This window comes from Alloalcanivorax sp. (assembly GCF_964221125.1).
Classification (GTDB): Bacteria; Pseudomonadota; Gammaproteobacteria; order Pseudomonadales; family Alcanivoracaceae; genus Alloalcanivorax; species Alloalcanivorax venustensis.
Genome location: NZ_CAXPXK010000127.1, coordinates 1 through 56,033, shown reverse-complemented (window position 1 = coordinate 56,033; position 56,033 = coordinate 1). Strand labels below are relative to the sequence as shown.

The window sequence follows — 56,033 nt, the reverse complement described above, 5'->3', positions numbered from 1 at the left end:
GCGCGCGCGTTTTATCTGCATGGCCCCGGCCAGACGCCCATGGCGCTGGTGCAGCTTGATCTGGGCGCCGGTTCCCTGCCGTTGCACTACGCCGTGGCGGAACGCATCGCCGCCGCCACCGACGTGCCGGCCAGGGGGCTGAGCCTGCTGGTCACCCACACCCACTCCGGCCCGGGGCAGTACCTGGGCAGCGATTTCTACAACACCTTCGGCGCCAACGCCGCCGGCTTCGATCCGGCGCTGTTCCGGTTCTTGAGCGAGCGCATCAGTGAAGCGGTGATCCGCGCCTACCGCGACCGGCGACCGGCGCGCGTCGCTACCGGTCAACGGGAGGTGTGGGGCCTGACCCGTAACCGCTCGGTGCAAGCCTGGGCGCGCAATCACAATCTGGACCCGGATAAAATGGGTGAGGACGACGCCCTTCGCGCGGTGAATCCGCGCATGACCATGTTGCGGATCGACCTGCGCGCCGATGACGGCCGCTATTACCCCGCCGGGGCGCTGACCCTGTTTTCCATCCATGGCACCGCCATCCCCGCCTTCACGCGCCCCTATCACGCGGATGTCTGGCACTGGCTCAGCCAGGGTTTGGGTGAGCATTCTGGCCAGGATCTCCCCTGGCCCTTCGTGCACGGCGCCTTTCAAGCCACCCACGCCGACAACAACCCGGCCTGGCACCCGGATCACCGGGGCGATCTTGAAGCGCGGCGTATCGGCAAGGCCCTGGGCGATCAGGCCGGCGCCCTGTTCAATGATCTGGAGCCGGATCTGGCGCCGCGCCTGCGCACCACCGCCGCCAGCCGGCTGATCGACGTGCTGGCGCTGCCCGAAGAGCAGCGCCACGGGCTGTGCCAGCGCGCGGTGGTGGGCGCCGCCACCATGGGCGCCGCCAACGGCGATGAAGTCTTTCCGATTTCCTATCTGCCGTTTCTGCAGGAAGGCTGGCCGCGCACGGTATTCACCGACGGCTGCCAGGCGGAAAAGCAGTGGGCACTGTCCAAGCTGCAATTATTGATGTCCGCGGACACCTTCCCGCACCGCGCCCTGCTTCAGGTACTGCGCGTCAACGATCTGGTGCTGGTCCCCCTGCCCTGGGAAATCACCCTGGAAAGCGGCAACCGCATCCGCGGCGAGGTCCTCGACACCCTGCCCGCCGGTACCGACTGGCGGGTGGAGATCTCCAGCCTGGCCAACGGCTTTTTCGGCTACGCGGTGAGCGAGGCCGAGTACGGCGCCCAGTACTACGAGGGCGGCCACACCCTTTACGGCCCGCATACGCTGGACTTTCTCGCCGCGCAAAGCGCGCGGCTGAGCGAGGACCTGATGCGCACCGGTGGCGTCGACGACTATCCCAGGGAAAGCCGTTTCGAGCTGCTCAGCCATCACTACTGGCCGGACGGCGACCCGGACCGCACCTGGTCGCGGAGCTGGCGCCGGCCGGCCACCTTCCACCGTGGCGAAGAGGACAGCGGCCCCTACTGGTCCTGGCGTTTTGTCGGCGAACCGCCCGGTGACCTGCGCCTGCACCAACCGCTGCTGCGGATTCTGCGCAGCGACAACCGGGGCACGCTGGTGGACGATGAAAGCGGCGACATGCGCCTGCGGCTGATCGACGACGACGTCGAGGGACAGGGCCTCTACGAAGTGCGCTGGTATCACCCCCCGGTTGCCGACGAGGGCCGTTTTCAGTTGGAGGTGAGGGCCGGCGCGAACGCGCCCGCGCTTATCTCGCCGGCGTTCCCCTGACCGGGCGTCCCTAACCGGGCGTCCCTAACCGGGCGTCCCTGACCGGGCGTCCCTGAGCGGCGTCACAGAATGACGTAAAACCGCGTCGTTATCGGGTTTCTCCGTGGTCGGCCCCTGCTACACTGGGTGCTTGTTCATCCGGAAGTAGTGTTGTGGAGAGTGCCATGAGGGCCCTGTTACTGGCGGTTCTGTTTTTGAGCGGGTGCGCCAGCACCACGGAAGTGACCACGCGCACGGTCACCGACACCCCGCCGCCGCCGGCGGAAACCCTGCTGCTGGTGGCGCAAAGCCCGGAAGGCGACACCCGCGAGACCTGGGAACTGACCTGCCGGCCGATCTTCGAGCGCGCCGGCCTGACCGTGCTGCTCAGCCACCAGGAGGTACCGCTGTGGTACGAGCGGGGCCGCAAGGCGCTGGTCGAATGGGCCGGCGACCACCCGGTGGACCGCATTCTGCTGGTCGATCTGACCCGCCTGCTGATGTCGGCGCCGCACATGCGCGACCGCCAGGAGCTCAACCCGATCAACCAGGACAACGAAGTGCGCCCCACCTGGCGCGTGGGCCTGGACGGCGAGCGCATCAAGGACGCGCCGCCGGCGGATGTGGAGCAGATGTTCCCCGCCGACCTGCTCGACGGCGCCGGCACCAACCTGTGGCACGGCATGGCCCGCACCCACGAAGCCAATGATCAGAGCGCCATCGCCAAAAGCCAGTGCCTGGCCCTGCGCGACACCCTGCGGCAGGCGCGCCTGCTGCCCTGACCCGGGTTGAGAGTCGCCGGCCCCGCCCCCACTGTCTTCACGGTACGGTTTTACGGAGGTTGTATGAAAGCAGTGATCCCCGGCACATCCCTGGCGATACACCCGGACCGGTTCCCCGATCCGGTGGAAGACGTTCCCACCGATCAGGATGCCGGCCGCGCTGTGCTCGCCGGCGGCTGCTTCTGGTGCGTGGAAGCGGTCTATCAACCTCTCGACGGCGTGCAGTCGGTGGTGTCCGGCTACGCCGGCGGCGACGCGGCCAGCGCCAATTACGAAGCGGTCTGCAGCGGCCGCACCGGCCACGCGGAAGTGGTGGAAGTGCGCTACGACCCGCGGCGGATCAGTTTCGGCGCCCTGCTTAAACTGTTTTTCGCGGTGGCCCACGACCCCACCCAGAAAGACCGCCAGGGCAACGACCGCGGGCCGCAGTACCGTTCCGCCATCTTTCCGGTGGACGAGGCGCAGCGGAAAGTCGCCGAGGACTACATCCAGCAGTTGAATAACGCCGGCGCCTTCACCGCGCCCATCGTCACCACCCTGGAGCCGGGCCACCCGTTCCATCCGGCGGAGGACTACCACCAGGATTTCGCCCGCCGCAATCCCAACCAGCCGTACATCACCCATGTGGCGAAGCCGAAACTGGAAAAGCTGCACGCCGCCTTCCCGGAAATGCTTAAAACCTGAGAGGTAGCCATGACTGTTTCCGCCAGCGGCTTCGATCTGACGCCGCTCACCGACGCCGAAAAGCAGCAGCGCGCCGCCGGCCTCACCGCCGAGGAGCGCCGCATCCTACTGAATCAGGGCACCGAGCCGCCGTTCTGCGGCGGTTTGCTGGACAATAAGGAAAGCGGTACCTACGCCTGCAAGCTGTGTCACCTGCCGCTGTTCCACGCCGACAGCAAGTTCGAGTCCGGCACCGGCTGGCCCAGCTTCTTCGAGCCGGTGGACGCGGACCACGTGCGCGAGCTGGAGGACACCAGCCACGGCATGGTGCGCGTGGAGATCCGCTGCGCGCGCTGCGACGGCCACCTCGGCCATGTGTTTCCCGACGGACCGCCGCCCACCGGCCAGCGTTACTGCCTCAACTCCGCGTCCCTGGTGTTCGAGCCACAGCCCCACTAGCACGCCCCTGCCGGTCGCCCCGGGCCGGCCCCGCCCGACCCGGGAGCAACCCACCGCTTGACCCTGGGTAACAAGCCGCCACTCCCGCATTGCCAGCCGAGACACAGTGTCTACTATTGGGGAAAACGTCCAATAACACGCACCTCGGCCAGCCGGCTCAGCCCGCAAGGAGTGCCCTATGAACGCCGTTTCCCCTCTGGCATCACGCCGCCACGACAGCGCCAGTGAACGCTGGTCACGGATGCCGGTGATCCGCACCGGTGACGACTACATCAGCAGCCTTAAAGGCCGCGGCACCCGTCTGTTTCTGTTCGGCGAACTGATCGACGAACCCGCCGACCACCCGATGATCCGCCCCAGCATCAACGCTTTGCGCGCCACCTACGACCTGGCCATCGACGACCCGGAACTGGCCACCGCCCATTCGCCGCTGATCGACGCCCCGGTGAACCGCTTTCTGCACATGCCGGAGTCACCCCAGGACCTGGTGATGAAAAACCGCATGCAGCGGCGCCTGGGCCAGCTCACCGGCACCTGCTTCCAGCGCTGTACCGGCCTGGACACACTCAGCGTGCTGCACTCGATCACCTGGGACATCGACGAAAAGCACGGCACCGGCTACCACCAGCGCTATCTGGCTTTCCTCAAGGAAGCGCAGCGCCATAACGTGTTGATCGCCGCCGGCATGACCGACCCCAAGGGCGACCGCAGCAAGCGGCCGTTCGAGCAGAGCGACCAGGACATGTTCCTGCACGTGTCCGGACGCAACGACGACGGCATCTTCGTGCGCGGCGTCAAAGCGCACATGACCGGCGGCTGGAACCAGCACTGGATCTGCGTGATGCCGACCATGAACCTGAGCGAGCACGACAAGGACTACGCCGTGGTGGGCATGATTCCCGGCGACGCCGAGGGCATCACCTACATCTACGGTCGCCAGAGCAGCGACACCCGCTCCATGGAAGGCGGCAGCATCGACCAGGGCAACGCCGAGTTCGGCGGCCAGGAAGTGTGGGTCTATTTCGACGACGTCTTCATCCCCCACGAGCACGTGCTCATGGACGGCGAATACGAATTCGCCCAGGACATGGTGGCGCGCTTCACCGCCTACCACCGCGCCAGCTATGTGTGCAAAACCGGCCTCGGCGATGTGATGACCGGCGCCGCCGCCACCATCGCCGACTACAACGGCGTCGACAAGGTCAGCCACATCAAGGACAAGCTGGTGGAGATGGTGCACCTCAACGAGACCATTTTCTCGTCCGGCATCGCCAGCTCCCACGAAGCCAAACCCCTGGCCAGCGGCATCTACATGAACGACGCCATGCTCTCCAATGTGTGCAAGCACAACGTCACCCGCTTCCCCTATGAGATCGCCCGCCTCGCCCAGGACCTGGCCGGCGGCATCGTCGCCACCATGCCCAGCGAAAAGGATCTGGACAACGAAGAAGCCGGCGCCATCATCCGCCGCTTCCTGAAGGGCCGCGACGACATCCCCACCGAGGACCGCATGCGCATCCTGCGCCTGATCGAAAACATGACCCTGGGCCGCAACGCGGTGGGCTACCTGACCGAGTCCATGCACGGCGCCGGCAGCCCCCAGGCCCAGCGTATTCAGATCCTGCGCGGCATGGACGTGGAGTCCAAGAAATGGCACGCCCGCAAGCTGGCCGGCATCAAACAGGCGTAAGCCGTCGGCGGTCTTGCCAGCCGTGGGGTTCCTGCTAAACTAGCGCCCGCTCGCCCCCGGGCGGGCCGTGCCGGAATAGCTCAGTCGGTAGAGCAACTGATTCGTAATCAGTAGGTCGGAGGTTCGATTCCTCTTTCCGGCACCATTCCTCTCCCGTCGAAACGGGCGTGAAGGTCACGACAATTTCTTGCCTTCCTTTGTATCCCCGGTAAAACCTTTATAAAGCTTAGGCTTTTCAAGCCATTGAAGCCTCTCTTTGCATTGACTCAAAGGCCCGCTTCGCCAACTGTGTAAGTCCATTTTTTGACTCACACACCGCGCTGTGGAGAAGGCCCCGTTTATGACATCGATGCCCGCCGGCAGCAGTACTCCGAAACAGCACGGACGCTTCCGTCTCGACGACCCCCGTGAGGATGCCGAACGGTTACTGGACGCGGCCCTGTCCGGCGACCGTCGCTGCCTGGCTCGCATCGCCGTACACCGCCTCACCCCGGTGAGCGAAAAGCCCGGGCTGCGCGATGCCCTGCACACCGTGTCGCGGGAAATGGGGTTCCAGGGCTGGGATCATTTCCAGCGGCACGTGGCCGCCCTGGACACCGCCGCCGAGCGGGCCAACGGGACACTGGACGACGACCTGGACACGGTGCACATCCGCTGCGGGTCGGATCTGCGCGACACCCTGCCCGCCACCGGTTTGCACGGCCACTTTCACACCTTCAGCGACCCCTTCTGCATCGGCCCGCTGCACAGCCTGGAACGGCAGGCCTTCATGGACGAGCGCACCCGCTTTCTTTGCGACGCCTTCGGTGGCGACGAAAACGAAACCCGCCGGCGGCAGCAGCATGAGTACGACGGCCTGGACCAGGCCATGGACAGCGAGCGGGTGGTGCTGTGGTTCGAACACGACAGCTACGACCAGCTGATTCTGGCCTACATCCTCAATCATCTGGCCCACCAGCGCCGCCCCACCCGGCTGGAACTGGTGGCCACGGACGGCGTTCCCGGCGTGCAACGGTTTATCGGCCTGGGGCAACTGGCGCCGGAGGTGCTCGGCTGGCTCTGGCAGCAGCGCCGCCCGGTGGACGATGCGCTTATCACCCTGGGGCGCCGCGCCTGGCGGGCGGTGACCGCCGATACGCCGCAACGGCTGGACGACCTGTCACGGACCCTGACCCCGGAGTTGCCGATGCTGGGCCGCGCCCTGCGCCGGCACCTGCTGGAGTTACCGGATGAAGACACTGGCCTGGGCCTGAGCGAGCAACTGGCGGTGCAGCTGGTGGCCGAGCGCGGCCCGATTACCGTCGGCGAGGTGTTCCGGGATCTGATGCGCGAGCGCGAGCCGCTGCCCTATCTGGGCGACACCATGTTCTGGTGGATGATGCAGCCGCTGATGGGCGGCGAACGCCCGCTGCTGGCCAGCGACCACGGCGAGGACACCCCGTGGCAGGACCGGTCGCTGCACATCACCTCCCACGGCCACGCGGTGCTCAGCGGCCACAACAACTGGCTCGACACCCACCCCAAACGGCGCTGGGTGGGCGGCATCGCCATCGACGGCGACCGCGACAGCTGGTGTCTGAACAAGGGCACCGGCCGGCCGCAAAAACGGCCGGCCAACGTGGCCTAGGGATTAGAGATCGCGGCAGATATCGGCGGCCATGCGGAACGATTGCAGCCGCTTGTCGTGGTCGAAAATCCCGCCGGTGATCATCAGCTCATCCACCCCGGTTAGGTCACGGAAGGCACGCAGCCCGTCACGGACCGTTTCCGCTGATCCGACCATGGCGTATTTCATCGCCTGGCGCACCCCCTCCGCTTCCAGCGGCGACCAGATGCCGTCCATGCTCTCCACCGGCGGCGGCAGCGGTCCGGGCCGCCCGCGCCGCAGATTGACGAACTGCTGCTGCATGGAGGTGGCCAGGAAGGCGCCCTCCTCGTCGCTGTCGGCGGCGAACACGCTCACCCCCGCCATGGCGTAGGGCCGCTCCAGCTGCGCCGATGGCTGAAAGTTGTCGCGGTAGACCTGCAACGCATCGAGCAGGGCCTCCGGGGCGAAATGCGAGGCGAACGCGAACGGCAGGCCCTTCTGGGCCGCCAGCCGGGCGCTGAACAGGCTGGAGCCGAGCAGCCAGATGGGCACCTTGCTGCCGGCGCCGGGCACCGCCCGCACGCGCTGATCCGGGGTCGGATCACCCAGGTAAGCCTGCAGCTCCTCCACGTCGCGCGGGAACTCCATGGCGTTGCTGTTGAGGTCGCGGCGCAGCGCCCGCGCGGTTTCCATGTCGGTGCCCGGCGCCCGGCCCAGGCCCAGGTCGATGCGTCCCGGGTGCAGGGCCGCCAGGGTGCCGAACTGTTCGGCGATCACCAGGGGCGCGTGGTTGGGCAGCATCACGCCGCCGGAGCCGACCCGGATACGCTGGGTGCCGGCGGCGATATGGCCGATCACCACGCTGGTGGCGGCGCTCGCCACGCCGGGCATGTTGTGGTGCTCGGCCACCCAGTAGCGGGTGTAGCCCCACTGTTCGGCGTGGCGCGCCAGATCAAGGGAATTGCCCAGGGCCTGGGCGGCGTCGCCGCCACGCAGGATGGGACTCAGATCAAGAATGGAATAGGCAGTCATCAGGCCTCCCGAGCCAAAGCGCGTCCGTTTACGCGTCTTCTTACGGTTGGGCCTGTGACCGCGTTTTTAAAGGTGGCGTCGGCTAACCCCCGTTCAAGCGACGATAAATTTCGTCCTTGAGGTGCATACGCTCCACTTTCATGGTCTCCATATCGCGGTCCGCGATCGGGTTCTCGCGCATCTCCAGCCCACGAATGGTTTTGTCCAACCGGTCGTGCTCCTCCACCTTGGCGCGGAACTCCGGGTGTTCCTTGGCCAGGGCGTCAATGCGTTCGCGGTGCTGGGGGAATTCGTGGTGGATACTATGGGGTTCACCGAGCATAGCTGACAGGTCCTCCGCTGAAGGGGCCCGGGCACCGGGGCGGTGCTCGGGCGGGTAATCCTCTTCAAGCTACTACCGCCGCCGGGTACTTGTCATCCTCCCGGTGGCGACTCAACGCATTCCCCGGGCTTCCTTGATCATATCGTAGGCTTTGCTGATCTCGGCGGTCTTCTCGGTGGACACGCGAATCATCTCTTCCGGCACGCCACGGGCCGCCAGTTTGTCCGGGTGATGCTCGCTCATCAGCCGCCGGTAGGCCTTTTTGACCTCCTGATCGGAAGCGTCCTCCTTCACCCCCAGCACCTGATACGCCTCGCCCAGCGACGGCCGTGACGGGCCGGCCGCGCCACCCGCGCCGGCCGCACCGGCGCCGCCGAAGCGCGCCTGGGCCAGCACCATGTTGAGAATCTGCCGGAACTGGCTTTCCGGCACGCCCAGCCCGGCGGCGACACGGAACAGGATGCGCTCCTCCTCGGCGTGCAGCTCGCCGTCCGCCAAGGCGGTTTGCAGCAGCAGCTCAAGGAACACCACCACCAGATGGCGGCGCCGGCGGATGCGCTGGCGGAATTCGGCCACGGTCCGGTCGAGGGGGAAATCATCGTCCTTGCCCTGGCGGAAGGCCTCCTGGGCCCGGCGGCGCTGCTCGTCGTTGAGCTGCATGCGGCTCATGATCGCTTCGGCCTGGCCGATCTCCTGCTCGCTGACCCGGCCGTCCGCCTTGGCCAGATGGCCCATGATCGAAAACACCGCCGAGAACAGGGCCTCCTGGACCTCCTCCCGTTCGCCGGGCCGGTAGGGCCGGAACGGGTTGAAGGACTGTACCCGCTCCACGCCACGGTCCAGGAAGTGGCCGATCAGCACGCCGATCGCCAGGCCGATGGGCCCGCCGATCAACATGCCCAACAGGCCGACAATGAGTTTGCCACCCCAACTTCGCATTAATCAGAACTCTCTATCGTCATCTACAGGTAGGGAAAGACCACGGAGTATCCGGGAGGTTCGCGCACAAACGCAAACCCGGGCCTGAGCGGCCCGGGTGGAACGGTGTGCGGGAAGGACCTACTTGGTGGCGCGCGAACCGCGCGCTCTCAACCTGCTTTAGTGGCGCGGTTACCGCGCCACCAGGCCAGCACCGCCAGGACGACGGCGGCGGCCTGGGCGAGCGCGCCCTGCAGGGTGGGGAAGAAACCAATCCACTCCAGCGTCGGCAGGCCGATGTAGGTGGCATTGATGAGGCCGGCTTCCTGCAGGGCGGCGATGCCCTTGCCGAGCAGGATCACCGACAGCACCAGCAGCACCAGGCTGGTGGCCTTGAAGAACAGGCCCAGCGGCAGGCGCATACCGAGGCGGAAGATCAGCACGCAGACCACCGCCAACGCCGCCAGGGCCGCCAGCAACCCGTACAGCAGGTACGGCTGGGTGGCTTCGGTGACCTGGGTCCAGAGCGCCTGATAGAACAGGATGGTTTCGAACATCTCCCGGTACACGGAAATGAACGCCACCAGGGTCAGGGTCCAGACGGTACCGGCGCCGAGGGCGTTATCCACCTTGCTCTTGATGTAGCCCATCCACTTCTGGCTGTTGCTGTTGCTGTGCATCCAGAAGCCCACGTAGAACAGGATCACCGCCGCCGCCAGGCCGGCCACGCCCTCGGTCAGCTCCCGCGAGGCACCGCTGAAGCTGATCACCGTGGAGGCGGCGAACCAGGTGGCCACGCCGGCGATCAGCGCCGCCACCCAGCCGAAGTGGATATGACGGCTGGCCGAGCGGGCGCCCGCTTTACGGGTGAAGGTGAGCAAGGCGGCGACGATCAGCAGCGCCTCCAGACCCTCACGGAACAGGATGAAGAAACTCGCCGAGAAGGTGGCGGCGGCGCTCAGGCCGTCGCCGCCGAGCGCGTCCTCGGCGGCGGCCAGGCTGTCGCGGGCCTCGGCCACTCTGGCGTCCACCGCGGCGGGCTCTTCACCCTGTTCGATCGCCTGGCGCACCGCCATGAAACGGCGCTCGGTGGCGCGCATCAGGTCGCCGTCCACCGCCGCAAGCTGCTGCTCGATCATCTCGAAGCCGTCCAGATAGGCCGACAGCGCCGCGGCGCGGGCCGCCGCCCGGTCGCCGTCGGCGTACAGGCCGGCCGCCTCGCCCAGCTTGGCGTCACTGATTTCGATAAAGCGGTTCTGGCTGAACAGCGCTTCCGGATTACGGCGCAGATAGCCCATGGCCTGGACCGCCGGCTTACCGATCTCGTCGCGCACGTCCGCGGGAGCCTTGCCGATCACCGTGTCCAGGGTCATATCCGCTTTCAGGCCCGGCGTGCCGCGCAGGGCCTGCTCGCCGGCGTCGGCCTCCTGGTCGGACACCGCCTTGCCGCCCACGTAGAACGCCAGCGCCCAGCGCTCCGCCTCGCTGAGCTGGTCGTCGTAGGCGGCCATGCCGGTGCCGTCCACACCGCCGGTGATGGTGGTGTAGAGCCCCAGCATGGAGCGGCCCATGTAGCGGGCGCGCTCATGGAAATCGGTGGGCGCCGGCTCCAGCGCCGCGCCGGCGGGCCCGTCGCCACGCCCTTCGTCACCGTGGCAGGCGGCGCAGTGGGTCTGGTACAGCTGCGCGGCCTTCTCCATATCCGGCGCGGTTTTGGGAATCACCGGCAGGCCGTACACCGTCACCAGGGTGCCGCGGATTTTCTGCGCCAGTTCCTGAATGCGCGCCTCCGGCGCTTTGTCGTCGACGGCGGCTTCCAGCTGTTGCGCCTGGTCGGCCAGCCGCTGCTTGCCTTCCACGTCGTCCAGGGTGGCGATGCCCTCGCTCAACAGGCGGGTGAACTCGTCCATTTCGGCGTATTCCGCCTCGCTGACGATCTCGCCGTCCTGCACCGCGTTAACGTAGTCCGCGCCGACGTACTCCACCAGCTGTACCAGGGCGGTCTGGTCCGCCGCCCGGGCGGTGGCGGTCAGCATGAAAAAGCACAGCAACAAAAAAACGCCCAGGGGGCGCCGCTCGATGAGAACCATGGATCCGGATTCCAGCGTCTAAAAGTGAATAATTCTTATTTATGCTCCCTTCCCAGACCCGCTGTGTCAAAGGGTTTTACCCAACCGTGAGCGCCAGTACCTTGCTGATGTGGGCCTGCGGACGGCCGGATTCGCTCTGCCACTGGTTGAACGCCGCCTGCGCCGCGCGCTGATCGCGCTGGCTCGACAGGTTTTTGTCGATGATGCGGTGGGCGCGGAGCACGCTGATCACATCGTCGGTGGGGTACCAGGTGTCGCGCCCCACCATGCGCAGGAAGGCGGCGCCGGAATTGCCGCCGAGCTGCTTGCCGCGCTTTTTCAGCAGGATCCACATACCGACGGTGTCCTCCGCCGGCCAGTCCGCCAGCCAACGGCCCATGCTGCCGTATTCGCGGCGCAGGTCGAGCACCAGCTGGGCATTATGGCGGATCGCCTTGATCTTGCCCCAATGGCGGATCAGCCGGGTGTCCTGCATGCGCTCCTCGAGCATGCTGTCCGGCATCAGCACCAGCTTGTCCGGATCGAAACCGAAGAACGCCTCTTCGAACGCCGGCCATTTGGCGTCCACCAGAGAGTGCTTGAGCCCGGCCCGGAACACGCGCCGCGTGAGCGCCGAAAAATAAAAGGCGTCGTCCGGGCGGCGCAGCTGGGCGGCGCTCTTCACCGCCGGCAGTTGCGCTTCCACCGGCTTGAGGCCGCCCTTGCGGTTCACCGCCAGGGCCAGCAGGTCCTTGAACTCGATCATCAAATGCTCCCGGCTGCTTCGTATACAGTGTTTTCCCGCCATTGTAGAATCCGGTCTTTAGCCTAACGCCGGATCAGGACGGGCAGTATTCATGAGCGGTCATCAAACCACGATCAACAAATCCGACAAACTCAAAGGCGTCTGCTACGACATCCGTGGCCCGGTGCTGCGTGAAGCGCACCGCCTGGAGGACGAAGGCCACCGGGTGATCAAGCTCAACATCGGCAACCCGGCGCCGTTCGGCTTCGAAGCGCCCGAAGAGCTGCTGCAGGACGTGATTCACAACCTGCCGGATTCCACCGGCTATTGCCATTCCAAGGGCCTGTTCCCGGCCCGCAAGGCGGTGATGCAGTATACCCAGACCAAGGGCATCGAAAACGTCACGGTCGACGACATCATCATCGGCAACGGCGTCTCGGAACTGATCGTGATGGCGATGCAGGCGTTGCTCAACTATGGCGACGAGGTGCTGCTGCCGGCGCCGGACTACCCGCTGTGGACCGCCGCCGTGCGTTTGTCCGGCGGCAATCCGGTGCATTACCTGTGCGATGAAAAGCAGGACTGGCAACCGGCGCTGGACGATCTGCGTTCCAAAATCACCGACCGCACCCGCGCGATGGTGATCATCAACCCCAACAACCCCACCGGCGCCAACTACGACAAGGCGCTGCTGCAGGAAATGCTGGAGATCGCCCGCGAGCACGACCTGATCGTGTTCGCCGACGAGATCTACGACAAGATTCTCTATGACGGCGAGGAGCACCACTCGATCGCGTCGATGGCCGACGACCTGCTGTTCATCACCTTCAACGGGCTGTCCAAGAACTATCGCGCCGCCGGCTTCCGCGCCGGCTGGATGGTGATCTCCGGCGCCAAGTACCGCGCCGAGAATTACATCGAAGGCCTGGACATGCTGGCCAGCATGCGGCTGTGCGCCAACGTGCCCAGCCAGCATGCGATCCAGACCGCGCTGGGCGGTTACCAGAGCATCGGCGATCTGGTGCTGCCCACCGGACGCCTGGGCCGCCAGCGCGACAAGGCCTGGGACATGCTCAGCTCGATCCCCGGTGTCAGCTGCGTCAAACCCAAGTCCGCGCTCTACCTGTTTCCGCGTCTGGATCCCAAGGTGTTTCCGTTCCAGGACGACGAAGCCTTCGCGCTGGACCTGCTGCGCCAGGAAAAAGTGCTGATCGTCCAGGGCACCGCGTTCAACTGGCCCGACCCGGACCATTTCCGGGTGGTGTTCCTGCCGCGCATGGACGATCTGGAGGATTCCATCGGCCGCATCGCCAACTATCTGGACCGGATCAGAAAGAAGTAATCCCATGCATCTGCACATCGACGACTTCAGCCAGGACGTGGCGCGCATACTGTTGCAGCTGTATATGAACTTTCCGCGCCCCCAGGCCGTCTATGTGGAAGACATCAGCGGCCCTGACCAACTGGACGAGGCGGGGCTGCACGGCAAGAGGCACATGGCCTGTCTGGGGGCAATGCTGTGGCTGGCTGAAGAGGGTTACCTGCGTTACCAGAGCACCCTCTACCAAGAGGGCATTGAACAGGCGGTGCTCAGCAACCGCGCCTTCACCCTGCTCACCGCCACCGGCGATCCGGACCCGCAAGCGGACCCGGACCTGCCCGTCAGCGTACAACTGGAGCGCGCCACCCTGGCGGAGCAGTTCCGTACCGCCCTGGCCGCCCGGGATTCCACGCGAATCTCAGCGCTGGTGCGCCATTTCCTGGCCCGCGCCACCGCCTGAACGTCCACTTCACCCAAGGACGGTTTTCATGGGACCCGCGCTATAGCGGGACTTGGGGAAACAATGACAGCTTTACGATACCGCCCGGACATCGAGGGTCTGAGGGCGCTCGCCGTTCTACTGGTCATCGTGTACCACTTTGAGTTTCCGGGTATCAGCGGCGGCTTTATCGGCGTCGACGTGTTTTTCGTGATCTCCGGTTTCGTGATCACCGGTTTGCTGACCCGTCAGATGGACCAGGGCGGCTTCCGCTTCGGCGACTTCTATGCGCGCCGTATCCGCCGCCTGGTGCCGGCCTTTCTGCTGGTCTCCACCGTCACCTTTTTGATTATTTCGCCGTTCTATATCGGCGACGATTATTACATCTTCGCCAAGAGCTGGCTGGCGTCGCTGATGGGGATCAGCAACCTCTACTATTTCACTGAACTGAGCCAGTATTTCGCGCCGGAAACCCGCAGCCTGTCACTGCTGCACACCTGGTCGCTGGCGGTGGAAGAGCAGTTCTACCTGCTGTGGCCGGCGGCGACATTGTGGGCCTGGCGCAGCGGGCGGCTGACCCGCTCGCCGTTGGTGTTCCTGGCCCTGTTGATCGCCGCCCTGCTGCTCTCCGTCTACCTCGCCCATACCCACCCCAAGGCGGCGTTTTATCTGCCGCCGGCGCGGCTGTTCGAATTCATGCTGGGGGCCGGCGTGGCTCTGTACGGCCACCGCCTGCCGGCGCTGGGGCCCAGGCAGGCGGAAGCGCTGGCGGTGGCCGGCGTGGCGATGATTCTCGCCACCGCAGTATTCCTCACCAGCAACGATCCCTTCCCCGGCTTCAACGCCCTGTGGCCGACGCTGGGCACGGCCATGGTGATCCAGGCCGGGCTGGTGCAGCCGGGCACGGTCACCGCCCGCCTGCTCAGCCTGCCGGTGATGGTGTTCCTGGGCGGGCTCTCCTACTCCTTGTACCTGTGGCACTGGCCGCCGGTGGCGCTGTTGCACTACCAGCTGATCGAGCTGACCTGGCCGATTCGTCTGGGCCTGCTGGCGGCGGTACTGCTGGCGTCGTGGCTGGGTTACAAGCTGGTGGAAAACCCGCTGCGGCGCCGCCCCTGGAACTTCAAGCGGGCCTTCAAGATTCTGGTGTTGGTGCCGCTGCTGATCATCTGGGCGATCCAGTCCACCATCCGCATCGCCGACGACCTCAGCTTCCGCATCCCCGAGGAACGCCGCGACCTCTACAAGATCATCGTGCAGAACGACAGCGCCGACGTGCACGAGCCGTGCTTCAAAGGCCCCACCCGGGATTTCGTGCGCGACGAAGCCTGCCTGTTCGGCCAGCCGCTGGCCGAGGGTGAGCGGCCGGACAGCGTGCTGATCGGCGATTCCCACGCCATCGCGCTGATGGGCTTCATGGAAGTCTTCCTGGAGAGCACCGACCTGTCCCTGTTGATGGTCACGCAGGCCTCCACGCCGTTTATTCCCGGTGAGCTGACGGAGCAGGCGTTCCCCGGCGACGAAGAGAAGATCGTGCGCAACCGGGCCCTCACCGAGTACCTCAAGCAGGAGCCGATGACGGTGTTTATCTCGGCCTGGTGGAACTCCTACCTGCGGTCGACGGACTTCCACGACTACTTCGTGGCCACCATCGACTGGCTACTCGACCAGGGCCACCGGGTGGTGGTGCTTGAAGGGGTGCCGGAGCTGCCCTCCGACGCGCACGCGCAGTGCCGCTTGAAGGGCCTGGAAGACTGCAGCATCGACGCCGCCGACGCGGCCGAACAGCGGCGTGACTTCAACCGCTTCCAGCGCGACGTGCAGGCACGCTTCCCAAGCGTGAACTGGATCGACCCGAGCCGCGTGCTGTGCGACGCAGAGCGTTGCCAGACGGTGCTGGACGGCATCCCGCTCTACCGCGACGAGAGCCATCTCAATTACATCGGCGCCCAGGAAATCGGCCAGGCGTTCCGGGCGCGCTTCGGCAACCCCCTGGAACCGCTTAAGGCGCCGGCCGCCGATAGCGGTACGCCAGCGCCTTGAGCGCCGGTTCAGCGGCCTCGTCGAAACCGGCCGCGCCCGCCAGCCGGCCTTCGAAGGTGGCGCCGGGCAGCCGCTCCGCCGCCTGCTCCCGCAACCAGTCCGCCGGCAGCCAGGGGGCGTTCAGGCACAGCAGCAGTTCCGCCTCCGGTGCCAGCAGCTTGCTCAGCCGGGCCAGCACCTTGGGGTAGTCCCGTTCCACCAGAAAGCTGCCCTTCTGGGCGCTGGGCGGGTCCGCCACGATCAGATCGTAACGGCCCAGGGCGTGCAGCTTCTTCCAACTGCGAAACACGTTATGCGGCAGATAATGCACCCGGGCGTCGGCGAAACCGTTGGCGTTCTGGTTTTCCCGGCCCAGCGCCAGCGCCGGCCGGGACAGGTCGATGTTGACCACCGAGTGGGCGCCGCCGGCCAGCGCCGCCACGGAGAACGCACAGGTAAAGCTGAACAGGTTGAGCACCCGCTTGCCCTCGGCGCGCTCCCGCAGCCAGGCCCGCCCCGGCGCCATGTCCGCGAAGAACCCCAGGTTCTGGCCGCGCTGGAAATCGAGCCGGTAGCGCAGGCCGGCCTCCTCCGCCCAGGCGGTCTCCGGCAGAGCACCGCGCCGCACCTCGGTGACCGCCGGCCGGCGGTGGCGGTGCTGGAACACCAGGGTGTCGCAACCCAGCCCCGGCAGGGCCTCGCCGAGGCGCTGCTCCAGCGCCGCCAGCGTGGCCGGAGGGTAGTCGTCGAACAGGGTCGCCACCAGCACCGGCGGGAACCGGTCCAGGGTGAGCCCTTCCCAGCCGGGCAGCGTCTTGCCACGGCCGTGAAAAAGCCGGTGGCGAGCGTCGCTCGGGGGAACCAGAAAGGGGCTGAGCAGGTCTATCGAATCGGGGGAAGGCATGCGCATCAAGGACCGATGGAAACCGGCGAGTATCGCCGCCGGGGCGCTTGAAGACAACCGCGCCGCCCCCATTTAACGATCGGTTTGACAACGTCCTTTTGGTTTTGGAGATCGACCTCAATGATGCGCATCGCGCTGTTCTTGCTTACCAACCTGGCGGTCATCGTGGTGGCCAGTATCACGCTCAGCCTGCTGGGCGTGAATTCCTATCTGGCGCAAAGCGGCACCGGACTGGATCTGGGCAACCTGCTGATCTTCAGCGCCGTGTTCGGCTTCGCCGGTTCGTTCATTTCACTGCTGATATCCAAGCCCATGGCCAAGTGGTCGACCCGGGCGCAGATCATCAAGCAGCCCTCCAACAGCGGCGAAAAATGGCTGCTGGACACGGTCCGCGAGCTGTCCGAGAAAGCCGGCATCGGCATGCCGGAAGTGGGCGTGTTCCCCGCCCAGCAGTCCAACGCCTTCGCCACCGGCTGGAACAAGAACGCCGCCCTGGTGGCGGTCTCCCAGGGCATGCTGCAACGCTTCCGCCCGGAAGAAGTGCGCGCCGTGCTGGCCCATGAAATCGGCCACGTGGCCAACGGCGACATGGTCACCCTGAGCCTGATCCAGGGCGTGGTGAACACCTTCGTGATCTTCGCCGCCCGCGTGGTCGGCTCGGTGGTGGACAGCTTCCTGCGCCGCGACGGCGAAGGCGGCCTGGGCTTCGGCTACTACATCGTGGTGTTCATCGCCGAGATCATCTTCGGCATCGCCGCCAGCACCATCGTCATGTGGTTCTCGCGGCGCCGGGAATACCGCGCCGACGTGGCCGGCGCGCAACTGGCCGACCGTCGTGACATGGTCAGCGCCCTGCAGCGCCTGAAAGCGGAGTACGAGGTGCCCAACCAGATGCCGGATTCGTTGGTCGCCTTCGGTATCAACAGCGGCGTGCGCCACGGCCTGGCCGCCCTGTTCCGCTCGCACCCGCCGCTGGACGACCGCATCCAGGCGCTCACCGAAAAACGCTACGGGTAGCCGCTAACCCGCATCGGTGGCGACGCGATAGAGCAAAGTGTCTTCGTAGCCGCTGATCACCGGCCAGAGCCCACATAAGGACCGGTCCAGCGCGGCGTCGCCGGTGTCCACCACCAGCGGGCGCCCTTCCAGGGTGCCCAGCTTGGTGCGGCTGGCGAGAATATCGATGCGGCCCTTCCCCAGGCGCCGGATCACCGCCGGGCTGAACTGCTGGTTGCCGCGCCCGAACAGATGGCCCTGGCCGCCGATCACGGTCAGTAACGCCCGGGCCGGGGCGTCGCCGATCACCTCGAGTATCCGGTCGGCGCCCACGTCCGCGGCCACCACTTCCTCATTGCGGATAATGTCCACGCCCAACAGAGTGTTGGGCAGACCCAGCTGTTCCATCACCACCGCCACCGTGGACCCGGAGCCCACCAGGTAATAGGTGTCCGGCTCCAGGGTGTCGATCACCCAGGCGGCGATCTCGGTGACCACCAGGTCCTCCACCTCGCGGCCGCCGCACTTCACCTGCTGCAGGTAGCGGGCCTCGGCGGGCACGTTCAGGTCGCCGTAGTGGCGCGCCTGGACGCGCCCGGCGCGGAAGGCCTCTTCGTCGATGTCGCGCACCTCGGCCTCGTGCAGCGCCACCAGGCCGCCGTCCACCAGCTCCGCCAGCAACTCGCCGGCGGCTTCCGGGTTGATCGCATAGACGGCGGAGTGCATCTTGCAGCCCGCCGGCACGCCCAGCACCGGCACGTCATCCTCGCCGAGCGCATCGACCAGATCCCGGGCGGTGCCGTCACCGCCGGCGAACAGCAGCAGCTGCGCGCCGGCATCGACCAGAGCGCGCGCGGCGCGGCGGGTGTCATCGGCTTCGCTGGGCGACGGCGGCTCGCCGAGCGAACGCGCCGGCAGCCCGGCCGCCCGACAACTGTCCTCGCCCATGGCGCCGCCCCAGGTGAGCACCTCCAGACCACCGATGCGCGCGGCCAGACCGGCCAGGGCGCGGGTCATGCGGTCCACCGCCATGGGCGTGGCGCCGCGCCGCAGCGCTTCCTCGCGGGTGTCGCTGCCGTCACTGCCCTTGAGGCCCACGGCGCCGCCGACGCCGGCGAACGGGTTGACCAGCACGCCCAGGACCAGGCGATTCTCGATGTCTGTCATAAAACGATCATGTCTCTTTATAACAATGGCCGGGACGCAACGCCGGAGACCTTAGCATGAGCTGCCTGTCCTATTCACAAACGCCCCGTGGCGCGGACTTCCACGGCGCCGCCGTCCTCGACGATCAGGGCCGCGAGATTCCCATCACCGAGGCGATGATCCTGCGGGCCTGTGAAGAGCTGGAACAGGCCTGGCGCTACCCGAAGCGTTCGACTCGAAAAGCAGGCTGACCAGCGCCCGCAGCGACGGCGCCACCTTACCCTGGTGGCGCCAGTGATGCAGTTCGTGGCGGGGCGGGTATTGCTTGCGCAGCCGGTCGAAGGCGGCGCCGGGGTCGCTCTCACGCAGGCTGCGCCGCAGCCGCTGGTCGTCTTCCGGCAGCCGGTGGGCGTAACGCAGCAGCGCCAATAGTTGGCTTTCGTCCTCCACATCCAGAGCCAGCGTGCGCCGCTCCGCCACGGCCGGCGCCGCCGGCGCCGGTTCCCCCATCCAGCGACACCAGGCCTCGTAGAGCATCGCGCTGCCCAGGCGCTTGCCCTCCACGCTGTAACCGGCGACATGGGGGGAGCCGTTGAACACCTGCTCCAGCAACGCCGGGTTCAGCCGTGGCTCCCCTTCCCACACATCGAGAAAGGTCAAAGGCCCGTCGCCGCGCGCCAGACGCCGGCTCAGGGCCTGGTTATCGACCACCGGGCCCCGGCAGGTATTGATCAGCGTTTGCTCGTGGTTGAGCGCCCGCAGCCGGGTCTTGTCCAGCAAATGCCGGGTGGCCTCGTCGCCGCCTTTGATCAGCGGCACATGCAGGGTGACGGCGTCCGCCGCCAGCGCCTCGTCCAACGACACCGAGGTCACCCGGCCGGCGCGCGCCAGCGGCGGGTCGCACCCCAGCACCTTCACATCCAGCGCGCGCAGCCAGGCCGCCACCAGGCCGCCCACATTGCCGAGACCGATCACGCCCACGGTGCTGCCCCGCAGCGGGCGCCCGTGGTGCTGGCTGGCCATCAGCAACGCCTGCAGCACGTATTCCGCCACCGCCCGGGCATTGCAGCCGGGCGCGCAGGCAAAGGCGATGCCCAGCCGGTCCAGGGCGTCCAGATCCACATGGTCGGTGCCGATGGTGGCGGACCCCACGAACCGCACCGGTGTATCGGCCAGCAAGGCTTCCGTGACCGGCGTCACCGAGCGCACCAGCAGGATGTCCGCGTCGCGCAGGTCGGCCCGCGTCAGACTTCGCCCGTCCACGCGGGTCACCCGCCCCAAGCGCTCAAAGTCATCCAGGGCGGGCATGTTTTCGTCGGCGACGATGTGCATCGGCTATCTCAGTCACGCAGCAAGGCGGTGGCGCTGTCGGCTACGGCGCCGGCATAGCCACCGCCGAACAGATTGAAGTGGTTGAGCAAATGATACAGGTTGTAAAGCCGGACGCGATGCTGAAAATCCGCCGCCCGGGGGTTTTGCCCGTAGGCCCGGTAAAACGCCTCCGGTACCCGGCCGAACAACGACAGCATGGCCAGGTCCACCTCGGCGTGGCCGTAGTACACCGCCGGATCGAACACCACCGGGCGGTCCCCCGCCAGGGTGCCCACATTGCCCCGCCAGAGATCGCCGTGCACCAGCGCCGGACGAACGCTCAGGCCCGCCAGCCAGGCCGGCACCCGCGCCATGACTCGCTCCAGCCGCTCGCCCACCGCGGCCTCCAGGCCCCGGTCACGGGCCCAGCGCAGTTGCGGCAGCAGCCGTTGTTCAACGAAAAAGCGCGGCCAGTCGGTGTCCGGCCTGTTGTATTGCGGGTTGGCGCCGATCCAGTTGTCCCGGTGATGGCCGAAGCGTTCACCCTCCACGCCGTGCAAGGCGGCCAGGGCACGGCCGAGCGCGGGCCAGAACGGCTCGCCGGGTGCCGCCAACGGCAGCCACTCCAGCAATAACGCCCGCCCTCCGGCCAGGTCGCCGTGATCCAGCACCTCGGGCACCCGGATCGCCTTGGCCAGCGCCGCCAGACCGTCCGCCTCCGCGTCCAGGGCATCGCCGTCGGGCAGCCATTTAAGAAACGCCGGTCGGCCGTTCAAATCGACTTGGAAGGTGGCACCGGTGTCGCCGCCGCCCAGGGCGTCCACCCGGCAATGCCGTACCGGCAGGCCGTGGCGGGCCGCCACGGCCGCCTGGATCCGTTCACTGGTTATCATGGCGCTATGGTAAGAGAGCCGGGGCGGCGCGAAAACCGTAAGGGTTCAGCGGCGGCGCACCTGATTTTTGCGGTAGGCGCCGGGCGCGCAACCGGTCCAGCGCCGGAACGCATGGTAGAAATTGGCGATGTCGGAAAAACCCAGACGGCGGGCCAGCTCCGGCATGTCGCAGTCACCGCGGCGCAACCGCCGGCAGGCGTACTCCATGCGCACCTGGTCGCGCAGGCGGGCGAACTGCGCGCCTTCGTGGTGCAGCCGGCGCTGCAGGGTGCGCGCGGTCATCTGCAACCGGTCGGCGACCAGATGCACGGTCAGCGGCCGCTCGCCGAGGCCGGCGTGCAGCTGCTCGATCACCTGGCCGGTCACGCCGCCGACCCGCCGCAGTGCCTGTAGCTTTTCGTCCGCGGTCCGTTCCAGGTCCCGCCGCCGCGCGGTATCGGCGGCGGGCAGGCTGTGCCCCAGCAACGCCGGGGAAAACACCAGGGCGTTGGCCGGCTGGTCGAACTGCAGCGCGCAACGGAAAAACGACCGGTACTCATCCAGCTCCTCATCGGGCGGGCAAGGATGGCGGAACGCCACCCGCTGAATCGGCATGCGCCCACCCAGCAGCGAGTGGCCCAGGGCCACCAGGGTGGCGAGCAGCAGATCGTTATGGGCGCGGGTGTGGGTAACGGCGAGCGCTTCGCCGCCGCTCACCGTGAGGGTGCACTGGTGTTCCCCGCGATGCAGGGCCAGCGCCAGATAGGGCAGCATCAGTTCCCGGTAACGCAGCAATACCAGCAGGGCCTGCTCCAGGGTCTCGGAGGCCGCCATCAAGGCGCCCAGCGGCCCCAGGTCGCGGTAGTGGTTGGCGCGCCCCACGCGCAGCCCGAACAACGGGTCCCCGGCTTGCGTAAAGGCGGTACCGAGTAGCGCGTCCAGTTGCGCGGAGGTCAGGTGGCCGTCGCCGCCGGCGACGGTATCCGCGTCCAACCCGGCCTGCTGGAACAGAGTCGCCCGATCCGGGCGGCCACGCAGGACGATATCAAGCAAACCGGGGGCCGTGCCCGCCGGCAGCGGTTGATCCACCATGAGGGTTCCTTTTGTTATTTTTTTGTCGACGCTAGGCAGAGGCGTGCCGGCGGTCAAGCAGACCAAAGGCGAATGGCCCGATTCAACCCGCGCCGGAACTGGTGGCGCGGCCCCATGATGGGTACTCTTACCCCCGTCACGAATACGCCCGTCACGAGGACCGCATGCTGAAACGTTACTTCATCGACGAAGTCACCGAGACCCGGGCGTCACGGCGCCAGGCCTTTTCCCTGTTCAGCCAGGTGAACGGCTGGGCGGACTGGTGTTCCGTGGTTCGCCATGCGCGCCTGTTCGGCGGTGAGTGGCGCGAAGGCGCCGCGCTGCTGTTCGTGGCCGACCTGCCCCGTCTGCCGCCGGCGCCGGTGGTGGTGCGCATCCAGGAATACCGCGAAAACGAATCCATCGCCTGGGGGCTGGAGCTGCCCATGGCCAGCATCACGCACCGTTTCACCTTTATCGACGATGGTGAGGGTGGCTGCCGGGTCCATCAGGAGGAGTGGTCCGAAGGGCTGATGACCCTGCTGACGCTGCCCGCGGGCCGCTTGATCCATCGCTTCGATCAGCGCTTCGCCCGCGAATTCGCCGCCATGTTCTAGGGATTCTTGATGACGTCTCGATTGTTTCGCGCCTATTGCCGGCTGGTTCTTCGCCATCCCCTGTTCTGGCTCGCCGCCGTGGGCGCGCTGTGCGCGGTGGCGGCCTGGCAGGCCACCGACTTCAAACTGGATGCGTCGGCGGAATCCCTGACGCTGGAAAACGATAAGGCGCTGGAATACTACCGGGAGATCGCCAAGCAATACGGCGGCAGCGACTTCGTGGTGGTCACCTACACCCCCAAGGATCGGCCGCTGTTCCAGCAGGACACCCTGCGCCATATTCAGGCGCTGCAGGACGAACTGAAAGGCGTGGACCGGGTCGGCTCGGTGTACAGTTTCCTCGACGTGCCGCTGCTGTTCAGCCCCAAGGTGGCGTTCACCGACCTGTCCGACGGCTACCGCACGCTGCGCGACCCGGGCGTGGACCTGGGCCTGGCCAAGCAGGAGTTCACCGAAGAGAACCCGCTCTACGAGGACCTGCTGGTCAGCGAGGACGGCGGCACCACCGCCCTGCTGCTCACCTTCGAGCGGGACGAACGCTATTATGAGCTGCTCAACCGGCGCAACGCCCTGCGCGAGAGCGAGCGCGCCGGCGAGCTGAGCGATCAGGAAGCGGAGCAGCTGGAACAGGTCGCCGCCGAGTTCAGCGACTACCACAGCCAGGTGCAGGCCCGCACCCAGCAGGAAGTCAGCGAAATTCGCGGCATCATGGACGGCTACCGGGACCAGGCGCAGCTGTTCCTGGGCGGCGTGCCGATGATCGCCTCGGACATGATCCGCTTTATCGAGTCCGACCTGAAGGTGTTCGGCCTCGGCGTGCTGATCTTCCTGGTGCTCACCCTGTTCCTGATCTTCCGTCGCCCGCGCTGGGTGGTGGTACCGCTGGCCTGCTGCGCGGTGACCGCCCTGGCGGTGACCGGCTGGCTCGGCTGGATGGACTGGAAAGTCACCGTGATCAGCAGCAACTATCTGTCGCTGCTGCTGATCATCACCATGTCGATCACCATCCATCTGACGGTGCGCTACCGGGAACTCCATGAGGAAAACCCGGACGCCGACCAGGCCTGGCTGCTCAAGGAAACCGCCGCCCACATGATGCGCCCGAGCATCTACATGGTGCTCACCACCATGGTCGGCTTCTCCTCGCTGGTGATCAGCGACATCCGCCCGGTGATCGACTTCGGCTGGATGATGACCATCGGCATCGGCGTCGCGCTGGTGACCTGCTTTCTGCTGTTCCCCGCCCTGCTCGCGCCGCTGTCGCCGGGCCGGCCGCGCCAGGGTCGTGACCTGACCCGAAGCATCACCCTCGCCTTCGCCGGCTTCGCCGACCGCGGCCGGTTACCGTTGCTGCTGCTCACCGGGCTGGCGCTGATCGCCGCGGTGTGGGGCATGACCCGGCTGACGGTGGAAACCCGCTTTATCGACTACTTCCAGGAAGACACCGAAATCTACCAGGGCATGCTGCAGATCGACCGCAAGCTGGGCGGCACCACGCCGCTGGATATCGTCATCGACGCCCCGGAAGAACAGGCCGACAACACCCCGCGCGCCACGCAACAAAACAGCGGCGACACGGCACAAAGCGCCGACGGCTTCGAGGCGGTGGAAGCGGATCCGCTCGCCGACGACGGCGGCGGCGCCGGTGCCAACGGCGATGACGGCTTCGGCGCGGTGGAGGACGACCCCTTCGCGTCGAACGGTGACGACGGCTTCGGCGAACCCGCCGGCGACGACCCCTTCGCCGATAGCGGCACCTCCGGCCAGGCCCGCGCCAGCGACGGTCCCAACCTGAAAGGCGCCTACTGGTACACGCCCCAGCGGCTGGACCGCATTATCGAAATGGAGCGCTACCTGGAATCCCTGCCGGAAACCGGCAAGGTGCTGTCCATCGCCACCACCTACGAAGTGGCCAAGAAAATCAACGAAGGCCCGCTCAGCTACGTACAGCTGATGCTGCTCGCCAGCTTTATCCCCGATGACCTGCGCTCCCAGCTGGTAAGCCCCTACTTGTCCGACGACGGCCGCCAGATCCGCATCAGCGTGCGCGTGGTGGACTCTTACAAGGGCCTCAACCGCAATCAGCTGCTGGAGCAGATCCGCGCCGACATGCTGGAAAAATTCGACCTGCAGCCGGAGCAACTCCACCTCACCGGCGCCATGGTGCTCTACAACAACATGCTGCAGAGCCTGTTCGACTCGCAGATCAAAACCCTGGGCTATGTGTTCGCGGCGATCATGCTGATGCTGCTGGTGCTGTTCCGATCGCTGCCGGTGGCGCTGATCAGCATGGTGCCGAGCCTGGTGAGCGCCGCCTCGGTGCTCGGCCTGATGGGCTGGATCGGCCTGCCGCTGGACCTGATGACCATCACCATCACCGCCATCACCATCGGCATCGCCGTGGACGACACCATCCACTACGTGCACCGCTTCCACGAGGAGCTGCCCCGCGACGGCGACTACCGCGCCACCGTGCGCCGCTGCCACGGCTCCATCGGCAAGGCGATGTACTACACCTCCCTGGTGATCATCGCCGGTTTCTCGATTCTGTCGCTGTCCAACTTCAACCCCAGCGTCTACTTCGGCCTGCTCACCGGCCTGGCCATGCTGGTGGCGCTGCTCAGCAACCTGACCCTGCTGCCGGCGCTGCTGATGAGCGTCAAACCCAAGCTCCGCGCCGGGCCCACCACGAACATGGCGGAGTAATAGCCCTGTGCGAGCGGGCCCCGCCCGCGAAAGGGTGGCTTTTAGCCACCCGGCGGGATGCCAGAGACTTTTATTGTTCCGGTGTTCGGTGCTCCGTATCCGGGACGCGGTGCAATGGTGGTGCCTTCCGGGATCGCTCAAGCCATCCCTGGCCGCTCTCATTTGGCCATCCCTGGCCAAATAGGTCCCTCCAGGCACCACCATTGCCCCGCTCACTGGGCAGCGGAACCGCCACGGGTCAGAAAAACCTCTCGGACCTTTCTACGAAGTGGGGTTTGTGACGGCGAATCTTCCAAGGAGCACCGGGATCGGGTGTGCCCGTCCAGGACCGTCTTTGGCCAGGGATGGCCAAAGTCGAGCTTACAGGGATGATGAGATGGACACCTCTTGCCAATACGGCGTCACGATGCGCCAAGATTGAGTTACCAAAACCAATCGACTACAAGAGGTGCCCACATGAACGTTACCTTGATCGGGATTGATCTCGCAAAGTCCGTCTTCCAAGTCTGTGCCGTGAATCAAGCCGGCAAGCCGGTCTTTAACCGGCAGGTGAAGCGCCAGCGACTGCTGGCGCTGCTCTTGGAATACCCAAAAGCCATCGTCGCCATGGAGGCCTGCAGCGGCTCCAACTACTGGGGACGCACCCTTCAGAGGCATGGCATGGACGTTCGGCTGATCCCACCCCAGCACGTTAAGCCCTTCGTTAAAGGCAATAAGAACGACCGCAACGATGCTTTTGCCATCACCGAAGCCGCGCAGCGGCCTCATCTGCGGTGTGTGCCCCCACGCACCCTGGCCCAAACTGACCTGATCCAGGCGCACCGGGTGCGCGAACGCCAGGTCAATCAGCGCACCGCCCTCACCAATCAAATCCGGGGCCTGCTCAATGAATACGGCATCGTGCTCCCTCAAGGACGCCGGCGGCTCCAGAGCGCCTTGCCGGGTCTGCTTGAAAATGCCGACAACGAGCTGACCCCCGAGGCCCGGGTGCTGCTTGAAGAGCTGCTGATCGAGTGGCACCAACGCGATGCGGCCATCAACCGGCTCGACCGGCGTATTGACCGGCAGGCCAAAGGCAGCGACGCCGCCCAGCGTCTGATGACCGTTAAAGGCATCGCCGAGAAGACCGCCACCGCTCTCGTTGCCCACGCCGGTGACGGGCGCGCCTATCGCAATGGCCGAGAGCTGGCTGCCAATCTCGGTCTTGTGCCTCGCGAGCACTCCAGTGGCGGCAAACAGAACCTCGGAGGCCTGACACGGCGCGGCAACACGTATCTACGACGAATGCTGATCCAGGGTGCTTGGTCAGTCCTGCGCAATGCCCACAGGAATCACGACCGGCTGTCGTGTTGGGCCCGCCAAGTCGCAGAGCGACGCGGTAAGCATAAGGCCGTCGGCGCCATTGCCAACAAGATGGCCCGTATTAGCTGGGCCTTGATGTATTACCAACAGAGTTACCGGTCCGCCTGAGCCGACCACTTCAGGCCACACCAGGAGGCTGCGAGCGCTTCCATGAGCAATGGGTTAAACCGGCCTCGGGCAACGCCGACAAGTACACGGGTCCAGAACCCGTAGGGACGATAGGCAACCGAGGCGCGGTTCTCATGAGGGCCAGGGCCGTCTATAAATCGGCCCAACCAACAGGCCGGATAGACGTACGCAGTTTAATCTCCCTTGCTCACTGAGCCATCGCAGACAAGCAACACTTGCAAGAGGTGTACATAGACGTACTCGCGGCGTTCCCGGAAGGGCAATAACACAGACCCGCGCCCCCGGCTGGAGAGAACTTTCCCGTAGCCTCGGGAGGTGCGTTTATTGTCTATCCGCCGGACCATCAAAAAGCAGCGGTACCGCTTCCTGATCTCTGTCCTCGCCGAACCGGTAGCAGTCGTCGAGCGCCAGAACGTAGTACTCCAGGCCCCGCTGGGCGGCGGCGAAGGCGCGCTGGCGGGCGGGTTGGTCCGTGGCCAGGCGCTTGACCAGCTCCATGGCCTCGTGGGGGTGGGCGTCGTCGTAGCTGGCGTGGGCGCGCAGCCAGGCCATGGTGTGGCGGTTGATGTTGGCGCTGCCTTGCTCGGCGTAGTGCTTCATGCCGCTGACCACACGCTGGCTCCATTCGCCGGTGGCCCATTCGATGGCCAGGTTGGTGGCGGCGATGCTCTCTTCCAGGGTGCCCTGGTGGCCGGTGGCCCACAGGAACTGGTTGACCGCGTCCATGGCCGCCGGTGGACGGGTGCGTTCCAGGCGTTCGGTGTCGAGGCCGAAGCCGGCGGCCCAGTCCTGGTACCAGTAGGCGTGGCGCTGCTCGATCTTGATGTTGCCGATCAGCCAGTTTTTGGTCTCTTCGTGGCCGGGGTACAGGCCGGGCCGGGTTTTCGCCAGGGCCAGGCCCATGTATTTGGGGAAATTCTCCACCAGCGGGTAGAAGTGCAGCAGCGCGTCGCGGAAGCGGCCCAGGGAGAGCGAGCCGTCGCCCATTTCCACGAACAGGGGATGGCGGGCGACGCGGTCCTTGAGCGGCACCAGGGCGTCCCAGAACCGTTGTGCCCAGGGGGCGTGTTCGGTGAGCGTCAGCGCTTGCTTGTAGCGGGCCACGGCCATGCTGTTCTCCTTGTTATTCAGCGTGCCAGCCAAGAGCCTACTGCGCTCTCCGTGGCGATGCCAGCGACGCCAGCGACGCCAGCACGGCGCGGCGACGGCGCCGCAGGGCGGCCAGGTCGGCGGCGCCGGGGGCGCCCTGGTCCCGGTAGGCGAGATGCTCGAACAGGCGGCGCCAGTGCCCGGCGGCCCCGGCCGCGGACGGCCAGCGCCGGGTCACCGCCGCTTCCAGCTGGGCGGCGGAGACCGTGTCCGGGGCGCGCAGGCCGCGCTGGGCCAGGGCGCGGTGCAGGCGGGCGAACTCGCGCTCCAGGGGGCTGACCGGGGTGTCCCGGCGGCGGCTGAGCACCAGCAGCCCGAGCACGGCGCTGAACACCAGCACCACGCCGAGCAGCGCCAGCCCGACACGCAGCGGCGTTACCGCGCCGAGCAGGCGCTCCAGCAGATCGCGCTGGGACTGCTGGCGATAGCCGAGCACCCATTTCTGCCAGTTGAAGTCCACGTAGTCGGCCCACTGCTGCAGCTGGAACAGCACCGGCAGGCGGTTGAGGCCGTCGAAGTCACCGCCGGCGCCGTCGGCGGCGCTGTCGAAGGCGCCGCGCAGGCCCAGCTCGACACGCTCCGGGGCCACCGCCGCGGTGGGATCCACCTGCACCCAGCCCTGACCGGGCAGCCACACTTCCGCCCAGGCGTGGGCGTCATACTGGCGCACCTGCAGGTAGTCGCCGGCGTTCATTTCACCGCCCTGGTAGCCGGCCACCACCCGGGCGGGGATGCCGGCGGCGCGCCTCAGGAAGGTAAAACTGGACGCGTAGTGCTCGCAGAAGCCCTGGCGGGTGCCGAACAGGAATTCGTCCACGGTGTCGCCGGCGATGCGCGGCGGCTCCAGGGTGTAGAAGAACGGCTGCTCGCGGAAATAGCCGAGCGCGGCCTGCACCAGGGCGCCGTCGTTCCGGTGGCGCTGCCGCCAGCGCTGGGCCAGGGCACGCGCCTGGGCGTTGCCCTCTTCGGGCAGGTCCAGCATCAGCCGCCGTTCCGCGTCGCCGAGGGCCGGCACCGCGCCGGTCACGTCCACGCTGCGCACGGTGTAACTGAAGGCGCCGTTGACCGGGCCGTCCGCCACCAGCCGAAAATCCCGCGCCAGGGCGTTGCCGTCGAAGTCGGTGAACGGCACCGCCAGGGCGTACAGCCAGCGCTGCCGGGAGGGCTCCATGATCACACGGTAGCGGTAACCGGTGCGGTCGGCGGCGGCGTCGATCAGGGCGCGGTACCAGTCCGGCGACGGCCCTCGGCCGCCGTAGAACAGCTGCTCCCGCTCCCAGCCGGGCGGACTGGCCTGGCGCCAGGTAGTGCCGTCGAAGTAGCTGTAGGTGAGGCCGCGCCAGTAGCGCTCCCGGGGCGGTGGCGGCTCGCCCTCGAACTGGACCCGGAACGCCAGCTCGCTGGATTCGGTGAGGCGGCTGACCTGCCCCGGCGACATGCTGTCGCTCATGCCGGTGCGCGCCTGGCCGCTGTCCAGCTGCATGTTCCACAGCGGCGCGATGCGCGGCACCAGCACGAACAGGGCGATGGCCAGCGGCAGCGCCTGCAGCACCATCACTGCCGCCACCGACAGGTGCTGGCGGCGGCGGGCGTGGGTGTCGCTGTAGTTGATGCCCGCCAGGCTGGCGGTGAGCAGAATCAGGCAACCGATCACGTAGAGCGCCATGGCCGGCCCGCGGTGGAACAGCAGGATGGTGGCGCACACGAAATAGCCGAGCACGATCAGCACATAGGCGTCGCGCTTGCTGACCAGCTCCAGGTATTTCAGCGCGAACAGGCTGGTGATCAACGCGGTGCCCGCCTCCGGCCCGTGCAGACGGCCGAAGCTGTAGAAGGTGGCGGCCACGGTGGCCACCAGCAGCACCAGGCGCAGGATGCGCCCGGGCAGCACCAGCCGCTGGCGGTCCATCAGGGCACGCCAGCCCAGCACCAGGGCGAGCAGCCCGGCCTGCCACAGGGGGCCGCCCCACAGCTGCGGCAGCGACGCGGCGATGATCGCCAGGGTGAGCCAGCCGCGGGCGTGGCTGGGGATCTGGTAGATGCGCGCCATCAGTCCGCCTCCGTGTCGCCGTGGCGGGCCAGCAGGTTGAGGGCCCGCAGACGCTGTTCCTCGCCCTGCCCCGGCGGCAGCTCGGCGCCGGGCAGCGCCAGGGCGAAGGGCCGGTTCTCGCGGCTCAGCCGCTGCACCCAGAAGCACAGGATCGACAGACGCCGCTCCACCGGCACGCCTTCCAGGCGGTCATAGCGCAACCACAGGCGGCCGCTGGCGGGCTCCTCGAACAGTTTGACGTTGAGCCCCCGGCCGCGGGCATAGCCTTTCCAGTCCACCTGGCCCAGGGAGTCGCCGGGCACATAGCCGCGCAGGCCCTGGAACTCCTCGCTGCCGCTTTGCCCGGCGCTGGCCACCTGGCGCTCCCGGTCGCCGCCGTCGGCGGGACAGTCGTGGCTTTCCTGAGGGCGCGGCCAGGCCAGGCAAACCTGATCCAGGGATACCAGCGACCAGCTGCGCAGCAGGCCCAGCGGGTAGCGGCTCTCCACGCGCAGACGCGGCGGTCGGACGCGGCCGCGCCGGCTGAGCGGCAGGTTCAGCCACAGGGCACTTTCCTCGCCGGGCTCGACGCTGATCTCCTGGGCCGGCTGGTCCAGCCAGCGCAGCCACAGCGCCCGGTGCGGGCGCCGCTGGGCGACCAGCACCACTTCCACGCTGCCCTGCCCGCCGACGAAACCGGAGCGGCTGGCGCCGGCGCGCAGGGACAGCCCGGACAAATTGCGGAAGGTGTGCAGAATGGCGACCAGAAACAGGCTGACCATCAGAAAACAGAGGCCGAGAATCAGGTTGTTCTCGTAGTTGATGCCGCCGAAAAACAGCAGCACGGACACCAGCAGGTAGAGAAAGCCGTAGCCGGTGGGGAAGATGAAAATGCGCCGCTGGTCGAGCTGCACCTGGCGGGCCCGGGGAAGCCGGCGGTCGAGCCAACGCTGCCAGGCTTGCTTGAGCACGGCGTCCCTCCTCAGGTTCGACCGACTAGTGGCGCACCACCGGCACGGTTTGCAGCAGCGCCTGGGTCATCGCCGACACCTGGCCCCCTTCGCGGGGCTGCAGCCGGTGCTCGGCCACCGAGGGCCACACCGCCTGCACGTCCTCGGGCAGCACGTAATCGCGGTCGTGGATCAGCGCCCAGGCTCGGGCGGCGCGCAGCAGGCCGAGGCCGGCGCGCGGCGACAGGCCGGTGACCAGACGATCGTCGGCGCGGGTGGCTTCCAGCAGCCGCTGCACATAGTCGAGCAAGTCGCGGGTGGCGCGCACCTTGGCCACATGGGCGATCAGTTTCACCAGGCCGCTGGGCTCGAGGATGGGTTTCAATTCGCGCACCGCTTCGCGCAGGTCGCCGCCGGCGAGCAGGGACAGTTCCACGTCCGGGGACGGGTAGCCCAGGGAAATGCGCATCAGGAAACGGTCGAGCTGGGATTCCGGCAACACGAAGGTGCCGGCCTGGGTCACCGGGTTCTGGGTGGCGACCACGAAGAACGGCGACGGCAGCGGCCGGCTGACGCCGTCCAGGGTGACCTGTCGCTCTTCCATGGCTTCCAGCAGCGCGCCCTGGGTCTTGGGGGTGGCGCGGTTGATTTCGTCGGCGAGCAGAAGCTGGCTGAACACCGGCCCCTCGCGCAGACTGAACTGCTGGCTATCCGGATCGAACACCGAAACGCCGAGAATATCGGCGGGCAACATGTCGCTGGTGAACTGAACGCGGCGGTAATCGAGGCGGAACACCCGCGCCAGCGCATGGGCCAGGGTGGTCTTGCCCATGCCGGGCAGGTCCTCGATCAACAGATGGCCGCCGGCGAGCATGCAGGCCAGGGCCAGTTTCAGCTGTTCCGGTTTCCCCAGTAGCACGCTGCCCACCTGGGCCAGCGCTTTATCCAAAGCCTGCATAACACCCCTTTTTTGGCGACACGCTTCAAGCTTTTATTCGAAGCCGAGCGCTTTGATGCCGAGCCCCAGGTCGTTCTTGAGATCGCCGACGTCTTCCAGCCCCACCGCGATGCGGATCAGATTTTCGCTGATGCCGGAACGTTGTTTTTCTTCCTCCGCCACGCGCCCGTGGGTGGTGGTGGCCGGATGGGTAACGGTGGACTTCACGTCGCCCAGGTTGGCGGTGATGGAGAGCAGCCGGGTGGCGTCGATAAAGCGCCAGGCGGCCTGGCGGTCGCGCCGGCCGTCGCTGTCTTCCACTTCAATGGCGATCACCGCGCCGAACGCTTTCTGCTGGCGCTCGGCCAGGGCTTTCTGCGGGTGGCTGTCGAGGCCGGCATAGTGCACCCGGGCGATGCCCGGCTGCTGCTCCAGCCACTGCGCCAGTTGCAGGGCGTTTTCCGAATGCGCCTTCATGCGCAGGCCCAGGGTTTCCAGACCCTTGAGAAACACCCAGGCGTTGAACGGGCTCATGCAGGGGCCGGCGGAACGGACGAACCCGTGGATCTCCTTGAGGATCTCTTCGGGACCGACCACGGCGCCGCCCAGGCAGCGGCCCTGCCCGTCCAGATATTTGGTGGCGCTGTGAATCACCAGGTCCGCACCCAGTTCCAGCGGTTTCTGCAGCGCCGGGGTACAGAAGCAGTTATCAACGATCAGCAGCGCGCCGTTGTCATGGGCCAGTTTGGCCAGCGCTTCGATGTCGCCCACTTCCGAGAGCGGGTTAGACGGCGTTTCCAGATACAGCAGCTTGGTTTCCGGGCGAATCGCCGCGCGCCACTGATCCAGATCGTTCAGATCGACCAGGGTGGTGTCGATGTTGAACTTCTTCAGATAGCGGTCGTAGATCACATTGGTGGTGCCGAACACGCTGCGTGAACTGATCACGTGATCGCCGGGCGCCAGCAAGGTGAAGAAGGTGCTGCTGATCGCCGCCATGCCTGAGGCCAGCGCCACGCAGCTTTCGCCGCCTTCCATGGCCGCCAGGCGTTGCTCGAAGGAACGCACCGTGGGGTTGGTGAAACGCGAATAGACGTTACCCGGCTCCTCGCCGGAAAACCGGGCGGCGGCCTGGGCGGCGCTGTCGTAAACGAAGCTGGAAGTGAGGAAGATCGGATCCGAGTGCGACATTTCATCGGTGCGCAACTGCGCCCAGCGAATCGCCAGGGTGTCGGTATGCAGGTCGCGGGGATCCGGTGTGTCGCTCATCATTACCTCGGTGAGGGCGGCGGTGCCGCCCCTGGTTCAGTTGGAGTTATGCAGGTCGATCACTTCGTTGTCCGCCAGGGCGCGGGTTTTTTCCCGGCTTTTCTTGGCGTCGTCGTTGCGGCGCGTTTCCAGATCGGACAGATACTGGCCGTCGATATTACCGGCCAGATAGTGGCCGTTAAACACCGAACAATCAAACTCCTCGATGTCCGCGTTGCCTTCCTGGCAGGCGCTGACCAGATCTTCCAGATCCTGGTAGATCAGCTTGTCCGCGCCGATCAACTGACAGACTTCGTCGTCGCTGCGGTCGTGGGCGATCAGTTCGCCGGCGGACGGCATATCGATGCCGTACACATTGGGGTATTTCACCGCCGGCGCGGCGGAGGCGAAATACACCTTGCGGGCGCCCGCTTCACGGGCCATCTGGATGATTTCGTGGCAGGTGGTGCCGCGCACGATGGAGTCGTCCACCAGCAGCACGTTCTTGCCGGAGAATTCCAGCTCGATGGCGTTGAGCTTCTGGCGCACCGATTTCCGCCGCTGCTGCTGGCCGGGCATGATGAAGGTGCGGCCGATGTAGCGGTTCTTGATGAAGCCTTCGCGGTATTTGACGTTAAGCCGGTTGGCCATCTGCAGCGCCGAGGTGCGGCTGGTGTCCGGAATCGGGATCACCACGTCGATGTCGTGGTCCGGCCAGACGCGCTCCACTTTTTCCGCCAGCTTTTCGCCCATGCGCAGGCGTGCCTTGTAGACGGAAATATCGTCGATGATGGAATCCGGGCGGGCCAGATAGACCTGCTCGAAGATGCAGGGCGTGAGCTTGGGCTGATCGTGGCAGGAGCGGGTGTGCAGCTCCCCTTCCGAGGTGATGTAGATCGCTTCGCCGGGGGCCAGGTCGCGCACCAGTTGGAAGCCCAGCGACGACAACGCCACCGACTCGGACGCCACCATGTACTCGGGGCCGTGCTCGGTCTCTTTCTTGCCGAAACAGACCGGACGAATGCCGCGCGGGTCGCGGAACGCCAGGATGCCGTAGCCGGTGATCATCGCCACCACCGCGTAGGCGCCCTCGGCGCGCCGGTGCACCGCGGACACGGCGTCGAAGATGTCGTCCGGCTCCGGGCGCAGCTTGCCCTTGCCGCGCTCGTGCAGCTCGTGGGCGAACACATTCAACAGCACTTCGGAATCCGAGGTGGTGTTGATATGGCGCAGATCGGAACGGTAGAGGTGCTCGGCGAGCGCCTCGGAATTGGTCAGGTTGCCGTTATGGGCCAGGGTCAGGCCGTAGGGCGAGTTGACGTAGAACGGCTGCGCCTCCGCGGAGCTGGAGCTGCCGGCGGTGGGGTAACGCACGTGACCGATGCCCATGTTGCCGACCAGGCGGCGCATGTGGCGGTTGCGGAATACGTCCCGGACCATGCCGTTGTCCTTGCGCAGGAACAGCCGGTCCCCGTCGCAGGTGACGATGCCGGCGGCGTCCTGTCCCCGGTGCTGAAGAACCGTCAAAGCGTCATAAATCGCCTGGTTGACGTAGGAGTGGCCGACAATGCCAACAATGCCGCACATTTGCGTATCCTCGAGCTAGCTAAGCTTAGCTTCCGCTGACGTTCATAAGATAAGCGATCAGATCCCCGGCGAGACGGCGGGTCCAGTCCTCCAGCATGGCGAAATGCGGGACCAGAAGCGACTCGCGCCACCAGGCATCCTCGCTGAACAGATGGTGGCCCAGGGCCACCAATACAACCACCACCAGGGCGCCGCGCAAGGCGCCGAACACCATGCCCAGCAAACGGTCGGTGCCACTCAGGCCGGTCACGCGGATCAATTCACCGAGCAGGTGATTGATCAACGCGCCCACTATCAGGGTGACAGTGAACAACAGACCGAAGGCGACGGCCAGGCGCAGGCTGGGCGTCTCGATGGAATCGGCCAGGAGAACCTCCAGGGCCGGGCTGAACAGGCGGGCGACGATGAAGGCCGCCACCCAGGTGAGCAGGGAAAACGCTTCACGCGTGAAGCCACGACGCACACTGATCAGTGCCGAGGCGGCGATGATAAACAGAATGATGCCGTCTGCCAGATTCATGAACACGCGCGTGGTTAAAACAGGCCCGCGATTCTATCAGAGCGCCCGGGGCGGGCACAGGGCTTTATCGGCCCGGAATCGCTACGGCACAAAGGAGCGCACCAGCCCTTCCAGGGCGAAGGCCTTGTCGTCGGCCAGCCGCTGGCGCAGGGCTTCGGCCCGTTCGCGCTTGATCTCCGGGCCCACGAACACCCGTTGCCAGGTGTTGCCATCCTGGCGCACTTCACGGTGATAGGCGCTGTAGCCGGCCTCGCGCAGGCGCGCCACCAGCGCCTGGGCGTTGGCCACGTCGCTGAAACTGGCCACCTGCACGGTGAAGCCGGGTTGCGGGGTGTCCTGGGCGGCGGGTTGCGGTGCTTCATCGGCTGAAGGCTCTCCATTGGCTGAAGGCTCTTCCTCCACCACCGGAGGGGCCACCCGCGGCTCCGGTTCGGCGGCGGCCACCTGTTGCTGCTCTTCGTCGATCTGACGGTCGGTGGCGGCCTGCTCTTCCTCGCTGACCACCGGGGCGATGTCCGGCTCGCTGATGCGCGGCGCTTCCGGGATCGACATATCCAGGGCCAGGCGTACCTGTTCCGGCGTGCGCAGTACCAGCGGCGCCAGAATCGCGGCCAGCAGCAGCAACAGCAGCAGGCCGATCACACGTTGGCGAGTTCGCAAATGCACCGCTAGTCTCCCTGATCCATGGCGTTCAACGCCTCGGCGACGGTAAAGAAAGAGCCCAGAACCAGCACCTGATCGCCGGCGCTGCTGTCCGCGACGGCCTGATCCAGCGCCGCCGCCACGCTGTCGAAACGGTGCGCCACGGCGCTCTCGGGCAGCGCCCGGGCCAGCCGCCCGGTGTCCGCCGCGCGGCTCACCGCCGGGCGCGCCAGATACCACTCATCCACGTCGGCGGCGAACAGCGCCACCACCGCTTCCACCGGTTTGTCGGTCATCATGCCCAACACCAGGCGCCGGCGGCCGGCGTGGGCGGGCAGCCGCCCGCGCAGCCGGGTCAATGCTTCCAGATTATGCCCCACGTCGAGCACGCACTGCACGCCACGGTAACGGCGCACCTGGCAGCGGCCGACGAGACCGGTATCCGCCACCTGGTGGGGGGCGTCGTCCGCCGGTGGGAAACCGGCGGCCACCAGCGCCTGGCAGGCGGTGGCCAGGTTGTCCGCGCCCAGGCGCGGGGGCAGCGGCAATGGATAATGGCGTTGCCGTTGGCCGTCGCGGATCGACAAGCGGGCGGCCTCCACCTGGAACTCGCGGCCGGCTCTCAGCGGCACCGCCTTGAGGCGATCCAGTTCGGCGTCCAGGTTGGCGGGGGCGTTTTCCTCCCCGTACACCAGGGGCCGCCCTGCCCGGCCGATGCCGAGTTTCTCCACCGCCACTTTTTCGCGGGTGTCACCCAGCCAGTCGGTGTGGTCCAGGCCCACGGAGGTGACCACCGCCACGTCCGCGTCGACCAGATTGACCGCGTCCAGGCGGCCGCCCAGCCCCACTTCCAGAATCGCCAGGTCGGCGCCGCTGTGGCGGAACAGCCACAGCGCCGCCAGGGTGGTGAATTCGAAATAGGTCAGCGCGGTGTCGCCGCGGGCGGCGTCCACCTGCTCGAAGGCGGCGCACAGGGCGTCGTCGCTCACCGGGCCGTCGGGCAGCGTGATGCGTTCGTTGAAGCGTTGCAGATGGGGGGAGGTATAGACGCACACGCGGCGGCCGGCGGCGGCCGCCAGGGCGCGGGTGAGCGCCACCACCGAGCCCTTGCCGTTGGTGCCGGCGACGGTGATCACCGGCATCGGCAGGCTGGCCGCGCCGAGCGCTTCGGCCACCCGGCGCACCCGCTCCAGGCCCAGCTCGATCTCACTGGGGTGGAGTTTTTCAATGCGCGCCAGCCAGGCGTCCAGGCCGACGCTCATAGTTCGGCGGGTTCGGCCAGCGGCGCCCCGGTCAGATTGGCGAGAATGCGGTGCAGGGTGTCACGCATGTGCTGACGCTCGACGATCATGTCGATGGCGCCGTGCTCGAGCAGGAATTCACTGCGCTGGAAGCCTTCCGGCAGTTTCTGCCGCACGGTCTGCTCGATCACCCGCGGGCCGGCGAAGCCGATCAGCGCGTTGGGCTCGGCCACGTTGACGTCGCCGAGCATCGCCAGCGACGCGGACACGCCGCCGTAGACCGGATCGGTGAGCACGGAGATAAACGGCAGACCCGCTTCGCGCAGACGTTCCAGCGCGGCGGAGGTCTTGGCCATCTGCATCAGGGAGAACAGCGCTTCCTGCATGCGCGCCCCGCCGCTGGCGGCGAAACAGATCAGCGGCGTTTTGTGTTCCAAGCAGCTTTCCACCGCGCGCACGAAACGCTCGCCGACCACCGAGCCCATGGAGCCGCCCATGAAGCGGAATTCGAACGCCACCGCCACCACCGGCAAATCGTGGAGCTTGCCTTTCATGGCGATCAGCGCGTCCCGTTCCTGGGTCTCCTTCTGGGCCGCCACCAGGCGGTCCTTGTACTTCTTGGAGTCCTTGAACTTGAGCCGGTCCACCGGCGCCAGATCGGCGCCGATTTCGCTCATCGGGCCGTCGTCCAGGAACATCTTCAGCCGCTTGCGGGCGCCGACGCGCAGGTGGTGCTCGCATTTCGGGCACACTTCCAGATTGCGTTCCAGCTCCGGACGGTAGAGCACACTGTCGCAGCGCGGGCACTTGCGCCACAGACCCTCGGGAATGGTGCTGCGCCGGGTTTCCTGCGGGCGACGCACCGCGGGGAGGATCTTTTCCAGCCAGTTATTGCTCATCAGTCGGACCTCGTACGCTCAGCGCTCAGCGTTTACTGTTTATCCATGGCGGCACGCATGTCGGCGAGAATCGCCGCCACCGCGGGGGCGATGCGATCCGGGGTATCCACGTTTTCGGCGGACTGGTTGACCAGCGCACTGCCGACCACCACGCCGTCGGATACCTGGCTCACCGCCCGTGCCGATTGCGCGTCTTTGATACCAAAGCCCACGCCAATGGGCAATTGGGCAAGGTTGCGAATTGTTTCAACGCGGCGCGCCACTTCCTCCACGTTGAGGCTGGCGGAGCCGGTCACGCCTTTCAGCGACACGTAATACAGGTAGCCGCTGGCGGCGCCGGCGATGCGGCTGATCCGCGCGTCGGTGGTGGTCGGCGCGATCAGGAAGATCAGATCGACGCCGCGCGTCTTGAACAGCGGCGCCACCTCGTCGCACTCCTCCGGCGGCAGATCCACCAGCAGCACGCCGTCGACACCGGCGTCCACGCAGGCGTCGGCGAAGCGCTCATAACCCATGATCTCCACCGGGTTCAGGTAGCCCATCAGCACCACCGGCGTGGTGTCGTTGTCGCGGCGGAACTCGGTGACCATGGCCAGCACGTCACGCAGGCCGGTGCCGGCGGCCAGGGCCCGTTCACAGGCTTTCTGGATCACCGGGCCGTCGGCCATCGGGTCGGAGAACGGCACGCCCAGTTCGATCACGTCGGCGCCCGCCTCCACCATGGCGTGCATCACCGGCACGGTGACCGCCTTGGTCGGGTCGCCGGCGGTGATGTAAGGAATCAGGGCCTTACGCTGCTGCTCCTTGAGAGTGGCGAAGCAGGCTTCAATACGACTCATATCCTTCCCCGATCTTAAAAATGAATGCCGTCGATTTCCGCCACGGTGAGGATGTCTTTATCCCCGCGGCCCGACAGGTTGATGACGATGTCCTGGTCGGCGTCCATTTGCGGCGCCAGCTTACGGGCATAGGCGAGCGCATGGGCGGATTCCAGCGCCGGCATGATGCCCTCGATGCGGGTCAGCTCGCGGAACGCGGCCAGGGCCTCGTTATCGTCGGCGGACACGTAATGAACCCGGCCGATGTCCTTGAGCCAGGAGTGCTCGGGGCCCACCCCGGGGTAGTCGAGGCCGGCGGACACGGAATGGGTCTCGATGATCTGACCGTTGTCGTCTTCCATCAGGTAGGTGCGGTTGCCGTGCAACACACCCGGGCGCCCGGCGCTCAGCGGCGCCGCGTGGCGGCCGGTGTCGATGCCGTCACCGCCGGCTTCCACGCCGTACATGGCCACGTCCCGGTCGTCCAGGAACGGGTGGAACAGGCCGATGGCATTGGAGCCGCCGCCCACGCAGGCGACCAGGGCGTCCGGCAGCTTGCCGGCCTGCTTGAGGCTCTGCTCGCGCGCCTCGCGGCCGATCACGGACTGGAAGTCGCGCACCAGCATCGGGTACGGGTGCGGTCCCGCCACGGTGCCGATGATGTAGAAGGTGTCGTCCACGTTGGTGACCCAGTCGCGCATCGCCTCGTTCATGGCGTCCTTGAGGGTGCGCGAACCGGAGGTCACCGGCACAACGTTGGCGCCCAGCAGCTTCATGCGATAGACGTTGAGGCGTTGGCGGCGGATGTCTTCCTCGCCCATGAACACGTGGCACTCCAGGCCCAGGCGCGCGGCCACGGTGGCCGAGGCCACGCCGTGCTGGCCGGCGCCGGTTTCCGCGATCACCCGCTTCTTGCCCATGTGCTTGGCGAGCAGCGCCTGGCCGATGGTGTTGTTCACCTTGTGGGCGCCGGTGTGGTTGAGATCCTCGCGCTTGAGCCAGATGCGGGCGCCGCCGAGCTGTTTGGTCCAGCGCTCGGCCAGATACAGCGGCGAGGGCCGGCCCACGTAATGGGCCAGGTCGTAGTCGAAATCCGCCTGGAACTGGGGATCGTCCTTGAGGCGCCGGTACATGACATCCAGCTCGTCGAGGGCGGCCATCAGGGTTTCGGAGACGAAGCGTCCGCCGAAGCGTCCGAAATGACCGTTCTGATCGGGAAATGCCTTGTAATCGGGCCCACTGCTTTCAGAAGACTGTGTCACCGAATGCTCCTCGTCATGGTGCCTGCCAGTTTGAATAAAGGGGTCAGCCGCGCGCCGCGCGTATGAACGCGCTCACCGCGCCGGGGTCCTTGATGCCGCCCTGCCGGCGGCCGTCGACGCCGAGGACCTCCACGCCGCCGCTCACGTCCACGGCCCAGGGCCGTACCCGCCGCACCGCCTCGGCCACGTTGGCCGGGTCCAGGCCGCCGGCGAGCACCAGCGGCAGGGAGGGATCGGCGGGCAGCCGGTCCCAGTCGAACCGTTCGCCGGTGCCGCCGGGCACGCCGGGCACATAGCTGTCGACCAGCAGACCGCGGGCGCCGGCGGCGCCGTAGCGGTCCGCCTCGGCCCGGGGGTCCACCCCGTCGCGCATCCGCAGGGCCTTGATCCAGGGACGCTGGAAAGCGGCGCAGTATGCCGGCGATTCATCGCCGTGGAACTGCAGCATGTCCAGCGGTACCTGTTCCAGCAACGCGGCGATCTGCTCCGGCGGTGCGTCCACGAACAACCCCACGGTGGTCACGAACGGCGGCAAGGCGGCGACGATGTCGGCGGCCTGACGCGGGCTCACGTAGCGGGGGCTGGGCGGGTAAAACACCAGGCCGATGGCGTCGGCGCCGGCCCGCGCCGCGTGGCGCCCGTCGTCCGGCCGCGTGATGCCGCAAATTTTGACCCGGGGTATGTTCATTCGTTACCTATGATAACAGACCGTGGTGTTGAGGGCGTCAATTATGGGGCATCGGCACCGCCGCCGTCAGCCGCGTTCAGCGTGGTCAGCCACAGCGGGCCCAGCGGCGGACGCGGCAGCACGAACGGCTCCGGGTAGCCGATGTCGACCAGATACAGCCCGAACGGCGGCGCGGTGACGCCGCCCTTACGGCGGTCGCGGGCCTCAAGCACTTCACGGGCCCACACCGGCGGATGCTTGCCGGCGCCGATGCTCATCAGCACGCCGGCCATGTTGCGCACCATATGCATCAAGAAGGCGTTGCCCTCCACTTCCAGCACGATCAACGGACCCTGCCGGTGAATATGAAAGCGGCTGAGGGTTTTCACCGGTGACTTGGCCTGGCAGTGCACGCTCCGGTAGGAGGTGAAATCGTGGGTGCCGACCAGATAACGGCTTGCCTCGATCATGGCATCCACGTCCAGCGGCCGGTAGTTCCAGGTCACCTGGCGACGGAACAGCGCCGGCGGCGCGGCGTGGTTATAGATCACGTAGCGGTAGCGGCGCCGGTTGGCTTTGAAGCGGGCGTGGAAATCGTCCGGCACCGCTTGCGCCCACTGCACCGAGACGTCGTCGGGGAGAAAGCGGTTGGCGCCCATCACCCAGCTCTTCATGCCGCGGTCGGCGTCGGAATCAAAGTGGCAGACCTGGCCGGTGGCGTGCACGCCGGCGTCGGTGCGGCCGGCGCAGATCAGCGCCACCGGGTGGTTGGCCACCCGCGAGAGCGCCTTTTCCAGTTCTTCCTGGACGGTGCGCACGCCGGATTCCTGGGTCTGCCAGCCGTGGAAACCGGCGCCGTCGTATTCCACCGCCACTGCGATTCGCGTCATCAAGCCGTCCTAGCGGTCCGTAAAGCGAGCATTAAAAAGGGGGCGATACCTTAAGGCATCGCCCCCCGAACCGCCAGAGACGGCAACCGGCCGGTCTCAGCCGACGCGGGCGAGCAGCTCCTTGGCTTCGCCCTGCTGCTCGTCGCTGCCTTCGCTGAGCACCTCGTTGAGGATGTCCCGGGCGCCTTCAGCGTCGCCCATGTCGATATAGGCGCGGGCCAGATCCAGCTTGGTGGCGTTTTCGTCGGTTTCACCCAGGAAGTCGAAGTCATCGTCGTCGCCGAGCATGTCGTCGCTCACCTCACTGGTGTCCGCGGGCGGCGTGGCGGCCGTTTGCGGCTCGGGCTCGTATTCCGCCGCCGGCGCGTCGTCTTCACCGGCGTCGTCCAGTTCCAGATTCAGGTCGTCGAGGTCATCGGCGCCGGCATCCGGTTCGGTGCGCGGCGACGACGGCGCATCGTCTTCCAGGCTGAGATCGTCCAGGGACAGTTCCGTGTCGTCGTCTTCCAGGGACAGATCGGCCAGTTCGTCACCGGTGTCTTCCCCGGGCGAGGCTTCAGCCGGTGCCGGCGCGGGCTCGTCGACGCCGGTGCGGTCGTCGGTGAGCGACACATCCAGATCATCGAGTTCGAGGTCGTCGAAGTCGCCCAGGTCGTCGGCGCCACGCTCCGTGGAGGTGTCGCCATCGTCGTTGCCGGCGGGCGTTTCGGCGCTGTCCAGCGCGGCCAGCTCGTCATCGGTGAAGGCCACGTCGCCGTCGTTTTCGAAATCGTCCTCGAGGGAGAACGCCAGGCCGTCGTCTTCATCGTCGCCGGCGCGGTCATTGCCGTCGTCGAGTACCAGGTCGTCCAGCTCCAGTGGCGTCTCGTCGCGAAGCGGCCGGTTTTCCGGCTCTTCGTCCTCGAGGGTGAAGTCGAAGTCGTCCAGTTCCAGGCTGTCGTCCTGGTCGGTCTGTTCGGTTTCGGTCTGTTCCGTATCGGCCTGCTCGGATTGCTCGCGGCCGGCGGCGAACCCGGCCGCGGCGCCGGCCCCCGCCGCGGTGGCGGTGGCGGCATGGGAATAGCCGTCGCTGTCGTCCGGCTGATCCGACAGGTCGGACGCCAGATCCAGTTCCAGATCGTCCAGGGACAACTCGTCGTCGCCGCTGTCCGCGCTGGACGCGACGTAGGCGTTATCACCGTAATCGTGCTCGCCCGGATCGCCGCCAAGCCGTTTGATGGCGGCGTCCACCGCCGGACTGGTGCCGGCGAACGCGGTGGCCTGCTGGTGGAAACCGCGCTCGTCGTTGCTTTCGTGCAGCAGTTCCAGCAGGCGGATTTTCAGATCGCCGCGCTCCGGCGCCTGATTGATTTCATTACGCAGGAAGTCCACCGCCTGGGGGTACTGGCCGTAGGCCACATAGACGTCGGCCCGCTCCATCGGATCCATCTCGTCATCGGCGAGATCCTCTTCCAGGTCGGCGTCGTCGTGGGCGGCGGTTCCGGCCATCACCGGGGCTTCGAAATCGTCACCAAACCCGTTGTCGTCCTCTTCGTCGTGCTCGTCGCCGGCCGCGTTTTGACGGCGGCGCAGCGCCAGCAACAACAGAAGCAGCAAAACCGCCAGAGCGGCGCCCACCTACAGCAGGTTGTCGCGAATCAGGCCGACGATACCGCCGCCGCTGTCCGCCTGATCGGCGTTGGCCGGGCCGGAGCCCGACTGATCCGCGGAGGCCGGTTCCGGCTTTTCGGGCGGGGTCACGGTGGCGGTGCGGTCATCACCGCCGCCGCCCTGATCCGGCGACGGCCCGTCGCCGCCGCCGTTATGGCCCGGCGCGCCCAGCGCCGGTGCCGCGTCGTCGTCATCGCCAGCCGCGCCCGGCTGGTCGCCGGCGGCGTCGGCGCTATCGGTGCCGTCCGTATTTTCGGCGCCGCCGCTGTCCGCGCCGCCGGTGTCGGCGGTCATGTCGGGGGCGCTGTCCGCCGCCGGCTCGGGCTCTTCCAGCAGTGACGGGTCCACGTCCAGGTCCTGCTCTTCACGCAGCCGGCGCAGTTCCGCCTGCAGCGCGGCGATCTTCTCGCTGCGCATTTCCAGCAACTGCTGGCTGGTGCTGACCTGCTCGTCCAGCGCGTCCAGCCGGCTGCGCAGCTCGCTGTTTTCGCGGTTCAGGCGGTCCAGATTTTCATCGCGGATCGCCAGCTCGTTCTGCAGCGCGGCGGTATCGGCGTCGCCACTGCGGCCGCCGGTTGCGTCGCCGTCGCGCACGCCGCCCTCGCTGTCCGGACTCACCAGAGTGACCTGGCCCTGACCGTCGTCACCGCCGGCGACCTGATCACTGCGGTCGCGGCCGGTGGCGTCGATCGGCGCCCGCTGCGGCTGGCCCGCCGCCGGCTCGGGGCGCATGCCCCGCCATTCGCGGTTCTGCGTAGCCACCCGGGACAGGGCTTCACGGCTGGACACACGGCGCACCTGCTGCTCGGACGGAATGCGCAGCACCGCGCCTTCGCGCACCAGGTTCACGTTATCGTTGATAAAGGCGTCGGGATTGCGCTCCTGGATCGCCAGCATCATCTGCTGTACGGACACATCCGGGCTCGGGCGCTGCTGCCGGGCGATGCGCCACATGGTGTCGGATGCCCCGACCCGGTAAGTGCCGCTGTCACGTTCGGCCACTTCGCCGGCGCCGTCGCCGGGAGCCTCCGAGGGGGCCGGGCGGGTTTGCGGGCGCGTGGCCGGTTCGGCGGGGCGCTGGCGGGCCGGCTCGGAAGCGGGCTCGGGCCGGGTGGCCGGGCGTGGCGAGGGTTCGGAAACCGCGGGCTGCAGGCTGTCGCCGTCGTCCGCGTAGCTGGGCGGATCCAGCAGAACGGTGTATTCCCGCATCAGGCGGCCGGTGGGCCAGAGGAATTCCACCAGGAAATTAAGATAGGGTTCGCGTACCGGCTGACGGGAGCGGATGTGCAATACGCCGCTGTCGCCGCTCACGTCCACTTCGAACTTCAGATCGTTGAGGAAGTAGCCGCGGTCCACACCGGCGGCGTCGAACGCCTCCTGCGTGGCCAGGTTGGCGAGAATTTCGTCCTCGGACAGGCCGCCCAGATCGTGCAGTTCCACGGTCATGTCCAGCGGCTCGTTCAAATACGAGTTCAGCTCGTACTCACCCACCCCCAGTGCAGCCGCCAGCCCGGGCGCCATGGTCGCCAGAGCGATAAAGCCTATCCCAAGTTTTCGGAGCATTGATCGAACCCTTTACTTATTATCTTTCCCCGCCCTCTCAGCCGGCAGGCCGCCAAAATTATCCCGATGCGGTCTTTGAATGCCAAGAATCGCTATCGTGATTGTGCAGGAAATTACACCGGACACCTAGAAACTGCGTCACATAATCTCGGTAAGTATCCATTACAGATAGTCTTTTAGCAACTTCTCGACCAGCAGCACCGCGTTGTAGGCGGCGCCGGTTTTAATATTATCGGCCACCGTCCAGAAGCTTAAATCACCCTGCCCGTCGATGTCCTCGCGAACCCGTGCAATTCGCACGCCCAGGTCGGCGCGGATCTGCCGTACCGGGGAGGCGCCGTCGGCTTCGTCGTCGGCGTCCATTTGCAGCCCGGGGGCGTCCTGCCAGCAGGCTTCGGCCTGCGCCAGGGTGATCGGCATGGTGCCCTGCACCACCACGGTTTGAGACAGGCCGTGGAACACCGGCACCTGGACACAGCTTACGTCCACCGCCAGTTGCGGCTGGCCCAGAACCCGGCGCGCCTCCAGCATAAGTTTCAGCTCTTCGCTGGTGTAGCCGTTATCCTGACGGCGGCCGGCCATCGGCAGCATATTAAAGGCGTACTGGGACTCCGGCCCTTCGCTGGCCTCCAGGCCGTTCAACAGCCGCGCGCTCTGGCGCGCCAGGCGCTCCACGCCGACCCGTCCGGACGACGACGCACTCTGCATCTGCGTCACCGTGACCCGGGTCAGATCGCCCAGCGCCATCAGCGGTTTCAGCGCCAGCAGCAGCTGCACCGTGGCGGCGTCGGCGGCGGCCACGATGTTGCGTTCGCGGGCGGCGCCGAGCTGTTCGTCGTTGACCCCGGCGACCAGCAACGGCACGTCGGGCTCATAGCGGAACGCCGGCGACAGATCCAGCACCAGCGCGCCGGCGTCGGCGGCGCGCGGTGCCAGTTCCTGGGACACCGCCGCGCCGGCGGCGAACACCGCCAGCTGCACCCGTGAGAAATCGAAGTCCTCGGCTTTCCGTACCTGCAGGGATTTTTTTCCCACGCGCAGGCTTTTGCCTTCGCTGTTTTCCGAGGCCAGAACGAACAACTCGCCCACCGGCAGATCCCGATGGGCGAGTTGTTCGAGAATGGCCTCGCCCACCAGACCGGTGGCGCCCACCAGGGCGAGGTCAATACTCATCAGTGCTCCAACAAAATGCGCAGCATGCGGCGCAGCGGTTCCGCGGCGCCCCACAACAGCTGGTCGCCGACGGTGAAGGCGTTCAGGTATTCACCGCCCATGTTCAGTTTGCGCAGGCGCCCGACGGGTACCGTCAGGGTGCCGGTCACCGCCGTGGGGGTGAGGTCGCGCAGGGTGGCTTCCTTCTCGTTGGGGACCACTTTCACCCAATCGTTGGCCTGGCCGATCAGATCATAGATCTCATCCAGCGGCACATCCTTCTTGAGCTTCACGGTCAGCGCCTGGGCGTGGCAGCGCATGGCGCCGATGCGCACGCAAGTGCCGTCCAGGGGAATCGGGTGGTCGCCACGGCCAAGAATCTTGTTGGTCTCGGCCTGAGCTTTCCACTCTTCCTTGCTCTGACCGTTTTCCATTTCCTTATCGATCCACGGCAGCAGCGAGCCGGCCAGCGGGAAACCGAAGTGTTCACTGGGCAGACCCTGCCCGCGCATAGTGGCGGCCACCTTGCGGTCGATGTCCAGAATCGCGCTGGCCGGGTCGGCCAGTTCCGAGGTCACGTCGCCGTGGATGGCGCCCATCTGGGCGATCAGCTCACGCATGTGCTGGGCGCCGGAGCCGGACGCGGCCTGGTAGGTCTGGGCGCTGGTCCACTCCACCAGGTCGGCGTTGAACAGGCCGCCCATGGCCATCAGCATCAGGCTCACGGTGCAGTTGCCGCCGACGAAGTCACGGGTGCCTTTGTCCAGCGCCTGATCGATCACCTTGCGGTTGACCGGGTCCAGCACGATGACGCTGTCGTCGGACATGCGCAGCGCCGAGGCGGCGTCGATCCAGTAGCCTTTCCAGCCGGCTTCGCGGAGCTTGGGGTACACCTCGTTGGTGTAATCGCCGCCCTGGCAGGTGACGATCACGTCCAGGGCTTTCAGTTCGTCCACGCTCTTGGCGTCGCCCAGGGGCGGAATGTCCTTGCCCACGTCCGGGCCGGGCTGGCCCACCTGGGAGGTGGAAAAGAACACCGGTTCGATGTCCTGGAAATCATTTTCCGCGCGCATGCGGTCCATCAATACGGAACCGACCATGCCGCGCCAGCCGATAAAACCGACTTTATTCATTGAGACGAATCTCCTGAAAGGCCGTTGCCCTTCTCTATGAATGGATTACTGCGTTTAAAACCGCTCTTCAGCGGGGCTCAGACGCCGGCCAGTGCCTCGGCCACGGCGGAACCCATTTCCCCGGTGCTGACTTTCCGGGTGCCCTCGGTGTAAATATCGCCGGTCCGCAGACCTTGATCCAGGACCTTTTCCACCGCCGCTTCAATGGCGTCCGCCACATCGTCGCGCTGCAGGCTGTAACGCATCAACATGGCCAGCGACATAATCGTGGCGAGCGGCTTGGCGATGCCCTGGCCGGCGATGTCCGGCGCGGAACCGTGGCAGGGCTCGTAGAGACCTTTGCGGTTTTCGTCCAGGGACGCGGAGGGCAGCATGCCGATGGAGCCGGTGAGCATGGCGGCTTCATCGGAGAGGATGTCACCGAACAGATTACCGGTGACGATCACATCAAATTGTTTGGGCGCGCGCACCAGCTGCATGGCGGCGTTGTCCACGTACATGTGAGAGAGCTCGATCTCCGGGTAGGCCTTGGCTTCCTCGGTGACGACTTCTTTCCACAGTTCGGTGACTTCCAGCACATTGGCCTTGTCCACTGAACAGACGCGCTTGCCGCGCTGCATGGCCAGGTCGAAAGCAACCCGGGCGATGCGCTTCATTTCCGACTCGGAATACACGTAAGTGTTGAAGCCGACACGCTCGCCGTTCTCTTCCTTGATGCCGCGCGGCTGGCCGAAATAGATGCCGCCGGTCAGCTCGCGGACGATCAGAATGTCGAGGCCGGAGACCACTTCCGGCTTGAGGCTGGACGCGTCCGCCAGCTGCGGAAACAGAATCGCCGGACGCAGATTGGCGAACAGGCCCAGCGACGAGCGCAGGCGCAGCAGGCCGCGCTCGGGCCGCTTATCGCGTTCAATGTTGTCCCACTTGGGGCCGCCGATGCTGCCGAACAGAATGGCGTCGGCGGCGCGCGCCTTGGCCAGGGTGCTCTCGGGCAGCGGATCCCCTTCGGCGTCATAGGCGGCGCCGCCCACCAGGGCGTGGTCCAGCTCGATATCCAAGTCGAACCGTTTCTGCGCCGCCTTCAGCACGCGCAGCGCTTCGTCGACGATTTCCGGGCCGATACCATCGCCCGGCAACACCAGGATACTGCTCATTCACTTTCCTTAAACGTTGGGTTCACCCCGTTCAGAACAGGGTCTCGTCGTAGACGTTCATCACGCCGCTGCCCTGGGGCACCAGCACCGCGCTGTAGCGCTTGTCGCCCTCGCCTTCATCGACCAGGATCCGGTAATCACGGCCGGGCTCGAAATCATGGCTCAACGTACCGAAGCGCAAAAAGCCCTGGTGGTCGGCGAAGATTTCCACGCTGTGCTCGCCGGGTTCCACGAAGACGCGTTGCTCGCCGCCCTTCTCGGCCAGACGCTCACCGTCCACCTTGAAAATCGCCACGGTGCTTTCACCGGCGCCGGGCATCTGCCAGCCGCTGCTCTCTTCGTTACTGCCCAGCTGGCTTTCGATGCTCAGCCGCGCTCTCGGGTCGTCGTCACCCGGCGGGTGGTACATGGCGGTGCGGGTACAGCCGGTGACCGCCAGGGCCAGGACCAGCAACAGGCCAGCGCTACGAAATATCATCATGCCTCCTTGTTTTATTGTTTTTGCGGCTCCTGGAAAATCCAGGGCTCGGCGGCCAGCCGGCGGCTTTCGTATTCACGAATTGCATCGCTTTGCTGCAGCGTCAGGCCGATCTCGTCCAGGCCGTTGAGCAGGCAGTGTTTGCGAAATTCGTCGATCTCGAAGCCGATGGCCTCGCCATCCGGAGTCATCACCTGCTGATTCGCCAGATCGATGGTGAGCTGGAAATCGGTGCTTGCCGCTTCGGCTTTAAAAAGCCCATCAACGGTAGCTTCCGGCAACACAATCGGCAACAGGCCGTTTTTGAAGCAGTTATTGTAGAAAATATCCGCATAGCTGGGCGCGATAATCGCCCGGAAGCCGAAATCCATCAGCGCCCAGGGGGCGTGCTCGCGGCTTGAACCGCAGCCGAAGTTGCGGCGCGTGAGCAACACGCTGGCGCCCTGATACTGCGGCTTGTTGAGCACGAAATCCGGGTTTTTCGGGCGCTTTTCGTTGTCCTGGCCGGGAAAGCCCTCGTCCAGGTAGCGCCACTCGTCGAACAGGTTGGGGCCGAAGCCGGTCCGCTTGATCGACTTGAGAAACTGCTTGGGAATGATCTGGTCGGTGTCCACGTTGGCACGATCAAGCGGCGCCACCAAACCGGTGTATTTCACGAACTTTTCCATGGTACCGCTCCTAAGCCGTCTGATCCGCCGGGGCGAGATCGCGAATGTCCACGAAATGGCCGGCCACCGCCGCGGCCGCGGCCATCGCCGGGCTCACAAGGTGGGTGCGGCCGCCGTTGCCCTGGCGCCCCTCGAAGTTGCGGTTCGAGGTGGAGGCGCAGTGCTCGCCGGGCTGCAAGCGGTCCGGGTTCATGGCCAGACACATGGAGCAGCCGGGCTGGCGCCACTCGAAGCCGGCTTCGATAAAGATTTTGTCGAGCCCTTCCTTCTCGGCCTGCTGCTTGACCAGGCCGGAACCGGGCACCACCAGCACCTGCTTCACGGAATCCGCCTTTTTGTGGCCCTTGGCCACCTGGGCGGCGGCGCGCAGGTCCTCGATGCGCGAGTTGGTGCAGGAACCGATGAACACCCGGTCCAGCTTGATGTCGCTGGTGCGGATGCCGGGCTTGAGGCCCATGTACTGATAGGCCCGCTCCATGCCGGAACGCTTCACCTCATCGGCTTCGTCGGCCGGGTCCGGCAACACGCCGTCCACCGGCACCACCATTTCCGGGCTGGTGCCCCAGGACACCTGCGGGCGGATGTCGGCGGCGTCGATTTCCACCAGGGTGTCGAACTCGGCGTCCGGGTCGGACACCAGCCCGCGCCAGTAGGCCTCCGCCTTGTCCCAGTCCGCGCCCTTGGGCGCGCCGGGACGACCGCGCACGTAGTCGATGGTGGTGTCGTCCACCGCCACCATGCCGGCGCGGGCGCCCGCTTCGATGGACATGTTGCACACCGTCATGCGCCCTTCCAGGCTCAGCGAGCGGATCGCGCTGCCGGCGAACTCGATGGCGTGGCCGTTGCCACCGGCGGTGCCGATCACACCGATGATGTGCAACACCACGTCCTTGGCGGTGACGCCGGGGCCGAGCTCGCCTTCCACGCGCACCTGCATGTTCTTCATTTTCTGCGCCACCAGGGTCTGGGTGGCGAGCACATGCTCCACTTCACTGGTGCCGATGCCGTGGGCGAGACAGCCCAGGGCGCCGTTGGTGGAGGTGTGGGAATCGCCGCAGACCACCGTCATGCCGGGCAACACCGCGCCCTGCTCCGGCGCCATCACGTGTACGATACCCTGGCGCACATCACCGATGCCGTATTCGGTGATGCCGAACTGGCGGGTGTTGTCCTGCAGCGTCTGCACCTGGATGCGCGAGGTGTCGTCGACGATGTCCGAGGCGTTGTTGAACGGCGTGGTCGGCACATTGTGGTCGATGGTCGCCACCGACGCGCCCGACCGCCACGGCTGACGACCGGCCAGGCGCAGCCCCTCGAAGGCCTGCGGCGAGGTCACTTCGTGGATGATCTGACGATCAATGTAAATCAACGCGGAGCCGTCCTCGCGTTCGGTCACGAGGTGGGCGTCCCACAACTTGTCGTAGAGTGTCTTGCCTGCCATAACCTGTTCTCCAATTGATAGCCACACCTTACGCAGGGCTTTTCGATAATTCCAATTCATAATTTTTATGTTTAGGATTCCAGAAGGTTATCTGAATTCCCGGAGGCGCCATCCATGGACACCCAAGCCCTGACCGCTTTCCTGGCGGTGGCGGAGAGCGGCTCCTTCTCCACCGCGGCGGAACGGCTGTTTCTCACTCAACCGGCGGTGAGCAAACGCATCGCCCAGCTGGAGCAGCAGCTCGGCACCCGCCTGTTCGACCGGGTGGGCCGGCGCATCCGCCTCACCGAGGCGGGCGAAGCGCTGCTGCCCCGCGCCCGCCAGGTGCTGCTCGACCTGGAAGACATGAGCCGGGCGATCAGCAATTTGACCGGCACGGTGTCCGGCACCCTGCGCATCGGCACCAGCCACCATATCGGCCTGCACCGGCTGCCGCCGGTGCTGCGCCGCTTTTCCCGCGAATACCCGGACGTGAAACTGGACATCCATTTCATCGATTCGGAGGAAGCCTGGGAAGCGGTGCTGCACGGCGACCTGGAGATGGGCGTGGTCACCCTGCCCCCGCAGCCGGACCCGCGCCTGCACAGCCAGGCGGTGTGGCAGGACCCGCTGGTGTTCATGGCCGCGCCGGAGCACCCGCTGGCGCGTCTCGACCGCGTGACCCTGGAGACCCTCACCGGCTACAGCGCCATCCTGCCCTCGCCGGTGACCTTCACCCGGCGCATCGTGGAAAGTCTGTTCGAGGAACAGGCGCTGACCCTGAACATCTCCATGTCCACCAACTATCTGGAAACCATCCATATGATGGCGTCCATCGGCCTGGGCTGGAGCGTGCTGCCGGAAACCATGCTCGATGACAGCGTGGTGCGCCTGAACGTGGACACCGCCCTGCCGGTGCGCCGCCTGGGCGTGGTCACCCACCCGGGCCGCAGCCGCTCCAACGCCGCCGGTGCCTTTCTGGATATTCTCAACAGCGGCGGTTGAGCAGCCAGCGCCACACCACCAGCGCCGCCACCGCCGCCGTGGCGGCCGCCACCAGAAAGCTGTCCGCGCCCCAGCGGGCCCAGTACAGGCCGCTGAGGCCGGCGCCCAGCGCCCAGCCGGCCCCGTAGCCGAGGCTGGAGTACAGCGCCTGGCCCTGGCCGGCGTGGGCTTCGCCGAAGGTGTCCTGCACCCAGGCGATGCTGGCGGCGTGGAAGCTGCCGTAGCTGGCCGCGTGCAGCAGCTGGGCGGGCACCAGCCACCACAGATCGGCGCCGCAAAGCGCGATGATCAGCCAGCGCAGCACCGCCAGCAGCAGGCTGACGAACAGCACCCGGGCCAGAGCGAAGCGGCGCATCAGCCGGTGCATGATCAGAAAGATGCCGACCTCGGCGGCCACGCCCAGCGCCCACAGCACGCCCACGGTGAACTTGCGGAACCCCAGGTCTTCCAGGTGAATGCTGTAGAAGGTGTAGTACGGCCCGTGGGACGCCTGCATCAGAAAAGAAGCAAGGATGAACGCCTGCACGTCGCGCCGGCGCAGCAGGGCCCGCACGCCGCCGGGCCGGGCACGGGGCTGCTCGGCGCCCCCTGAGGGCAGCGATTGCGTGGTCAGCCACAGCAGCCACAGCAGCGCGGACATCACCCAGGGCAGCAGATCGATGGGCAGATGATCCAGTGCCCAGCCCACCAGCAGCACCGCGCCGATAAAACCGAGCGACCCCCACAGCCGCACATGGCTGTAGCGGTGCGCCTGGTCGCCGAGCGTGCGCAGGGTGATCACCTCGAACTGGGCCAGCACCGCGTTCCAGAAGAAACTGAAGGTGGCGAGCAGGATCGCCATGCTCCACACCTGGTCGACCCAGAACACCGGCAGGAACGCCAACGCGGCGGCCAGGTTGCCAAGACGGATAATGCGCAGCCGGGCCCCGGTGCGGTCGGCCAGCCAGCCCCACAGGTTGGGCGCGCCGATCTTGGTGATCTGCGGCACCGCCATCAGCACGCCGATGGCGAACGGGCTGAAGCCCAGGTCTTTCAGGTACAGCGACCAGTACGGCACCAGGGTGCCGAGCAGGCCGAAGTAGAGGAAATAGAACCCGGACAGGCGCCAGTAAAACGGCATACGGCGCCCCTTGCTCAGAATCCGCCGGGAATCGGCGCCAGCGGCGGCGTCACGTCTCCGTTCTGGCCGCGATGGCGCAGGTAATGGTCCATCAGCACCAGCGCCAGCATGGCTTCGGCGATGGGCGTGGCGCGCACCCCCACGCAGGGGTCATGGCGGCCCTTGGTGACCACTTCGGTGGCCTCGCCGCGCAGATTGATGCTGCGCCCGGGGATGGTGATGCTGGAGGTGGGCTTGAGCGCCATGCTGGCGCGCACGATCTGCCCGGAGGTGATGCCGCCCAGCACGCCGCCGGCGTGGTTGCTGGCGAAGCCCTCGGGTGTCATCTCGTCGCGGTGTTCCTCGCCGCGCTGGTTGACCACCTGGAAGCCGTCGCCGATCTCCACGCCTTTGACCGCGTTGATCGACATCAGCGCCTTGGCCAGATCCGCGTCCAGACGGTCGAACACCGGTTCGCCCCAGCCCGGCGGCACGCCTTCGGCGAACACCGTCACCCGCGCGCCGATGGACGAGCCGTCCTTGCGCAGGTCGTTGATCAGCTGTTCCAGGGCCGGCACCTTGTCCGCGTCCGGGAAGAAGAACGGGTTGTCGTTGACGCTGTGCCAGTCGAACCGCTCGGCGCGGATGGTGCCGATCTGCTCGACGCCACCGTAAATGCGCACGCCGACACGCTGCTCCAGATACTTGCGGGCGATGGCGCCGGCGGCCACGCGCATGGCGGTTTCGCGGGCCGAGGAACGCCCCCCGCCGCGGTAATCGCGGAAGCCGTATTTCTGGGTGTAGGTGTAGTCCGCGTGGCCGGGCCGGAAGGTCTCGGCGATGTTGCTGTAATCCTTGGACTTCTGATCGGTGTTCTCGATCAGCAGGCCGATCGAGGTGCCGGTGGTTTTGCCCTCGAACACCCCGGACAGGATGCGCACCTGGTCGGGTTCCTTGCGCTGGGTGGTGTAGCGGCTGGTGCCCGGCTTGCGGCGGTCCAGCTCGCCCTGCAGGTCCGCCTCGCTGATCTCCAGACCCGGCGGGCAGCCTTCCACCACCGCGCCCAGCGCGACGCCGTGACTTTCACCGAAAGTGGTGACGCGAAAGCGTTCACCGAAACTGTTCCCAGACATAGTGCTCCTCAGGCGCCTCAGGCGGCGATAAACCGATCCCGGAATTCTAGCAGTTGGCGGCGGTCCAGCATGAAAACGCCATGCCCGCCGCGTTCAAATTCAAACCACAGGAACGGCACGTCCGGCCACAGGGCCGCCATGTGCCGGTCACTGTTACCCACCTCGACGATCAGCACGCCGTCCTCGGAGAGCCGCTCGGCGGCGCCGGCCAGCAGGCGGCGGGTGAAATCCAGGCCGTCGTGCCCCGACGCCAGCGCCAGTTCCGGCTCGTGGCGGTATTCGTCGGGCATCGCGGCCAGGTCCTCCGCGTCCACGTAGGGCGGGTTGGAGATAATCAGGTCGTAGGGGCCGTCCAGCCCGTCCAGGCCGTCCGCCTGCACCGCCGTGACCCGGTCGGCGAGACCGTGCTCGTCGATATTGCGCCGGCACACCGCCAGCGCCTGTTCGGAGATGTCGCTGGCGTCCACCCGCGCGTCGGGCAGCGCGTGGGCGCAGGCGATGGCGATGCAGCCGCTGCCGGTGCACAGATCCAGCACCCGGCCGACCCGCTCCGGCGCCAGCCAGGGCTGGAAGCCCGCCTCGATCAGCTCCGCCAGCGGCGAACGCGGGATCAGCACCCGTTCATCGACGAAAAACGGCAGCCCGCAGAACCAGGCCTGCCCGGTCAGATACGGCACCGGCACCCGCTCGTTGGCGCGCTTTACCAGCAGCGCCACATAGCGGTCGACCTCGTCCGGCAGCAGCCGCGCGTCGAGCATGCGCGGGTCGGTGTCCAGGGGCAGCGCCAGCACGTGCAGCAACAGCGCCAGGCATTCATCGCCGTGGTCGTCGGTGCCGTGGCCCAGATAGACCCCGGCGCGGCGCAGGGCGGATTCCCCCCAACGCAGACAATCACGGGGGGTCTTGAGGGTGGCCAGGGCCTGTTGCTGTTCGCGGGGTTCAATCACGTCTTGGCTCCAAACGGGCGCGAAAGAGTACCACATTCTGCCACAGGGGGAGGCCCGGCGCGCCGCCGGCGGCATCGTCACAGCACTGACATGCGCCCTTGCCATGCTGGTTCCGGCACTGAAACGTGAATACAGATGACATTATCGGGAAACCTGTTAAATTGCGCTTTCCAGGCAATCGAGGCTTTCATGCGAACTTGGCTCTTCAAGACCGAACCGCACGACTTCAGCATCCGCGACCTGCGTGATGCCCCCGACCAGATGACCGGTTGGGACGGCGTGCGCAATTACCAGGCCCGCAACCGGCTGCGCGACGAGATCCAGGACGGCGACCGGGTACTGATCTACCATTCCCGCGGACGCAATCCGTCGATTGTCGGTGAAGCCCAGGTGGTGTCCGGCCCCTACCCGGATCCCACCCAGTTCAAGCCTGACCACCCCGGCTTCGACGCGCGCAGCAGCGAGGACATGCCGCGCTGGTTCCAGGTCGACCTGCGCTTCGTGGCGCTCTACCAGACCCCGCTGAGCCTCGCCGACATGCGCGAAGTGCCGGAGTTCGCGGACATGGAGCTGCTGGTGCACCCGCGCCTGTCGATCCAGCACATCACCGACCGTCAGTACCAGCAGATCATCGCCCGCTGCGAGCCCGAGCTCGCCGCCCGCTCCCCGCTGATCCCCGCCTTTACCTAAAGCCCGAGCTATGGCTCCGTAGCCCGGTTCGGTCTCGGTGCCCGCGAGAGGGGCGAAGCCCCGGCAGGATCCCAAAGACCTTTCTCTCCAGAAAGCCCGCACCGGGATCGGGTGGGCCCGTCCAGGACACGCCACGAGTACATCCATGTAGGCTCGGCCGGGCGGCGGACCGCTTTGGCGATCCCTGGCCAAACACGGTCCTGGACGGGCCCA

At 66.5% G+C, this 56,033-nt stretch carries 50 protein-coding genes, 1 tRNA gene and 1 pseudogene (1 of these 52 running past the window's edge); 17 read left to right on the top strand and 35 right to left on the bottom strand.

Annotation, left to right across the window (positions count from 1 at the left end; genetic code table 11):
- From ACEQZD_RS15110 to ACEQZD_RS15080, 7 genes are all read left to right on the top strand, one after another.
- Positions 1 to 1,746, top strand: the 3' portion of a protein-coding gene (locus ACEQZD_RS15110) for a neutral/alkaline non-lysosomal ceramidase N-terminal domain-containing protein (protein ID WP_370186392.1). 285 nt of this gene lie to the left of the window's left edge; 1,746 of the gene's 2,031 nt are visible here — the last part of the coding sequence; its start codon lies beyond the left edge, outside the window; its stop codon occupies positions 1,744 to 1,746.
- Between the two features lie 164 nt (positions 1,747 to 1,910).
- The gene (locus ACEQZD_RS15105; protein ID WP_370186390.1) at positions 1,911 to 2,507 is read left to right on the top strand and encodes a hypothetical protein; all 597 of its coding nucleotides are present in this window, start codon (positions 1,911 to 1,913) and stop codon (positions 2,505 to 2,507) included.
- A 63-nt stretch (positions 2,508 to 2,570) separates the two neighbouring features.
- Positions 2,571 to 3,191 (top strand): peptide-methionine (S)-S-oxide reductase MsrA, encoded by a 621-nt coding sequence (gene msrA / locus ACEQZD_RS15100; RefSeq protein WP_142949341.1) that lies wholly within the window; start codon positions 2,571 to 2,573, stop codon positions 3,189 to 3,191.
- A 9-nt stretch (positions 3,192 to 3,200) separates the two neighbouring features.
- Complete coding sequence (gene msrB, locus ACEQZD_RS15095) at positions 3,201 to 3,629, top strand: peptide-methionine (R)-S-oxide reductase MsrB (RefSeq protein ID WP_370186388.1); 429 nt, start codon at positions 3,201 to 3,203, stop codon at positions 3,627 to 3,629.
- A gap of 178 nt (positions 3,630 to 3,807) precedes the next feature.
- Positions 3,808 to 5,319 (top strand): 4-hydroxyphenylacetate 3-hydroxylase N-terminal domain-containing protein, encoded by a 1,512-nt coding sequence (locus ACEQZD_RS15090; RefSeq protein WP_335628460.1) that lies wholly within the window; start codon positions 3,808 to 3,810, stop codon positions 5,317 to 5,319.
- Between the two features lie 69 nt (positions 5,320 to 5,388).
- Positions 5,389 to 5,464, top strand: a tRNA-Thr gene (locus tag ACEQZD_RS15085).
- Positions 5,465 to 5,659: 195 nt separating this feature from the next.
- On the top strand, positions 5,660 to 6,946 hold the full coding sequence (locus ACEQZD_RS15080; RefSeq protein WP_335628461.1) for a DUF1835 domain-containing protein: 1,287 nt from the start codon (positions 5,660 to 5,662) through the stop codon (positions 6,944 to 6,946).
- A gap of 3 nt (positions 6,947 to 6,949) precedes the next feature.
- Here the strand turns inward: ACEQZD_RS15080 and ACEQZD_RS15075 are convergent, their stop codons facing one another.
- From ACEQZD_RS15075 to ACEQZD_RS15055, 5 genes are all read right to left on the bottom strand, one after another.
- Positions 6,950 to 7,939: an LLM class flavin-dependent oxidoreductase gene (locus tag ACEQZD_RS15075; protein WP_335628462.1), complete on the bottom strand. Its 990-nt coding sequence runs from the start codon at positions 7,937 to 7,939 to the stop codon at positions 6,950 to 6,952.
- 82 nt (positions 7,940 to 8,021) lie between these two features.
- Positions 8,022 to 8,261 (bottom strand): YdcH family protein, encoded by a 240-nt coding sequence (locus ACEQZD_RS15070; protein WP_142949346.1) that lies wholly within the window; start codon positions 8,259 to 8,261, stop codon positions 8,022 to 8,024.
- A 111-nt stretch (positions 8,262 to 8,372) separates the two neighbouring features.
- Positions 8,373 to 9,200: a co-chaperone DjlA gene (djlA, locus tag ACEQZD_RS15065; RefSeq protein WP_335628463.1), complete on the bottom strand. Its 828-nt coding sequence runs from the start codon at positions 9,198 to 9,200 to the stop codon at positions 8,373 to 8,375.
- A gap of 149 nt (positions 9,201 to 9,349) precedes the next feature.
- Complete coding sequence (locus tag ACEQZD_RS15060; RefSeq protein ID WP_370186385.1) at positions 9,350 to 11,269, bottom strand: FTR1 family protein; 1,920 nt, start codon at positions 11,267 to 11,269, stop codon at positions 9,350 to 9,352.
- A 76-nt stretch (positions 11,270 to 11,345) separates the two neighbouring features.
- The gene (locus tag ACEQZD_RS15055) at positions 11,346 to 12,014 is read right to left on the bottom strand and encodes a DNA-3-methyladenine glycosylase I (protein WP_194856706.1); all 669 of its coding nucleotides are present in this window, start codon (positions 12,012 to 12,014) and stop codon (positions 11,346 to 11,348) included.
- Between the two features lie 91 nt (positions 12,015 to 12,105).
- Here ACEQZD_RS15055 and ACEQZD_RS15050 point away from each other — a divergent pair, with 91 nt between their 5' ends.
- From ACEQZD_RS15050 to ACEQZD_RS15040, 3 genes are all read left to right on the top strand, one after another.
- Positions 12,106 to 13,335 (top strand): pyridoxal phosphate-dependent aminotransferase, encoded by a 1,230-nt coding sequence (locus ACEQZD_RS15050; protein ID WP_194856707.1) that lies wholly within the window; start codon positions 12,106 to 12,108, stop codon positions 13,333 to 13,335.
- A 4-nt stretch (positions 13,336 to 13,339) separates the two neighbouring features.
- Positions 13,340 to 13,774, top strand: coding sequence for a hypothetical protein (locus ACEQZD_RS15045; protein ID WP_194856708.1), 435 nt, complete (start codon positions 13,340 to 13,342; stop codon positions 13,772 to 13,774).
- Between the two features lie 63 nt (positions 13,775 to 13,837).
- A complete protein-coding gene (locus ACEQZD_RS15040; RefSeq protein ID WP_335628466.1) occupies positions 13,838 to 15,796 on the top strand; it encodes an acyltransferase family protein in 1,959 nt (652 codons plus the stop codon).
- Here ACEQZD_RS15040 and ACEQZD_RS15035 read toward each other — a convergent pair.
- Positions 15,756 to 16,679 carry a class I SAM-dependent methyltransferase gene (locus ACEQZD_RS15035; RefSeq protein WP_370186383.1) on the bottom strand — a complete coding sequence of 308 codons (924 nt, stop codon included), beginning with the start codon at positions 16,677 to 16,679 and terminating at the stop codon, positions 15,756 to 15,758. The genes ACEQZD_RS15040 and ACEQZD_RS15035 overlap by 41 nt on opposite strands.
- Before the next feature lie 120 nt (positions 16,680 to 16,799).
- Between ACEQZD_RS15035 and htpX the strand changes: the two genes are divergently transcribed.
- On the top strand, positions 16,800 to 17,696 hold the full coding sequence (htpX, locus tag ACEQZD_RS15030; protein ID WP_142949353.1) for a protease HtpX: 897 nt from the start codon (positions 16,800 to 16,802) through the stop codon (positions 17,694 to 17,696).
- A gap of 3 nt (positions 17,697 to 17,699) precedes the next feature.
- Here the strand turns inward: htpX and ACEQZD_RS15025 are convergent, their stop codons facing one another.
- Positions 17,700 to 18,842 carry an ATP-NAD kinase family protein gene (locus tag ACEQZD_RS15025; RefSeq protein ID WP_335628468.1) on the bottom strand — a complete coding sequence of 381 codons (1,143 nt, stop codon included), beginning with the start codon at positions 18,840 to 18,842 and terminating at the stop codon, positions 17,700 to 17,702.
- 56 nt (positions 18,843 to 18,898) lie between these two features.
- Here ACEQZD_RS15025 and ACEQZD_RS15020 point away from each other — a divergent pair.
- Positions 18,899 to 18,988, top strand: a pseudogene (locus ACEQZD_RS15020) (hypothetical protein); the annotation flags it as partial.
- On the opposite strand, the gene ACEQZD_RS15015 reads toward ACEQZD_RS15020, so the two are convergent.
- The 3 genes from ACEQZD_RS15015 to ACEQZD_RS15005 are packed head-to-tail and all read right to left on the bottom strand — an operon-like array spanning position 18,987 to position 22,096.
- Positions 18,987 to 20,153, bottom strand: coding sequence for a 4-phosphoerythronate dehydrogenase (locus tag ACEQZD_RS15015; RefSeq protein WP_335628469.1), 1,167 nt, complete (start codon positions 20,151 to 20,153; stop codon positions 18,987 to 18,989). The pseudogene ACEQZD_RS15020 and the gene ACEQZD_RS15015 sit on opposite strands and share 2 nt — an antisense overlap.
- Positions 20,154 to 20,161: 8 nt before the next feature.
- Complete coding sequence (locus ACEQZD_RS15010) at positions 20,162 to 21,025, bottom strand: fructosamine kinase family protein (protein ID WP_335628470.1); 864 nt, start codon at positions 21,023 to 21,025, stop codon at positions 20,162 to 20,164.
- Positions 21,026 to 21,070: 45 nt separating this feature from the next.
- Positions 21,071 to 22,096, bottom strand: a complete 1,026-nt coding sequence (locus ACEQZD_RS15005) for an AraC family transcriptional regulator (protein WP_335628471.1) — start codon at positions 22,094 to 22,096, stop codon at positions 21,071 to 21,073.
- 164 nt (positions 22,097 to 22,260) lie between these two features.
- On the opposite strand from ACEQZD_RS15005, the gene ACEQZD_RS15000 reads away from it, so the two are divergent.
- The 3 genes from ACEQZD_RS15000 (at position 22,261) to ACEQZD_RS14990 (ending at position 26,868) form a co-directional block, all read left to right on the top strand.
- The gene (locus ACEQZD_RS15000) at positions 22,261 to 22,692 is read left to right on the top strand and encodes an SRPBCC family protein (RefSeq protein WP_067612041.1); all 432 of its coding nucleotides are present in this window, start codon (positions 22,261 to 22,263) and stop codon (positions 22,690 to 22,692) included.
- Positions 22,693 to 22,701: 9 nt separating this feature from the next.
- Positions 22,702 to 25,398, top strand: coding sequence for an RND family transporter (locus tag ACEQZD_RS14995; protein WP_370186380.1), 2,697 nt, complete (start codon positions 22,702 to 22,704; stop codon positions 25,396 to 25,398).
- 456 nt (positions 25,399 to 25,854) lie between these two features.
- A complete protein-coding gene (locus ACEQZD_RS14990) occupies positions 25,855 to 26,868 on the top strand; it encodes an IS110 family transposase (RefSeq protein WP_370186378.1) in 1,014 nt (337 codons plus the stop codon).
- A gap of 342 nt (positions 26,869 to 27,210) precedes the next feature.
- Here ACEQZD_RS14990 and ACEQZD_RS14985 read toward each other — a convergent pair whose 3' ends face one another.
- From ACEQZD_RS14985 to leuC, 22 genes are all read right to left on the bottom strand, one after another.
- Positions 27,211 to 27,999 (bottom strand): TenA family transcriptional regulator, encoded by a 789-nt coding sequence (locus tag ACEQZD_RS14985; protein WP_370186377.1) that lies wholly within the window; start codon positions 27,997 to 27,999, stop codon positions 27,211 to 27,213.
- A gap of 37 nt (positions 28,000 to 28,036) precedes the next feature.
- Entirely contained in the window at positions 28,037 to 30,088 is a 2,052-nt protein-coding gene (locus ACEQZD_RS14980) for a transglutaminaseTgpA domain-containing protein (RefSeq protein ID WP_370186376.1), read from the bottom strand.
- Complete coding sequence (locus tag ACEQZD_RS14975) at positions 30,088 to 31,038, bottom strand: DUF58 domain-containing protein (protein WP_194856687.1); 951 nt, start codon at positions 31,036 to 31,038, stop codon at positions 30,088 to 30,090. Before ACEQZD_RS14975 ends, ACEQZD_RS14980 begins: the two co-directional genes overlap by 1 nt.
- A gap of 25 nt (positions 31,039 to 31,063) precedes the next feature.
- The gene (locus ACEQZD_RS14970; RefSeq protein ID WP_370186374.1) at positions 31,064 to 31,975 is read right to left on the bottom strand and encodes an AAA family ATPase; all 912 of its coding nucleotides are present in this window, start codon (positions 31,973 to 31,975) and stop codon (positions 31,064 to 31,066) included.
- A 33-nt stretch (positions 31,976 to 32,008) separates the two neighbouring features.
- On the bottom strand, positions 32,009 to 33,223 hold the full coding sequence (locus tag ACEQZD_RS14965; protein ID WP_194856689.1) for an O-succinylhomoserine sulfhydrylase: 1,215 nt from the start codon (positions 33,221 to 33,223) through the stop codon (positions 32,009 to 32,011).
- Between the two features lie 36 nt (positions 33,224 to 33,259).
- Positions 33,260 to 34,789 carry an amidophosphoribosyltransferase gene (purF, locus tag ACEQZD_RS14960; protein WP_142949277.1) on the bottom strand — a complete coding sequence of 510 codons (1,530 nt, stop codon included), beginning with the start codon at positions 34,787 to 34,789 and terminating at the stop codon, positions 33,260 to 33,262.
- A gap of 25 nt (positions 34,790 to 34,814) precedes the next feature.
- The gene (locus ACEQZD_RS14955) at positions 34,815 to 35,309 is read right to left on the bottom strand and encodes a CvpA family protein (protein WP_067605387.1); all 495 of its coding nucleotides are present in this window, start codon (positions 35,307 to 35,309) and stop codon (positions 34,815 to 34,817) included.
- Positions 35,310 to 35,390: 81 nt separating this feature from the next.
- Positions 35,391 to 35,975, bottom strand: a complete 585-nt coding sequence (locus tag ACEQZD_RS14950) for an SPOR domain-containing protein (protein WP_370186372.1) — start codon at positions 35,973 to 35,975, stop codon at positions 35,391 to 35,393.
- A gap of 2 nt (positions 35,976 to 35,977) precedes the next feature.
- Entirely contained in the window at positions 35,978 to 37,213 is a 1,236-nt protein-coding gene (locus tag ACEQZD_RS14945; RefSeq protein ID WP_370186370.1) for a folylpolyglutamate synthase/dihydrofolate synthase family protein, read from the bottom strand.
- On the bottom strand, positions 37,210 to 38,091 hold the full coding sequence (accD, locus tag ACEQZD_RS14940) for an acetyl-CoA carboxylase, carboxyltransferase subunit beta (RefSeq protein WP_142949280.1): 882 nt from the start codon (positions 38,089 to 38,091) through the stop codon (positions 37,210 to 37,212). Before accD ends, ACEQZD_RS14945 begins: the two co-directional genes overlap by 4 nt.
- Before the next feature lie 32 nt (positions 38,092 to 38,123).
- A complete protein-coding gene (gene trpA / locus ACEQZD_RS14935) occupies positions 38,124 to 38,930 on the bottom strand; it encodes a tryptophan synthase subunit alpha (RefSeq protein WP_142949281.1) in 807 nt (268 codons plus the stop codon).
- Between the two features lie 14 nt (positions 38,931 to 38,944).
- Positions 38,945 to 40,171 (bottom strand): tryptophan synthase subunit beta, encoded by a 1,227-nt coding sequence (gene trpB / locus ACEQZD_RS14930; protein ID WP_142949282.1) that lies wholly within the window; start codon positions 40,169 to 40,171, stop codon positions 38,945 to 38,947.
- Between the two features lie 43 nt (positions 40,172 to 40,214).
- Positions 40,215 to 40,859, bottom strand: a complete 645-nt coding sequence (locus tag ACEQZD_RS14925; RefSeq protein ID WP_370186368.1) for a phosphoribosylanthranilate isomerase — start codon at positions 40,857 to 40,859, stop codon at positions 40,215 to 40,217.
- Between the two features lie 41 nt (positions 40,860 to 40,900).
- Positions 40,901 to 41,728: a tRNA pseudouridine(38-40) synthase TruA gene (gene truA, locus ACEQZD_RS14920; protein ID WP_370186367.1), complete on the bottom strand. Its 828-nt coding sequence runs from the start codon at positions 41,726 to 41,728 to the stop codon at positions 40,901 to 40,903.
- A 96-nt stretch (positions 41,729 to 41,824) separates the two neighbouring features.
- Positions 41,825 to 43,324 carry a FimV/HubP family polar landmark protein gene (locus ACEQZD_RS14915; protein ID WP_370186365.1) on the bottom strand — a complete coding sequence of 500 codons (1,500 nt, stop codon included), beginning with the start codon at positions 43,322 to 43,324 and terminating at the stop codon, positions 41,825 to 41,827.
- Positions 43,325 to 43,345: 21 nt separating this feature from the next.
- Positions 43,346 to 44,941 carry a FimV family protein gene (locus ACEQZD_RS14910; protein WP_370186363.1) on the bottom strand — a complete coding sequence of 532 codons (1,596 nt, stop codon included), beginning with the start codon at positions 44,939 to 44,941 and terminating at the stop codon, positions 43,346 to 43,348.
- Between the two features lie 162 nt (positions 44,942 to 45,103).
- Positions 45,104 to 46,114 carry an aspartate-semialdehyde dehydrogenase gene (locus tag ACEQZD_RS14905; RefSeq protein ID WP_142949286.1) on the bottom strand — a complete coding sequence of 337 codons (1,011 nt, stop codon included), beginning with the start codon at positions 46,112 to 46,114 and terminating at the stop codon, positions 45,104 to 45,106.
- Complete coding sequence (asd, locus tag ACEQZD_RS14900; RefSeq protein WP_370186361.1) at positions 46,114 to 47,226, bottom strand: aspartate-semialdehyde dehydrogenase; 1,113 nt, start codon at positions 47,224 to 47,226, stop codon at positions 46,114 to 46,116. The genes ACEQZD_RS14905 and asd overlap by 1 nt, the downstream gene beginning before the upstream one ends.
- Positions 47,227 to 47,303: 77 nt before the next feature.
- Entirely contained in the window at positions 47,304 to 48,380 is a 1,077-nt protein-coding gene (leuB, locus tag ACEQZD_RS14895) for a 3-isopropylmalate dehydrogenase (RefSeq protein WP_370186359.1), read from the bottom strand.
- Positions 48,381 to 48,411: 31 nt separating this feature from the next.
- On the bottom strand, positions 48,412 to 48,858 hold the full coding sequence (locus ACEQZD_RS14890) for a hypothetical protein (protein WP_142949289.1): 447 nt from the start codon (positions 48,856 to 48,858) through the stop codon (positions 48,412 to 48,414).
- Positions 48,859 to 48,872: 14 nt separating this feature from the next.
- A complete protein-coding gene (gene leuD, locus ACEQZD_RS14885; RefSeq protein WP_142949290.1) occupies positions 48,873 to 49,526 on the bottom strand; it encodes a 3-isopropylmalate dehydratase small subunit in 654 nt (217 codons plus the stop codon).
- Positions 49,527 to 49,536: 10 nt separating this feature from the next.
- Positions 49,537 to 50,967, bottom strand: a complete 1,431-nt coding sequence (gene leuC, locus ACEQZD_RS14880) for a 3-isopropylmalate dehydratase large subunit (RefSeq protein WP_142949291.1) — start codon at positions 50,965 to 50,967, stop codon at positions 49,537 to 49,539.
- 114 nt (positions 50,968 to 51,081) lie between these two features.
- On the opposite strand from leuC, the gene ACEQZD_RS14875 reads away from it, so the two are divergent.
- Positions 51,082 to 51,951, top strand: a complete 870-nt coding sequence (locus ACEQZD_RS14875) for a LysR family transcriptional regulator (RefSeq protein WP_370186356.1) — start codon at positions 51,082 to 51,084, stop codon at positions 51,949 to 51,951.
- Here ACEQZD_RS14875 and ACEQZD_RS14870 read toward each other — a convergent pair.
- Genes ACEQZD_RS14870 through prmB form a run of 3 tightly spaced genes read right to left on the bottom strand, consistent with a single transcriptional unit; the run spans position 51,935 to position 55,130 of the window.
- Positions 51,935 to 53,071, bottom strand: a complete 1,137-nt coding sequence (locus ACEQZD_RS14870) for an MFS transporter (RefSeq protein WP_335628429.1) — start codon at positions 53,069 to 53,071, stop codon at positions 51,935 to 51,937. The genes ACEQZD_RS14875 and ACEQZD_RS14870 overlap by 17 nt on opposite strands.
- Before the next feature lie 14 nt (positions 53,072 to 53,085).
- Positions 53,086 to 54,183 (bottom strand): chorismate synthase, encoded by a 1,098-nt coding sequence (aroC, locus tag ACEQZD_RS14865; protein WP_370186354.1) that lies wholly within the window; start codon positions 54,181 to 54,183, stop codon positions 53,086 to 53,088.
- Positions 54,184 to 54,200: 17 nt separating this feature from the next.
- Positions 54,201 to 55,130, bottom strand: a complete 930-nt coding sequence (gene prmB / locus ACEQZD_RS14860) for a 50S ribosomal protein L3 N(5)-glutamine methyltransferase (protein WP_370186353.1) — start codon at positions 55,128 to 55,130, stop codon at positions 54,201 to 54,203.
- Between the two features lie 189 nt (positions 55,131 to 55,319).
- Between prmB and ACEQZD_RS14855 the strand changes: the two genes are divergently transcribed.
- On the top strand, positions 55,320 to 55,820 hold the full coding sequence (locus ACEQZD_RS14855) for an EVE domain-containing protein (RefSeq protein WP_370186351.1): 501 nt from the start codon (positions 55,320 to 55,322) through the stop codon (positions 55,818 to 55,820).
- Positions 55,821 to 56,033 lie beyond the last annotated feature (213 nt).

What these genes read in the sequence shown, in the direction of transcription:
- accD (WP_142949280.1), bottom strand. Translation starts at nt 38,091, where the DNA reads ATGAGCAATAACTGGCTGGAAAAGATCCTCCCCGCGGTGCGTCGCCCG.
- ACEQZD_RS15070 (WP_142949346.1), bottom strand. Translation starts at nt 8,261, where the DNA reads ATGCTCGGTGAACCCCATAGTATCCACCACGAATTCCCCCAGCACCGC.
- ACEQZD_RS14965 (WP_194856689.1), bottom strand. Translation starts at nt 33,223, where the DNA reads ATGAGCGACACACCGGATCCCCGCGACCTGCATACCGACACCCTGGCG.
- ACEQZD_RS14980 (WP_370186376.1), bottom strand. Translation starts at nt 30,088, where the DNA reads ATGGCGCGCATCTACCAGATCCCCAGCCACGCCCGCGGCTGGCTCACC.
- htpX (WP_142949353.1), top strand. Translation starts at nt 16,800, where the DNA reads ATGATGCGCATCGCGCTGTTCTTGCTTACCAACCTGGCGGTCATCGTG.
- ACEQZD_RS14890 (WP_142949289.1), bottom strand. Translation starts at nt 48,858, where the DNA reads ATGATATTTCGTAGCGCTGGCCTGTTGCTGGTCCTGGCCCTGGCGGTC.
- ACEQZD_RS14985 (WP_370186377.1), bottom strand. Translation starts at nt 27,999, where the DNA reads ATGGCCGTGGCCCGCTACAAGCAAGCGCTGACGCTCACCGAACACGCC.
- ACEQZD_RS14870 (WP_335628429.1), bottom strand. Translation starts at nt 53,071, where the DNA reads ATGCCGTTTTACTGGCGCCTGTCCGGGTTCTATTTCCTCTACTTCGGC.
- msrA (WP_142949341.1), top strand. Translation starts at nt 2,571, where the DNA reads ATGAAAGCAGTGATCCCCGGCACATCCCTGGCGATACACCCGGACCGG.
- ACEQZD_RS15015 (WP_335628469.1), bottom strand. Translation starts at nt 20,153, where the DNA reads ATGCACATCGTCGCCGACGAAAACATGCCCGCCCTGGATGACTTTGAG.
- ACEQZD_RS14910 (WP_370186363.1), bottom strand. Translation starts at nt 44,941, where the DNA reads ATGCTCCGAAAACTTGGGATAGGCTTTATCGCTCTGGCGACCATGGCG.
- ACEQZD_RS15035 (WP_370186383.1), bottom strand. Translation starts at nt 16,679, where the DNA reads ATGCCTTCCCCCGATTCGATAGACCTGCTCAGCCCCTTTCTGGTTCCC.
- ACEQZD_RS15045 (WP_194856708.1), top strand. Translation starts at nt 13,340, where the DNA reads ATGCATCTGCACATCGACGACTTCAGCCAGGACGTGGCGCGCATACTG.
- ACEQZD_RS14955 (WP_067605387.1), bottom strand. Translation starts at nt 35,309, where the DNA reads ATGAATCTGGCAGACGGCATCATTCTGTTTATCATCGCCGCCTCGGCA.
- leuC (WP_142949291.1), bottom strand. Translation starts at nt 50,967, where the DNA reads ATGGCAGGCAAGACACTCTACGACAAGTTGTGGGACGCCCACCTCGTG.
- leuB (WP_370186359.1), bottom strand. Translation starts at nt 48,380, where the DNA reads ATGAGCAGTATCCTGGTGTTGCCGGGCGATGGTATCGGCCCGGAAATC.
- aroC (WP_370186354.1), bottom strand. Translation starts at nt 54,183, where the DNA reads ATGTCTGGGAACAGTTTCGGTGAACGCTTTCGCGTCACCACTTTCGGT.
- ACEQZD_RS14875 (WP_370186356.1), top strand. Translation starts at nt 51,082, where the DNA reads ATGGACACCCAAGCCCTGACCGCTTTCCTGGCGGTGGCGGAGAGCGGC.
- ACEQZD_RS15025 (WP_335628468.1), bottom strand. Translation starts at nt 18,842, where the DNA reads ATGACAGACATCGAGAATCGCCTGGTCCTGGGCGTGCTGGTCAACCCG.
- ACEQZD_RS15090 (WP_335628460.1), top strand. Translation starts at nt 3,808, where the DNA reads ATGAACGCCGTTTCCCCTCTGGCATCACGCCGCCACGACAGCGCCAGT.
- ACEQZD_RS15055 (WP_194856706.1), bottom strand. Translation starts at nt 12,014, where the DNA reads ATGATCGAGTTCAAGGACCTGCTGGCCCTGGCGGTGAACCGCAAGGGC.
- ACEQZD_RS15060 (WP_370186385.1), bottom strand. Translation starts at nt 11,269, where the DNA reads ATGGTTCTCATCGAGCGGCGCCCCCTGGGCGTTTTTTTGTTGCTGTGC.
- ACEQZD_RS15105 (WP_370186390.1), top strand. Translation starts at nt 1,911, where the DNA reads ATGAGGGCCCTGTTACTGGCGGTTCTGTTTTTGAGCGGGTGCGCCAGC.
- djlA (WP_335628463.1), bottom strand. Translation starts at nt 9,200, where the DNA reads ATGCGAAGTTGGGGTGGCAAACTCATTGTCGGCCTGTTGGGCATGTTG.
- asd (WP_370186361.1), bottom strand. Translation starts at nt 47,226, where the DNA reads ATGAATAAAGTCGGTTTTATCGGCTGGCGCGGCATGGTCGGTTCCGTA.
- ACEQZD_RS15005 (WP_335628471.1), bottom strand. Translation starts at nt 22,096, where the DNA reads ATGGTGGATCAACCGCTGCCGGCGGGCACGGCCCCCGGTTTGCTTGAT.
- ACEQZD_RS14970 (WP_370186374.1), bottom strand. Translation starts at nt 31,975, where the DNA reads ATGCAGGCTTTGGATAAAGCGCTGGCCCAGGTGGGCAGCGTGCTACTG.
- ACEQZD_RS14905 (WP_142949286.1), bottom strand. Translation starts at nt 46,114, where the DNA reads ATGAGTATTGACCTCGCCCTGGTGGGCGCCACCGGTCTGGTGGGCGAG.
- trpA (WP_142949281.1), bottom strand. Translation starts at nt 38,930, where the DNA reads ATGAGTCGTATTGAAGCCTGCTTCGCCACTCTCAAGGAGCAGCAGCGT.
- purF (WP_142949277.1), bottom strand. Translation starts at nt 34,789, where the DNA reads ATGTGCGGCATTGTTGGCATTGTCGGCCACTCCTACGTCAACCAGGCG.
- ACEQZD_RS14855 (WP_370186351.1), top strand. Translation starts at nt 55,320, where the DNA reads ATGCGAACTTGGCTCTTCAAGACCGAACCGCACGACTTCAGCATCCGC.
- truA (WP_370186367.1), bottom strand. Translation starts at nt 41,728, where the DNA reads ATGACGCGAATCGCAGTGGCGGTGGAATACGACGGCGCCGGTTTCCAC.
- ACEQZD_RS15000 (WP_067612041.1), top strand. Translation starts at nt 22,261, where the DNA reads ATGCTGAAACGTTACTTCATCGACGAAGTCACCGAGACCCGGGCGTCA.
- leuD (WP_142949290.1), bottom strand. Translation starts at nt 49,526, where the DNA reads ATGGAAAAGTTCGTGAAATACACCGGTTTGGTGGCGCCGCTTGATCGT.
- ACEQZD_RS14995 (WP_370186380.1), top strand. Translation starts at nt 22,702, where the DNA reads ATGACGTCTCGATTGTTTCGCGCCTATTGCCGGCTGGTTCTTCGCCAT.
- ACEQZD_RS14945 (WP_370186370.1), bottom strand. Translation starts at nt 37,213, where the DNA reads ATGAGCGTCGGCCTGGACGCCTGGCTGGCGCGCATTGAAAAACTCCAC.
- ACEQZD_RS15075 (WP_335628462.1), bottom strand. Translation starts at nt 7,939, where the DNA reads ATGACTGCCTATTCCATTCTTGATCTGAGTCCCATCCTGCGTGGCGGC.
- ACEQZD_RS15010 (WP_335628470.1), bottom strand. Translation starts at nt 21,025, where the DNA reads ATGATAACCAGTGAACGGATCCAGGCGGCCGTGGCGGCCCGCCACGGC.
- ACEQZD_RS15040 (WP_335628466.1), top strand. Translation starts at nt 13,838, where the DNA reads ATGACAGCTTTACGATACCGCCCGGACATCGAGGGTCTGAGGGCGCTC.
- ACEQZD_RS15050 (WP_194856707.1), top strand. Translation starts at nt 12,106, where the DNA reads ATGAGCGGTCATCAAACCACGATCAACAAATCCGACAAACTCAAAGGC.
- ACEQZD_RS14990 (WP_370186378.1), top strand. Translation starts at nt 25,855, where the DNA reads ATGAACGTTACCTTGATCGGGATTGATCTCGCAAAGTCCGTCTTCCAA.
- ACEQZD_RS15080 (WP_335628461.1), top strand. Translation starts at nt 5,660, where the DNA reads ATGACATCGATGCCCGCCGGCAGCAGTACTCCGAAACAGCACGGACGC.
- ACEQZD_RS14925 (WP_370186368.1), bottom strand. Translation starts at nt 40,859, where the DNA reads ATGAACATACCCCGGGTCAAAATTTGCGGCATCACGCGGCCGGACGAC.
- msrB (WP_370186388.1), top strand. Translation starts at nt 3,201, where the DNA reads ATGACTGTTTCCGCCAGCGGCTTCGATCTGACGCCGCTCACCGACGCC.